At 72.8% G+C, this 56,675-nt stretch carries 52 protein-coding genes (2 of these 52 only partly in view); 27 read left to right on the plus strand and 25 right to left on the minus strand.

The features are described 5' to 3' along the window. The 4 genes from GD748_RS14460 to GD748_RS14475 all read right to left on the minus strand — a co-directional run. On the minus strand, positions 1-508 hold the 5' portion of the coding sequence (locus GD748_RS14460) for a sugar phosphate isomerase/epimerase family protein (RefSeq protein WP_152195924.1). Its footprint begins 407 nt before the window's first position; the window shows 508 of its 915 coding nt (coding positions 1-508); it begins with the start codon at positions 506-508; the stop codon falls past the left edge of the window. Beyond that, positions 505-1,719, minus strand: coding sequence for a dihydrodipicolinate synthase family protein (locus GD748_RS14465; protein ID WP_152195925.1), 1,215 nt, complete (start codon positions 1,717-1,719; stop codon positions 505-507). The genes GD748_RS14460 and GD748_RS14465 overlap by 4 nt, the downstream gene beginning before the upstream one ends. Continuing rightward, complete coding sequence (locus GD748_RS14470; protein ID WP_152195926.1) at positions 1,716-2,948, minus strand: Gfo/Idh/MocA family protein; 1,233 nt, start codon at positions 2,946-2,948, stop codon at positions 1,716-1,718. Before GD748_RS14470 ends, GD748_RS14465 begins: the two co-directional genes overlap by 4 nt. 95 nt (positions 2,949-3,043) lie before the next feature. Next, positions 3,044-4,099 (minus strand): LacI family DNA-binding transcriptional regulator, encoded by a 1,056-nt coding sequence (locus GD748_RS14475; RefSeq protein WP_152195927.1) that lies wholly within the window; start codon positions 4,097-4,099, stop codon positions 3,044-3,046. Between the two features lie 179 nt (positions 4,100-4,278). On the opposite strand from GD748_RS14475, the gene GD748_RS14480 reads away from it, so the two are divergent. Together GD748_RS14480 and GD748_RS14485 are read left to right on the plus strand one after the other, a co-directional pair. Beyond that, the gene (locus GD748_RS14480) at positions 4,279-5,214 is read left to right on the plus strand and encodes an NAD-dependent epimerase/dehydratase family protein (RefSeq protein WP_152195928.1); all 936 of its coding nucleotides are present in this window, start codon (positions 4,279-4,281) and stop codon (positions 5,212-5,214) included. A gap of 99 nt (positions 5,215-5,313) precedes the next feature. Beyond that, on the plus strand, positions 5,314-6,174 hold the full coding sequence (locus GD748_RS14485) for a sugar phosphate isomerase/epimerase family protein (RefSeq protein ID WP_152195929.1): 861 nt from the start codon (positions 5,314-5,316) through the stop codon (positions 6,172-6,174). Between the two features lie 90 nt (positions 6,175-6,264). Here GD748_RS14485 and GD748_RS14490 read toward each other — a convergent pair whose 3' ends face one another. From GD748_RS14490 to GD748_RS14505, 5 genes are all read right to left on the minus strand, one after another. Next, positions 6,265-7,176 (minus strand): NADP-dependent oxidoreductase, encoded by a 912-nt coding sequence (locus tag GD748_RS14490; protein WP_152195930.1) that lies wholly within the window; start codon positions 7,174-7,176, stop codon positions 6,265-6,267. Positions 7,177-7,294: 118 nt separating this feature from the next. After that, positions 7,295-7,453: a hypothetical protein gene (locus GD748_RS19580; protein WP_193312957.1), complete on the minus strand. Its 159-nt coding sequence runs from the start codon at positions 7,451-7,453 to the stop codon at positions 7,295-7,297. 423 nt (positions 7,454-7,876) lie between these two features. Next, positions 7,877-8,641, minus strand: a complete 765-nt coding sequence (locus tag GD748_RS14495) for an SDR family NAD(P)-dependent oxidoreductase (protein ID WP_152195931.1) — start codon at positions 8,639-8,641, stop codon at positions 7,877-7,879. A gap of 83 nt (positions 8,642-8,724) precedes the next feature. Then, the gene (locus tag GD748_RS14500; protein ID WP_152195932.1) at positions 8,725-10,353 is read right to left on the minus strand and encodes a PH domain-containing protein; all 1,629 of its coding nucleotides are present in this window, start codon (positions 10,351-10,353) and stop codon (positions 8,725-8,727) included. Further along, positions 10,350-10,868, minus strand: coding sequence for a PH domain-containing protein (locus GD748_RS14505; RefSeq protein WP_152195933.1), 519 nt, complete (start codon positions 10,866-10,868; stop codon positions 10,350-10,352). The genes GD748_RS14500 and GD748_RS14505 overlap by 4 nt, the downstream gene beginning before the upstream one ends. Positions 10,869-11,061: 193 nt before the next feature. Between GD748_RS14505 and GD748_RS14510 the strand changes: the two genes are divergently transcribed. From GD748_RS14510 to GD748_RS14525, 4 genes are all read left to right on the plus strand, one after another. Continuing rightward, entirely contained in the window at positions 11,062-11,298 is a 237-nt protein-coding gene (locus GD748_RS14510; RefSeq protein WP_152195934.1) for a three-helix bundle dimerization domain-containing protein, read from the plus strand. Between the two features lie 158 nt (positions 11,299-11,456). Continuing rightward, positions 11,457-12,380 carry a CHAD domain-containing protein gene (locus GD748_RS14515; protein WP_193312958.1) on the plus strand — a complete coding sequence of 308 codons (924 nt, stop codon included), beginning with the start codon at positions 11,457-11,459 and terminating at the stop codon, positions 12,378-12,380. Between the two features lie 55 nt (positions 12,381-12,435). Then, complete coding sequence (locus tag GD748_RS14520) at positions 12,436-12,693, plus strand: ribbon-helix-helix protein, CopG family (protein ID WP_152195936.1); 258 nt, start codon at positions 12,436-12,438, stop codon at positions 12,691-12,693. Further along, entirely contained in the window at positions 12,690-13,067 is a 378-nt protein-coding gene (locus tag GD748_RS14525; protein WP_152195937.1) for a PIN domain-containing protein, read from the plus strand. Before GD748_RS14520 ends, GD748_RS14525 begins: the two co-directional genes overlap by 4 nt. Positions 13,068-13,071: 4 nt before the next feature. On the opposite strand, the gene GD748_RS14530 is transcribed toward GD748_RS14525, so the two are convergent. Next, the gene (locus GD748_RS14530; protein ID WP_152195938.1) at positions 13,072-13,650 is read right to left on the minus strand and encodes a GNAT family N-acetyltransferase; all 579 of its coding nucleotides are present in this window, start codon (positions 13,648-13,650) and stop codon (positions 13,072-13,074) included. A gap of 94 nt (positions 13,651-13,744) precedes the next feature. After that, a complete protein-coding gene (locus GD748_RS14535) occupies positions 13,745-14,308 on the minus strand; it encodes a TetR/AcrR family transcriptional regulator (RefSeq protein WP_152195939.1) in 564 nt (187 codons plus the stop codon). Positions 14,309-14,377: 69 nt separating this feature from the next. Between GD748_RS14535 and GD748_RS14540 the strand changes: the two genes are divergently transcribed. Both GD748_RS14540 and rox read left to right on the plus strand, forming a co-directional pair. Continuing rightward, positions 14,378-15,100 carry an MBL fold metallo-hydrolase gene (locus GD748_RS14540; protein WP_152195940.1) on the plus strand — a complete coding sequence of 241 codons (723 nt, stop codon included), beginning with the start codon at positions 14,378-14,380 and terminating at the stop codon, positions 15,098-15,100. A 275-nt stretch (positions 15,101-15,375) separates the two neighbouring features. Further along, entirely contained in the window at positions 15,376-16,803 is a 1,428-nt protein-coding gene (rox, locus tag GD748_RS14545) for a rifampin monooxygenase (RefSeq protein WP_152195941.1), read from the plus strand. Positions 16,804-17,069: 266 nt separating this feature from the next. Here the strand turns inward: rox and GD748_RS14550 are convergent, their stop codons facing one another. The 3 genes from GD748_RS14550 to GD748_RS14560 all read right to left on the minus strand — a co-directional run bounded on the left by GD748_RS14550 (position 17,070) and on the right by GD748_RS14560 (position 20,162). Continuing rightward, positions 17,070-17,822: an ABC transporter permease gene (locus tag GD748_RS14550; protein WP_452176693.1), complete on the minus strand. Its 753-nt coding sequence runs from the start codon at positions 17,820-17,822 to the stop codon at positions 17,070-17,072. 232 nt (positions 17,823-18,054) lie between these two features. After that, the gene (locus GD748_RS14555; protein ID WP_152196219.1) at positions 18,055-19,020 is read right to left on the minus strand and encodes an ABC transporter ATP-binding protein; all 966 of its coding nucleotides are present in this window, start codon (positions 19,018-19,020) and stop codon (positions 18,055-18,057) included. Positions 19,021-19,040: 20 nt separating this feature from the next. Beyond that, the gene (locus tag GD748_RS14560; protein ID WP_152195942.1) at positions 19,041-20,162 is read right to left on the minus strand and encodes a LolA family protein; all 1,122 of its coding nucleotides are present in this window, start codon (positions 20,160-20,162) and stop codon (positions 19,041-19,043) included. 387 nt (positions 20,163-20,549) lie between these two features. Between GD748_RS14560 and GD748_RS14565 the strand changes: the two genes are divergently transcribed. From GD748_RS14565 to GD748_RS14620, 12 genes are all read left to right on the plus strand, one after another. Then, the gene (locus tag GD748_RS14565; RefSeq protein WP_152195943.1) at positions 20,550-21,575 is read left to right on the plus strand and encodes a LacI family DNA-binding transcriptional regulator; all 1,026 of its coding nucleotides are present in this window, start codon (positions 20,550-20,552) and stop codon (positions 21,573-21,575) included. Beyond that, positions 21,572-22,546: a carbohydrate ABC transporter permease gene (locus GD748_RS14570; RefSeq protein ID WP_152195944.1), complete on the plus strand. Its 975-nt coding sequence runs from the start codon at positions 21,572-21,574 to the stop codon at positions 22,544-22,546. Before GD748_RS14565 ends, GD748_RS14570 begins: the two co-directional genes overlap by 4 nt. A gap of 3 nt (positions 22,547-22,549) precedes the next feature. Next, the gene (locus GD748_RS14575; protein ID WP_152195945.1) at positions 22,550-23,377 is read left to right on the plus strand and encodes a carbohydrate ABC transporter permease; all 828 of its coding nucleotides are present in this window, start codon (positions 22,550-22,552) and stop codon (positions 23,375-23,377) included. A 27-nt stretch (positions 23,378-23,404) separates the two neighbouring features. After that, positions 23,405-24,697: an ABC transporter substrate-binding protein gene (locus GD748_RS14580; RefSeq protein ID WP_152195946.1), complete on the plus strand. Its 1,293-nt coding sequence runs from the start codon at positions 23,405-23,407 to the stop codon at positions 24,695-24,697. Positions 24,698-24,794: 97 nt separating this feature from the next. Then, positions 24,795-25,967, plus strand: a complete 1,173-nt coding sequence (locus tag GD748_RS14585) for an ADP-ribosylglycohydrolase family protein (RefSeq protein WP_152195947.1) — start codon at positions 24,795-24,797, stop codon at positions 25,965-25,967. Further along, a complete protein-coding gene (locus GD748_RS14590) occupies positions 25,964-27,316 on the plus strand; it encodes an ADP-ribosylglycohydrolase family protein (RefSeq protein WP_152195948.1) in 1,353 nt (450 codons plus the stop codon). The genes GD748_RS14585 and GD748_RS14590 overlap by 4 nt, the downstream gene beginning before the upstream one ends. Beyond that, positions 27,313-28,272, plus strand: a complete 960-nt coding sequence (locus tag GD748_RS14595) for a PfkB family carbohydrate kinase (RefSeq protein WP_152195949.1) — start codon at positions 27,313-27,315, stop codon at positions 28,270-28,272. Before GD748_RS14590 ends, GD748_RS14595 begins: the two co-directional genes overlap by 4 nt. Continuing rightward, complete coding sequence (locus GD748_RS14600; protein ID WP_152195950.1) at positions 28,269-30,272, plus strand: SUMF1/EgtB/PvdO family nonheme iron enzyme; 2,004 nt, start codon at positions 28,269-28,271, stop codon at positions 30,270-30,272. Before GD748_RS14595 ends, GD748_RS14600 begins: the two co-directional genes overlap by 4 nt. Further along, a complete protein-coding gene (locus GD748_RS14605; protein WP_152195951.1) occupies positions 30,269-31,477 on the plus strand; it encodes a CaiB/BaiF CoA transferase family protein in 1,209 nt (402 codons plus the stop codon). Before GD748_RS14600 ends, GD748_RS14605 begins: the two co-directional genes overlap by 4 nt. A gap of 100 nt (positions 31,478-31,577) precedes the next feature. Next, the gene (locus GD748_RS14610; protein ID WP_152195952.1) at positions 31,578-32,414 is read left to right on the plus strand and encodes an HpcH/HpaI aldolase/citrate lyase family protein; all 837 of its coding nucleotides are present in this window, start codon (positions 31,578-31,580) and stop codon (positions 32,412-32,414) included. 530 nt (positions 32,415-32,944) lie between these two features. Then, positions 32,945-33,172, plus strand: a complete 228-nt coding sequence (locus tag GD748_RS14615; RefSeq protein WP_226921401.1) for a hypothetical protein — start codon at positions 32,945-32,947, stop codon at positions 33,170-33,172. 74 nt (positions 33,173-33,246) lie between these two features. Further along, the gene (locus tag GD748_RS14620) at positions 33,247-33,840 is read left to right on the plus strand and encodes a dihydrofolate reductase family protein (RefSeq protein WP_152195954.1); all 594 of its coding nucleotides are present in this window, start codon (positions 33,247-33,249) and stop codon (positions 33,838-33,840) included. A gap of 172 nt (positions 33,841-34,012) precedes the next feature. On the opposite strand, the gene GD748_RS14625 is transcribed toward GD748_RS14620, so the two are convergent. The 5 genes from GD748_RS14625 to phnD all read right to left on the minus strand — a co-directional run bounded on the left by GD748_RS14625 (position 34,013) and on the right by phnD (position 38,100). After that, the gene (locus GD748_RS14625) at positions 34,013-34,633 is read right to left on the minus strand and encodes a TetR/AcrR family transcriptional regulator (protein WP_152195955.1); all 621 of its coding nucleotides are present in this window, start codon (positions 34,631-34,633) and stop codon (positions 34,013-34,015) included. Continuing rightward, positions 34,630-35,394, minus strand: a complete 765-nt coding sequence (locus tag GD748_RS14630) for a tyrosine-protein phosphatase (protein WP_152195956.1) — start codon at positions 35,392-35,394, stop codon at positions 34,630-34,632. Before GD748_RS14630 ends, GD748_RS14625 begins: the two co-directional genes overlap by 4 nt. Then, the gene (gene phnE / locus GD748_RS14635) at positions 35,391-36,251 is read right to left on the minus strand and encodes a phosphonate ABC transporter, permease protein PhnE (protein ID WP_152195957.1); all 861 of its coding nucleotides are present in this window, start codon (positions 36,249-36,251) and stop codon (positions 35,391-35,393) included. Before phnE ends, GD748_RS14630 begins: the two co-directional genes overlap by 4 nt. Beyond that, positions 36,235-37,047 carry a phosphonate ABC transporter ATP-binding protein gene (locus tag GD748_RS14640; RefSeq protein WP_152196220.1) on the minus strand — a complete coding sequence of 271 codons (813 nt, stop codon included), beginning with the start codon at positions 37,045-37,047 and terminating at the stop codon, positions 36,235-36,237. Before GD748_RS14640 ends, phnE begins: the two co-directional genes overlap by 17 nt. 129 nt (positions 37,048-37,176) lie before the next feature. Continuing rightward, positions 37,177-38,100, minus strand: coding sequence for a phosphate/phosphite/phosphonate ABC transporter substrate-binding protein (gene phnD / locus GD748_RS14645; protein ID WP_152195958.1), 924 nt, complete (start codon positions 38,098-38,100; stop codon positions 37,177-37,179). Positions 38,101-38,325: 225 nt separating this feature from the next. Between phnD and GD748_RS14650 the strand changes: the two genes are divergently transcribed. Then, positions 38,326-39,699: an NAD(P)-binding protein gene (locus tag GD748_RS14650; protein ID WP_152195959.1), complete on the plus strand. Its 1,374-nt coding sequence runs from the start codon at positions 38,326-38,328 to the stop codon at positions 39,697-39,699. Between the two features lie 21 nt (positions 39,700-39,720). Here the strand turns inward: GD748_RS14650 and GD748_RS14655 are convergent, their stop codons facing one another. Then, positions 39,721-41,127 carry a hypothetical protein gene (locus GD748_RS14655; RefSeq protein WP_152195960.1) on the minus strand — a complete coding sequence of 469 codons (1,407 nt, stop codon included), beginning with the start codon at positions 41,125-41,127 and terminating at the stop codon, positions 39,721-39,723. 167 nt (positions 41,128-41,294) lie between these two features. Between GD748_RS14655 and GD748_RS14660 the strand changes: the two genes are divergently transcribed. The 5 genes from GD748_RS14660 to GD748_RS14680 all read left to right on the plus strand — a co-directional run bounded on the left by GD748_RS14660 (position 41,295) and on the right by GD748_RS14680 (position 49,462). Beyond that, complete coding sequence (locus tag GD748_RS14660) at positions 41,295-42,845, plus strand: HD domain-containing phosphohydrolase (protein WP_152195961.1); 1,551 nt, start codon at positions 41,295-41,297, stop codon at positions 42,843-42,845. Between the two features lie 44 nt (positions 42,846-42,889). Further along, positions 42,890-44,065 carry an MFS transporter gene (locus tag GD748_RS14665; protein WP_193312959.1) on the plus strand — a complete coding sequence of 392 codons (1,176 nt, stop codon included), beginning with the start codon at positions 42,890-42,892 and terminating at the stop codon, positions 44,063-44,065. 307 nt (positions 44,066-44,372) lie between these two features. Beyond that, the gene (locus GD748_RS14670) at positions 44,373-46,718 is read left to right on the plus strand and encodes an FIMAH domain-containing protein (RefSeq protein WP_152195963.1); all 2,346 of its coding nucleotides are present in this window, start codon (positions 44,373-44,375) and stop codon (positions 46,716-46,718) included. Between the two features lie 273 nt (positions 46,719-46,991). Next, complete coding sequence (locus GD748_RS14675; RefSeq protein WP_152195964.1) at positions 46,992-48,245, plus strand: hypothetical protein; 1,254 nt, start codon at positions 46,992-46,994, stop codon at positions 48,243-48,245. Continuing rightward, complete coding sequence (locus GD748_RS14680; RefSeq protein WP_152195965.1) at positions 48,242-49,462, plus strand: hypothetical protein; 1,221 nt, start codon at positions 48,242-48,244, stop codon at positions 49,460-49,462. The genes GD748_RS14675 and GD748_RS14680 overlap by 4 nt, the downstream gene beginning before the upstream one ends. A 69-nt stretch (positions 49,463-49,531) precedes the next feature. Here GD748_RS14680 and GD748_RS14685 read toward each other — a convergent pair whose 3' ends face one another. From GD748_RS14685 to GD748_RS14705, 5 genes are all read right to left on the minus strand, one after another. Beyond that, on the minus strand, positions 49,532-51,820 hold the full coding sequence (locus GD748_RS14685) for an FIMAH domain-containing protein (RefSeq protein ID WP_152195966.1): 2,289 nt from the start codon (positions 51,818-51,820) through the stop codon (positions 49,532-49,534). 48 nt (positions 51,821-51,868) lie between these two features. Then, positions 51,869-52,822 carry a carbon-nitrogen hydrolase family protein gene (locus tag GD748_RS14690; protein WP_152195967.1) on the minus strand — a complete coding sequence of 318 codons (954 nt, stop codon included), beginning with the start codon at positions 52,820-52,822 and terminating at the stop codon, positions 51,869-51,871. Positions 52,823-52,829: 7 nt separating this feature from the next. Continuing rightward, entirely contained in the window at positions 52,830-53,708 is an 879-nt protein-coding gene (locus tag GD748_RS14695; protein WP_226921405.1) for a carbohydrate ABC transporter permease, read from the minus strand. Then, positions 53,705-54,658 (minus strand): carbohydrate ABC transporter permease, encoded by a 954-nt coding sequence (locus GD748_RS14700; protein WP_152195968.1) that lies wholly within the window; start codon positions 54,656-54,658, stop codon positions 53,705-53,707. The genes GD748_RS14695 and GD748_RS14700 overlap by 4 nt, the downstream gene beginning before the upstream one ends. 69 nt (positions 54,659-54,727) lie before the next feature. Next, positions 54,728-55,966, minus strand: coding sequence for an ABC transporter substrate-binding protein (locus GD748_RS14705; protein WP_193312960.1), 1,239 nt, complete (start codon positions 55,964-55,966; stop codon positions 54,728-54,730). 209 nt (positions 55,967-56,175) lie between these two features. On the opposite strand from GD748_RS14705, the gene GD748_RS14710 reads away from it, so the two are divergent. Further along, positions 56,176-56,675: the 5' portion of a hydroxyacid dehydrogenase gene (locus GD748_RS14710; RefSeq protein ID WP_193312961.1), read on the plus strand. 508 nt of this gene lie beyond the right edge of the window; the window shows 500 of its 1,008 coding nt (coding positions 1-500); its start codon is at positions 56,176-56,178; its stop codon lies beyond the right edge, outside the window.

A 56,675-nucleotide genomic window follows, 5' to 3' on the forward strand; every position in this document is an offset into this window, starting at 1 on the left:
GGTGCAGCGGCTCGAGCACGAGCCGGACGCCGTGCTCGGCCGCGAACGGGACGAGCTCGCCGATGCGGTCGGCCACCCGGCCGCGGGCGGCCACCAGGTCCTTGTCGCCGCCCGGACGCGGCGGCCTGTTCGGTCCCGTCGCCGCGGGCAGCCCGCCGACCACCATGATGACCTCGCTCGTGCCGAGCGTGGCCGCCTCAACGATCGCGGCGCGGTTGTCCTCGAGCGCTGCCGACCGGCCGGCGTCGTCGTCCGCGGTGAGGAATCCGCCGCGGCACAGCGACGACACCCGCAGGCCCGCGTCGCGCACGATCTGTGCGCTGCGCTCCAGCCCCGCCTCGGCCACCCGGTCGCGCCAGAGCCCGACGGCGGGCAGCCCCGCGGCAACCGCGCCCACGACGGCCTGCTCGAGCGTCCAGGCCTTGGTGGTGGCGGTGTTCAGCGACAGGCGCGACAGGTCGGGCACGGCAGCTCCTGCGGTCTCGGCGACGGGTGCGGTGACGGTCATCGGGCGTCGGTCCCGAAACCGGTGACGGCCAGGTACTGGCCCATGCGGCGGGCGGCGAGCTCCGGGTCGGTGAGCAGGCCGGCGGTGTCGGCCAGCCGGAATAGCTCGACCAGGTGCGGCACCGACCGCCCGGCGTGCAGGCCGCCGACCATCTGGAACCCGGGCTGGTGCCCGTTGAGCCAGGCGAGGAACGCGACGCCGGTCTTGTAGTAGTAGGTCGGCGCGGCGAAGATGTGCCGGCCGAGCGCCTGGGTGGATGCCAGGATCTCGTGGGCACGGGCGGGGTCGCCGCCCGGCTCGAGCTCCTGCAGGGCGGTGGACGCGGCCGGCGCGATGGCGGCGAAGATGCCGAGCAGCGCGTCGGAGTGGCCGCGCTCGTCGCCGACCACCAGGTCCGGGTAGTTGTAGTCGTCGCCCGTGTACATGCGCACGCCCTCGGGCAGGCGCTCGCGCACCCAGATCTCCAGGTCGGCGTCGAGGAGGGAGACCTTGATGCCGTCGACCTTGTCGGCGTGCGCACCGATGAGCTCGAGCACGGTCTCGGCGGCGGCGTAGGGCTCGGTGTGGCCCCAGTAGCCGGACAGGGCCGGGTCGAACGCCTCGCCGAGCCAGTGCAGGATCACCGGGGAGCTGCACTCGGCGAGCAGCGTCGAGTACACGGAGAGGTAGTCGGCGGCGTCCCGTGCCGCGGCGGCCAGCGCCCGCGACGCCATGAGGATCGGCTTCGCGCCCGCACCGACGACGGTGGCCAGCTGCTCGCGGTAGGCGTCGGTCACGGCCTGCAGCGCCGCGGCCGGCTCGACGCCTGTCAGGCTCGCCGGGTCGAGCTGGTCGGTGCCGGCCCCGCAGGCGATGGCCCCGCCGACCGAGCGGGCCTCGGCCGAGGAACGGCGGATCAGCTCGGTGGCCGCGGGCCAGTCCAGCCCCATGCCGCGCTGGGCTGTGTCCATCGCCTCGGCGACGCCGAGCCCCAGGGACCACAGGTGGTGGCGGAACGCCAGGGTGGCGTCCCAGTCCAGGACGGCGGGGGAGCCGGGAGTGTTCTCCGCCGTCAGGACCGGGACCACGTGCGCGGCGGCGTAGGCGACGCGAGCCGTGAACGGCGAGGTCGGGCTGGTCCACGCGCCGGGGGCGCGGAGCTGGTGCTCGGTGAGGGTGCCGTCGCCGGCGGGCAGGGCGAGCGTCGTCGTGCTCAGCTGTTGGGCGGTCATCGGGTGCTCCCTACGGGTTCGCCCACGACGTCGGCGCGGGCACTGGCGGTGGCGTCGGCGTCGCCGTCGAGGCTGATGGCCGGGATGTCGAGGCGGCGGCCCTCGTCGGAGGAGCGCAGCCCGAGCTCGGCGAGCTGGACGCCGCGGGCGGCCGAGAGCAGCTCGAAGCGGTGCGGGCGGCCGGCGACGACGTCGCGGAGGAACTCCTCCCACTGCAGCCTGAACCCGTTGTCGAGGTCGTCGTTGGCTGGCACCTCCATCCACTGGTCGCGGAAGGACTCGGTGACGGGCAGGTCCGGGTTCCACACCGGCTTGGGGGTGTGGGCGCGCTGCTGGGCGACGCACTTGCGCAGCCCGGCGACGGCGGAGCCGTGGGTGCCGTCGATCTGGAACTCGACGAGCTCGTCGCGGTGGACGCGCACCGCCCAGGAGGAGTTGATCTGCGCGATCACGGGGTCCCCGGCCGGGGTGCGCACCTCGAAGATGCCGTACGCGGCGTCGTCGGCGGTGGCGTCGTACGGCTCGCCGCGCTCGTCCCAGCGGGTGGGGATGTGCGTGACCGCCTTGGCGGTGACGGACTCGACGGTGCCGAGGACGCCCTCGAGGACGTAGTTCCAGTGGCAGAACATGTCGACGGTCATGCCGCCGCCGTCCTCCTTGCGGTAGTTCCAGGAGGGGCGCTGGGCGGCCTGGGTCTCGCCCTCGAAGACCCAGTACCCGAACTCCCCGCGCAGGGAGAGGATGCGGCCGAAGAAGCCCTCGTCGACCAGCCGGCGCAGCTTGACCAGGCCGGGCAGGTAGAGCTTGTCGTGGACGACGCCGGCCGTGATGCCGGTCTGCTGAGCCAGGCGGGCGAGCTCGACGGCCTCGTCGAGGGTCTCTGCGGTCGGCTTCTCGGTGTAGATGTGCTTGCCGGCCCGCATCGCCTTCGTCAGGGCCGCGACCCGCCGCGAGGTGACCTGGGCGTCGAAGTAGATGTCGACCGTCGGGTCGGCGATGGCGGCGTCGACGTCGGTGCTCCACTCGGTGACGCCGTGCTCGGCGGCGATCTCACGGAGCTTGTCCTCGTTACGACCCAAAAGGATCGGCTCGACCTGCACCTTGGTGCCGTCCTCGAGCTCGACGCCGCCGGCGTCGCGGATGGCGAGGATCGAGCGGACGAGGTGCTGGCGGTAGCCCATGCGGCCGGTGATGCCGTTCATGGCGATGCGAAGCGTGCGGGTGGTCATTGTCTCTCCGTCGAGTCGGGAAAGCCGGGTGCGGAATGCGCTTTCCCGCACGGTAGGCCGGGCGGGCTCCCGATGTCAACGTCTCCGACTTCCGGCTACCTGCGCGGGGTGGACTCGCGCACGACGACGTCGCCGGTCACCGTGATCTCGCGCGGCTCCGCAGCTGGCTCGAGCGCGAGCGGCGTGGCGAGCCGGCCGATCTCCTCGAGCGGCAGCCGCACGGTCGTCAGGGCCGGTGCGACGTCCCGCAGGGTCGCGATGTCGTCGAACCCGGCGAAGGCGACCTGTCCGGGCACGTCCAGCCCGGCGTCGCGGGCGGCTGACATCGCGCCGACCGCCATCACGTCGTTGACCGCGAAGACCAGCTCCGGGACCCGGCGGGCGTCGATGAGGGTCCGCATCGCGGCGTAGCCGCCGTCCCGGGTGAACTCGCTCGGCACGACGGCGTCGGGAAGGATTTCGGTCCCGCTGACTGCCATCGCGTCGCGGAATCCGGTGGCGCGCTCGCGCGCTGTCAGGTGCCCGGGCGGGCCGGCGAGGATCGCGACGTCTCGGTAGCCGAGCTCGTGCAGCGCGTCCGCCAGCGCCCCGCCGCCGCCGCGGTTGTCGGGACGGACGGTGCTGACGCCGAGGATCGGCTGGCCGATCATCGCCACCGTGCCGCCGCGCTCCTGGTAGTTCTCCAGCGCAGCGCGCAGCTGCTCGTTGCCCTCGGCGTCGTCGCGGCGGCCGCCGGCGAGGATGATCGCCCGCGCGCGCTGGTTCTGCAGCGTCTGGACGAACTCGAGCTCGCGGCGCGGGTCGTGGTGGGTGTTGGCGAGGGTGACGGCGCAGCCGGCCTCGTCCGCGGCGCCGGTGACGCCCGCGGCGATCGAGGAAAAGTAAGGGTCGGCGATGTCGTGCACGATCAGGCCGATGGTGGCCGTGCGGCCGCGGGCCATCGCCTGGGCGTTCGCGTCGGGGGAGTAGTGCAGCCGCGCGGCCGCGGCCAGCACGCGCTCCTTGAGGTCGGCCCGGACGGTCCGGTCGATGCTGCCGTTGATCGCCCGCGACGCCGTGGCCAGGGAGACGCCGGCCTCCCGCGCGACGTCGCTCAGGGTGACTCCTGTGCGGGCCCGTGCGACCGTGCGACCCGTTCCGTCTGCGCTCACGAACGCCCCGTCTCCGCTGATGAGGGCCCCGGTGAGATGGGGCCGCCGTCACAGTAAGCGCTATCCCGAACCGCGGCAACGAGCTCGCACCACGGTGGCCGGCGGCGAGGTCGGACAATCTACTTTCGGTGCCCACGTCGTCCGGGGCAGGATGAGGCAGGCGACGAAGGAGGGTGTGCGTGCGAGTGCTCCTGGCCGGTGCGACAGGCACCATCGGGACCGAGCTGACGGCGCAGCTGCTCGCCGCCGGGCACGAGGTCGTCGGCCTGACCCGGCGCGAGTCCGGGGCGCGCAGGCTGACCGAAGCGGGCGCCGACGGCGTGGTCGCCGACATCCTCGACGCCGGCGCGCTGCGCGAGGCGCTCGCCGGCCGGCAGGTCGACGCCGTCGTCCACGAGGGCACCGCCATCGCGGGGACGCCCATCCGGCACCGCGACCTGTACCCGACCAACGCCCTGCGCACCTACGGCACGGCGAACCTGCTCCGGGTTGCCCGCGACCTGGGCGCGCACCGCTTCGTGACCCAGTCCTTCCTCTACGTCTACGGCTACGTCGACCACGGCGAGGTCCCGGTCACGGAGGACGCCCCGCTCGGCCCGGGCGGTGGGGGCGCGTTCGACCGGCACGTCGCCGCCATGCGCTCGAACGAGAGGCAGGTGCTCGAGGCCGACGACATCGACGGCATCGCCCTGCGGTACGGGTTCTTCTACGGCGCCGAGCCCGCCACCCGCGGCATGCTCGACAGCGTCGCACGCCGGCGCCTGCCCGCTCCGCGCCGCGGCACCGGGCTCTCGCTCGTGCACGTCGAGGACGCCGCGGCCGCCACGGTCGCCGCGCTCGAGCGCGGACGGGGCGGTGAGGCGTACAACGTCGCCGCCGACGAGCGGCTGACGTGGACGGCGTACTTCGACGCCGTCGCCGAGGCCGCGGGCGCGAAGCGGCCCCTGCGGCTGCCGAACGTCGTGTTCCGGGCCTCGCCGTACCTCGGGGTGCTCATGACCCGGGCGAGTATCCACCTGGACAGCACCAAGGCCGAGCAGCAGCTCGGCTGGCGGCCGAGCTACCCGAGCGTCCGCGAGGGCCTTGCCGCGGTGGTCCGAGGCGGCCAGCGGTAGCGCAGCGGGTCATCGGCCGGCAGGTACCACGTTGACGACGGCCACCATCGGTGCTGAACTCTCGCGGGAAGCGTATTCCCCCACGATGAGGTGCACCCCATGACCAGCTGGCGGCTCGCCGCATCCACCCTCGGCGCCCCAGACGAGGACCTGCCCACGATCGTCGAGATCCTGCGGCGCCACGGCGCTGCCGCCGTGGAGCTGCGCGCCGCCGACGGTGCCCAGGTCCACGTGGGCCTCGACGCGGCCGAGCGGTCCGGTGTCCGTCAGCTCTTCGCCGACGCGGGCATCGAGATCCTCGCCGTCGCGAGCCGGGTCCAGGTCGCCGCGGCGGGCGACGACGACGGGGTCGTCTCCGCCCTGCTCGCCCATCTCGAGCTGGCCGCCGACCTCGGCGCCGGGTACGTGCGGGTCTTCCCAGGGGCCCCGACCGGCAACGCGCGACGGGACGAGCTCCCGATGCTGATCGAGGACGTCGACGAGGTGGACTCCCGGGCGGTCCGGCGCCTGGCCGCGGTGGCTGGACGTGCCACGGAGCTCGGTGTGCGCCCCGTGATCGAGACCCACGACTCCCACCCGCGCGGCACCGACGTCCTGCGGGTGCTCGACCGGCTCGACGTCGAGCGGCCCGGACACCCGGTCGGGGCCATCTGGGACGTGCTGCACCCCTGGCGCGTCGGCGAGCCGCTCGAGGTCACCGCAGCCGCCCTCCTGAAGCACCTGAGAGGCGGCCGCGGGTTCGTCCAGATCAAGGACGTCGTCGAGCCGGCGGATATCACGCCCGTCCTGCAGGGCAGCGGCACGGTGCCCGTGCCTCACATGCTCGAGCTGCTCGCCCACGGTGGCTACCGCGGCCCCGTCTCCCTGGAGTGGGAACGGATGTGGTACCCCCACGTCGAGCCGCTCGACCCCGCGCTCGGGGCGGCCGCCGCCGTCCTCGCCGCGGCCGGGACGGAGTAGCCCGGACGACGACGGTGCTCGTCGTGATCGCCACCGGGTTCGGACCCGACCAGCGGTGCGGGGGTCACGGGCATGGGCTGTCCGACCGCCTCAGGGGGCGACCATCTCGATGACGACCTTTCCGGCGGCGTGCCCGGACTCGACGACGGCCAGCGCCTCGCGGGCGCGCTCCAGCGGGAAGGTGGCAGTGACGTGCGGGTCGACCCGACCGTCGGCGACGAGGTTGGTGATCCTCGCCAGCGCCCCGGGGACGCGCTGACGCAACGAGCCGCCGAGGCGGGTGACGAGCCCGTCGGCGGCGGAGACGACGCCGGCGGGCCGGGTGGCCAGCACAGTCGCCTGGCGGAGCGCGTCACCCCCGACGAGGTCGACGACCAGGTCCACGCCGTCGGGGGCCAGCTGCCGCACCGCATCCGCGAAGTGCGCCCCGGAGGGGACGAAGGTGGCGCCGGTGGACTCCACGAGCTCACGCTTCGCCTCGCTCGCGACTCCGACGACCTCGAGCCCGCGCACCCGGCCGACCTGCGCGGCCAGGTGGCCGACGCCGCCACCCGCGCCGAGGATGAGCATGGTCCCGCCGGCGTCGACCTCGACCTGGTGGGTCAAGTCGAAGGCGGTGGTGCCCGCGACGGGGAGGACTGCGGCGTCGACGAAGGAGATCCCCGCAGGCTTGACGACCGCATGGGCGGCACGCACCAGAGTGTGCTCGGCGAAGCCGCCCCGGCCGACCCGCACCGGCGCGAGCACCTCGTCCCCGGCGGCGAAGTCCCGCACGCCGTCGCCGACCGCCGCGACCACGCCGGCAACCTCCAGCCCCATGGCGACCGGCAGGTCCCGGTCGGGGCCGAGGCCACCGGCTCGGATCTTCGCGTCCGCCGGGTTGACGCCTGCGGCGCGGACCGCGACGAGCAGCTCGCCGTCGCCGGGCGTCGGGACGGGCCGGTCGACGAGCTCCTCGTGCTCGGGTCCGCCGAGCTGGTTGAAGACGTACACCCTGGACATGGCCTGCCTTCCCTCGCCGTCGCCTCCCACGATCCACCACGGAGGCGGTCTCGTCACGGAGCCGGCGGACTGCGCGACGTCCGTTCCGCAAGCGCGACCGGCTCCCCGAGGTCACCGGTCAGAGCTCAAGGACCGCCTCGGTCTTGCCATCCTCGTCGACCTCACCGGTCGGGACGAAGCCGATCCGCTCGTAGAAGCTGCTCGGCCCGTCCGCGTCACCTTGGTAGCTCGTGCCGATGCGGCGTGCGGCGGGGCGAGTGCGGACGTAGTCGACCACCTGGCGCCACCGAGGCGTCCGTGGCAGGGGAGTGGCCCGGACGCGGACGCCCGGGCCACCCTCTGCTGCACCTGGTAGGTCAGTCTCTCGACGGGTGCCCGATCGTGGGCGGTGCCGGTGCTTCGTTGAGCATCAAGACGGCCGATATCCTCGCGAGCCGGCCGACAGCCAGGTGGCGTTGTTCGATGTTCTCACTCGCCTCACATCACCAGCTTTCGCTCGCGTCTTCAGAAGGTGCGTCCCTGCACCGTCCTGCCGCCGGGCGTCGTCGTCGATCATTCTCGTTCCCGACCCGTCGGGGCGCCTGACTCGGGACCCCGGGTCGATGCGAGCGCTTCGATCGTCATGCCGTCCAGCTACCTCCATCGTGCCACCGCTCGATGGGATCGCGCTATGGGACGTTCGTCCGTCCACAGATTGGTCTCACTCGGGCAGCCACCGGTCGGCGACGGCGTACCCGCCGTCCACCGGCAGGGCCACCCCGGTGACGAAGTCCGAGGCGCTCGACGCAAGGAAGACCGCCGGACCCACGAGATCGATGGGCTCGCCCCAGCGCTGGGCCGGGGTCTTGTGACGGATGCGCTCACCCCACTCGGTCTCCCGGGCGCCGCGGGTGAGCTCGGTGTCGTACCAGCCCGGCAGCAACGCGTTGACCTGCACGCCGTGCGCGGCGAGCTCGACCGCCAGGGACCGGGTCAGCCCGACCATGCCCGTCTTGGCGGTCGTGTAGCTGACCGAGGCGGGCTGACCGAACAGCGCGTAGATCGACCCGATGTTGATGATCTTCCCCGACCCCTGGGCGACCATGGCGCGGGCTGCGTGCTTGGCGCAGAGGAATGATCCGGTCAGGTGGGTGTCGAGCACCGCGCGCCAGTCGTCCTCGGTGAGCTCCAGCACCGGTCCGGCGACGTAGTTGCCGGCGTTGTTGACGAGGACGTCGAGCCGGCCGGCCGACTCCACGACGGTGCCCACGGTCCGCGCGACCGCGGCCTCGTCACGCACGTCGCAGACCAGGGCGCCGAGCCCGTCACGGCTCGCTACGGCGGCGTTCTTCCGCTCGTCCCGGCCGGTCACCCACACTCTCGCGCCCGCGGCGGCGAGCCCACGCGCGATGGCGAGCCCGAGCCCACCGTTGCCCCCGGTGACGAGGGCGACCCGGCCCGCCAGTCTGAACGGATCCGGCTCCACGTCGAGCCTCCTGCGGTAGGCGAGGCCTCAAGTGTCGTACCGGATCGCACGGTGCGCCAGGAGGGCGGAGGCTTCGGCCCGGACTACCGCGCGAGGAACGGCTCGAGCAGGTCGGGGACGGCGTCGACGGCCACCAGCAGCCCCTCGCCGGCGTCGACGTCGCGCATCGCGTACCCGCCGGAGCCGGCCGCCGTCGTCGCGGTGATCGTCGCGAGCCCGGCCCGGCGCTGGAACCACGACTGCCGCACGTTCCACCCGACGATGCCTGTGCGCTGCAACGCCACGGTGCTGCGCTGGAACGTCCCGCTGCGGGTGACGAGGTAGTCCTCGTCGAGCCGGTGCCCGAGCGAACGGGCGGCGTCGACGGCCAGGACCACGAGCGCCGGGGTGAGCACGACGACCCCGACCCCGGCGACCACGAAGAACGTCGGTGTGAGCCACACGCCAAGCACCGCCCCGACGACGGCGTACCCCACTACCGTGCCGAACGCCCACCTGATCCGCTTGGACCGGGCCGCCGGCGGGTGCGGCGTCAGACCGGTGACCGCGGTGGGGGAGAGGGCCTCGCGCAGCACGGTCGCCGCCACGTCGTCGGCGAGGCCTCGCGGGGCGAGCGGCAGCAACGTCTTGTTGTCCGTGGCGGTCTGCTTGCCGTTCTCGTCCGGCCGGCGCAGACCGCTGGCGACGGCGTCGAGCTGGGCGGCGCCGGCGAGCCTGGCGCCGAGCGGCTCGACCAGCGCGATCCCGCGCAGCCGGGACTCCTGGACGGAGGTCGACCGGGTGGTCAGCAGGCCACGTCGCACCCGGAGCGTGCCGGTCTCGCGCTCGAGCCGGTAGTTCCACCAGAGCTCGACGTGGATCAGCAGCGCGCCCACCAGGCCGACCAGGGCCGGTCCGGCCAGTGCGACGGCGAGGACCGGCAGCCAGCCGACGTCGCCCACCAGGGTCGTGAACCAGTCGATGATGCGCTGCTGCCCCTGCCCGGCGTTGCCGAGCGTCTGTCCGGCCAGGGCGTAGCAGGCCCCGGCGATGACGAACGGCGTCCAGGTCAGCGGCACGTAGCGCAGCCACCGCGGGTCGAAGGTGGCGATCGCAGGGTGTGCGACGTCGTCGTGCGCGCCGTCGCCGTCGGCCCGCCCGAGGAGCCTGGAGTGGAGACGCTCGGCGTCCCCGCGCGGGATCGGCGAGAGGTTGATCGAGCCCTCCTCGCCGGACTGCTCACCGGTGCCGATCTGGACGCGCGCGAGGCCGAGGATGCGCAGGACGGGGTCCGCGGTGACGTCGACGGTGCGGATCCGGTCGCGGTGCAGAGAGCGTCGCTTCTTCACGACGACGCCGCTGTGCAGCCGCATCCGATGCTCTTCGACGAGGTAACGGGTGGTGCGGTGACGCAGCCATCCGCCCACGAACCCGCACGCCGCCGTCACCACCGCTGCGGGCAGCACCCAGACCAGCGCCGTGGTGAGGGAGTCGACCAGGGCGATGACGATGCCCGTCGGGACGGCGACGGCGACGGCGAGGGCGGTGACGGTGAGTCCGTCGGCGACGAGGGTCAGCGGGTCGAGCCGGGTCCACTCGGCGTGATGGGGCGAGTGCGGACTGGGGCCGGGCGTCGGGGCTCGGTCGTCGGGTCGCCGCGTGCCCACCGCGTCCGCCGGTCCGGCGGCTGTCCCGGGCCACCCGCCGTCGGGCGAGCCTTCCGGCCGTGTCATGTGGCGTCCCCGGGCGTGGCCTGGGTGATCTCGGTGAGCTGCTCGACGACCTCGTCCGCCGTCTGCCCTGGCAGGCCGCTGATCGTGACCGCTCCGCGCGAGGACGCCGTCGTGACGACGACGGTGGCCAGTCCGAAGGCCTGCTCGAGCGGGCCGCGGCGGGTGTCGACGGTCTGGATCCGCGACATCGGGGCGATGCGCGACTCGACCCAGAACCAGCCCGAGCGGGCGTAGACCGCGGCCTCGCCGAGCTCCCAGAGCTGGTTGCGGTACCGCCACCGGGGCACGATCACCAGTGCGAGCACCATGACCACCGCCAGGGCACCGGCGGGGACGAGCAGCCACGTCCGGGCGGCGGTGATGAGCAGCCCGAGCACGACGAGCACGACGATGACCGGCAGGAACCACAGGGCGATCTCGACGCTCCACCACGCGATGGCCCTACGGTCGGCGCGGTTGCGCGGCGGGCGCAGGCGCGGGTGCTCGCTCGTGCTCGCGGGTGTCGGAGAACTCATGAGTGCCACCTTCCGGTCGGTGGACGAAAGCGTCGGGCGGCCCGTCAGTTTCAGAACGGCACTGCTGCTATCTCAGTGCACCTGGCACATGGAGACAAGGGGATTCTCCTCGGCGAGCCGACACGCCGACGACCCGCCGGTGTTCACCAGCTGTTCACTTGCCGATCGTCCGGCCCGTGGAGACACTCGCCCTATGCCCCACGATGCCGACGACGCGCCCAACCTGGACCACGCCGCGCACCAGCTGCACGAGGAGTTCGACGACGCCGTCGGGCCGGAGACGGTGGACCGCCACATCGCCGCAGAGGCAGGGCGGTTCGCGTCGGCCCGGGTGCAGAGCTTCGTGCCGTTGTTCGTCCACCGCCGGGTCCGGGAGGCGCTGCGTCGTCCCGGACCGGGAAGCCGCCGGCTCCCGGGGCAGGTGGCCTGAGGCAGCGATGAGGGCGGCCCGCGAGGTGGTCTGCGGCGTCGGTCCCGAGGTCGAGCCGGCGACCGGACCGGCGGGCCCGCCCGGCGTCGGCGGCCCCGACGTCGATCCGGCGGCCGGACCGGCGGGCTCGAGCGCCCAGCCGGGCCGTCGGTGATGCCGTGCCGCGCCGGCCGGGACCGGATCGCGAGGCCAGCCCGGACAGTCCGGCGTCCGAGGTCGTGCTCGGCTACGTGGACGCCCAGCTGCTCGCGCTGCGCCAGGCGCAACCCGGCGTCGTGGCGGACTCCCCGGATGCCGTGCACCAGATGCGGGTCGCCGCCCGGCGTCTGCGCAGCACGCTGAAGACGTTCCGGGCGCTGTTCGACCGTGAACCCGCGGAGCGGCTCCGCGAGGAGCTGAGGTGGCTCGGGACCGTCCTCGGCGATGCCCGCGACGCCGAGGTCATGCACGCCCGGCTGCGTGACCGGCTCGCGGCCGACCCCGTGAGCAACGGCCGGGCCGCGGTGCTGGGGCGCATCGATTCCGTCTTCGACGCCCGCCGCGCCCAGGCGCGCAAGCAGGTGCTGCGCGAGCTCGGGCGGCCGCGTCACCTGCGTCTGCTGGACGACCTGGAGGCCTTCGTCGCCGAGCCGCCGCTGACCGGACGAGCCGCACACGAGGCGAGCAAAGAGCTCCCCGGCAGGGCGCACAAGGCGTGGCGGACGGTGAGGCGCCGACACCGGGAGGTGGACGGGGCGACGGGCGCGGGCGAGCCTGCGGGGGCGCTGCACGAGGTCCGCAAGGCCGCCAAGCGGGCCCGTTACGCCGGTGAGGCGCTCGAGCCGGTCTTCGGGAGGGACGCCGAGCGGTTCGCCGCCGCCATGGAGGAGATCCAGGACGTGCTGGGCGCGCACCAGGACGGCCACCTCGCCCGTGAGGCCTGGACCGCCCTGGCCGCGCAGGCTCACGCCGCCGGGGAGAACACCTTCCACTACGGCCGACTGGCCGCGCAGGAGGAGGCCGGCGTCGAGGCAGCGCGCCGGGAGTACCGGGACGCCTGGCGAGCCGCGACCCGGAAGAGGCTCCACGCCTGGACGAGGTGATCGGGGCCCCGTTCGTTGGCAGACGACTCACCTGCATGCGATGTAGAGTTACATCATGTTACGTACGCAGATCTCCTTGACGGAGGCTGACCGGCGTCTCCTCGACGCGGAGGCTGCGCGGACGGGCCGGTCGATATCTGCCCTGATCCGCGACGCCGTCGCCCGGACGTACGGCTCCGCGGGGACCGTGGATGCCGACCTCCGTGCGATCGACGAGGCGGCCGGCGTCTGGAGAGATCGTGACGCCGACGGTGAGACCTACGTCGAGCGTCTTCGCTCCGGCGGCAGACTGGCCGAGGCGGACGCCGGGTGACGGTCGTCGTCGACACCTCGGTCCTCGTCGACGTCCTCCGAGGTGAACAGGCCGCTGTCGCGGTGCTTCGGCGGGCACGCAGCGCCGGCCCCCTGCATGCGAGCGAGGTGACGAGGCTGGAAGTGCTTGCCGGGATGCGAGCGCAGGAGGAGGGGGCCACCCGTGCGCTGCTCGACGTGCTGACGTGGCATCCCCTGGACCAGACGCTCGCCGAGCTCGCCGGAGAGCTCGGACGGCAGTGGCTGCCCGGCAACCGCGGTATCGACTCGGCAGATCTGGCGATCGCTGCTACGACGGCTGCCCTCGGTGCGCGGTTGCTCACGCGAAACATCCGGCACTTCCCGATGTTCGAGGGACTGACTTCGCCGTACTGAGAGCTCAGTCCCGCAGGCCGACGGCGTCGTGCCGCCAGAAGATGTCGGGATAGACCAACGGTCCGGAGAGGCCGGTGTCGTACGTGGGGAGCTGCCATGCCTGGAAGGCGGCCGGCGGGATCCGGGCCGACGGCCTGTGGAAGCCGAGGTCGCCCGCCGGTTGAAAGCCCGACGAGCCGTAGTAGCCGGGATCTCCTTCGAGGAAGACCACGGGCTCCGGGCGGCCCCGCAGCAGCTCCAGGGAGCGGTGCAGGAGCTGCCGCCCGACGCCTTGTCGCTGGACCTCCGGCCGAACGGACAATGGGCTGAGCACCAGAACGTCGATCAGCCGGTGAGGCGCGTCCACCCACCCCCGGGTGTAGGCGACGTGGCCGACGACGTGCCCAGGCCTTTCGGGATGCTCGGCGACGAAGGACAGGCCGAGCCAGCAGTGATCGCGGCGCATGTCCGCCAGGAGCGATGCCACGGCCGGGTCGTCGAAAGCAGCCGTCACCACGTCGTGGACCTGCGCCTCGTCGGACGGACGCTCCCGGCGGACGTTCCAGGTGGCGACACCGTCGGTGCTCGTCGGACTCGATGGCATGGGCACGTACGGTACGCAGGGCGCAGCCCCGGGCCGAGCTGTTTCCGGGGCCGGGACGTCGGGCCGAGTCTGCGCACCGTCCGCCCCATGCGCGTCACCGCGTGATGGTCGCGACGATCCGGTCGACGCCCCACGCGTAGGCGCGGTCGACGTCGCCACCGAGACGGAACGCCTCCGCGAGCTCCATCAGCAAGAACCCGTTCGCCCAGGCGGTCACGGTGCGTGCCGCCTCGAGGGCGTCGTCGTCGCCGGCGAGCCGGCGGGCGGCCTCCAGCACCGGGGCGCTCGCGCGGGAGAGCGTGTCGAGCTCGGGGCGCGCCGCCGGGGGCAGCGCGCCGAAGATGAGGCGGTAGCCGTGCGGCCGCTCGTGCGCGAAGGCACGCAGCTCGTGCGCGACGCGAACGAGGACGTCGCGCGGGTCCTCGCCGGCGCCGTCCGCTGCGACGCGCATCCGGCTGCCGAGGTCGTCGACCGACGCCTCGACGATGCGTCGGAGGAGCTCGTTGCGGTCGCGGACACGCTTGTACAGCGACGGTGCGCGCACTCCGGCGCGCTGCGCCACGGCCTGCATGGTCAGAGCGTCGACGCCGCCTTCCTCGACGATCGCACGACCGATCTCGACGACCGCCTCGTTCGTGGTGCGCTCCGGTGCGGGCATGGGGCCACCTCCTTCGAGATCACCATAGGCTATTGACCGTAGCCATGAAGGCTACGTATCGTAGCCAACATGGAACTCGCACCTGGCCTGCACCGCATCGGCAACGACATCGTCGCCGTCCACCTCATCGTCACGGCGGACGGCGTCACCGTCGTCGACGCGGGGTTCTCGGGTCACTACCGGCAGCTGCGCACGGAGCTGCGCCCCGTCGGCCGCGACCTCGGCGACGTCCGGGGCATCGTGCTCACCCACGGTGACTCCGACCATCTCGGCTTCGCCGAGCGGCTGCGGGCCGAGCAGGGCGTGCCCGTGTACGTGCACGACGCCGACGCCGCACGGGCGCGCGGCGAGGAGGGGACGAGCCCCGCGTGGGGTCACATGCGACTGGGCCCCACGCTGCGGTTCCTCGCCTACAGCGCGGGCAAGGGCGGCCTGCGGACGCGCCACCTGAGCGAGGTGCGCACGTTCGGCGACGGCGACGTCCTGCCGTTGCCGGGCGACCCGCGCATCATCGCGCTGCCCGGACACTCACCTGGCAGCGTCGCCGTGCACGTCCCTGCCGTGCGAGCCCTGTTCGTGGGCGACGCGCTGACGACCCGTCACGTGCTCACCGGGAGCACCGGGCCGCAGCCCGCGCCGTTCACCGACGATCCCGCGGCCGCGGCGGCCGCGCTCGAGCGGCTGGTGGCCATCGACGCCGGCTGGGTCCTTCCCGGCCACGGCGGCCCGTGGACCGGTGGCGTGCCGGCCTTGCTCGACGCCTACCGCTCCGCGGCCGTCGGCAGCTCGTAGCCCAGTCGGCCGGGCGAGCGAGAGGCCGGGCGAGCGAGGGGCCCGGCGAACGAGAGGGCTCGGCGAACGAGAGGGCGGCCCGGACGAGAGACAGGGCAGGCGAGGGAGGTCGCCGGGCAAGCGAAAGGCAGGGAGTCGTGCACTCCCTGCCACTCTCAAGATATATCGCACCGGGGGCCTTGCGGCAAGGCCCCGGTCACGGCGCAGAATCGTCCGCTCAGGCCGGATCCGAAGCACGGGACGGCCGGCAATCTCTCGGACGAACAGGGGACCGAATGATCGACGTCATCGTCGCCGGAGGCGGCCCGACCGGCGTCATGCTCGCCGCCGAGCTACGCCTTCACGGGATGCAAGTGCTGGTGCTGGAGAAGGAGCTCGGCCCCACACCGGTCGTCCGCGCTCTCGGGCTTCATGCCCGCAGCATCGAGATCATGGACCAGCGCGGGCTGCTGGAGCGTTTCCTCGCGCTGGGCACCCAGCACCCGGTCGGCGGGTTCTTCGCCGGCATCATCAAGCCGTCGCCCGGCGGCCTGGACACCGCGCACCCGTACGTGCTCGGCATCCCGCAGCCCCGGGTCGAGCGGCTGCTTTCCGAGCGTGCCTCCGAGCTGGGCCTCGAGATCCGGCACGGGTGCGAGGTCGTCGGGCTGAGCCAGGACGACGAGGGGGTGAGCGTCGAGCTTGCTGACGGCACGCAGCTGCGCGCGCGCTACCTGGTGGGCTGTGACGGCGGGCGCAGCACCGTCCGCAAGCTGATCGGCGTCGACTTCCCCGGAGAGCGGAGCCGCGTGGACACGCTGCTGGGCGAGATGGAGCTGACCGCGTCGCCCGAGACCCTGATGGCCGTGATGGCCGAGGTGCGCAAGACCCAGCTGCGGTTCGGGGCGATGCCCCTGGAGGACGGGGTGTACCGCGTCGTCGTGCCGGCGGCGGGCGTGGCCGAGGACCGCACGGTCCCGCCGACCATGGAGGAGGTCAGGCAGCAGCTGCAGGCGGTCGCCGGCACCGATCTGGGCGCGCACTCGCCGCGCTGGCTGTCCCGTTTCGGGGACGGCACGAGGCTTGCCGAGCGGTATCGGGTGGGCCGCGTGCTGCTGGCCGGCGACGCCGCCCACATCCACCCACCGGCTGGCGGGCAAGGTCTCAACCTCGGCATCCAGGACGCGTTCAACCTGGGCTGGAAGCTGGCGGGGGAGGTGGCCGGCTGGGCACCGGACGGCCTTCTCGACACCTACGAGACCGAACGGAGACCGGTGGCCGCCGACGTGCTGGACAACACCCGCGCGCAGATGGAGCTGATGTCCACCGAGCCCGGCTCGCAGGCGGTGCGCCGCCTGGTGTCGGAGCTCATGGACTTCGAGGACGTCAACCGCCACCTGATCGAGAAGATCACCGCGATCGGGATCCGCTACGACCTCGGCGACGGCCACGACCTCGTCGGCCGGCGGCTGCGGGACGTCCAGCTCGGGCGGAGCCGCCTCTACGAGCTGATGCACGACGGTCGCGGACTCCTGCTGGACCAGACCGGCCGGCTCTCGACGGCCGGTTGGGCCGACCGGGTCGACCACGTCGTCGACGTCAGCGACGAGCTGGACGTGCCCGCGGTCCTGCTGCGGCCCGACGGCCACGTGGCGTGGGCCGGCGACGACCAGAAGGAGCTGGTCGACCACCTTCCCCGGTGGTTCGGCGCTGCCGTCGGGTGAGCCCGCCGCAGCAGGCAGCGAGCGCGGCGCTGCCGTAGAGCCCACCGTGGGAGGGAGCGAGCACGGCGACGGTGGCCTGGGTGCCGGACCGTCGACCCGGTCGCCCGGCGCTCCATCGCCGCCAGTCGGCCGCAAACCTGTGGCTGAGGACGCATGCTGTGGCTGAAGACGCATGCTGCAGCATGCTGTTTCGTCCACGGTATGCGTTCTCGGGCACGACGTTTAGAACCGGCGGCCCTTGGGCGCCACACCGCAGGGCCAAGGCGTCAGGACAGCACGTCCTTGGTGGTGAACCGCCCGTACGCCAGGGCACCGAACAGCGCCACGTAGCCGGCCTGGAGCAGCGCGTTGTCCGCGAACGAGGTCCACACGATCGGCTGGCGCAGCAGGTCCGCGAAGCCGAGCCAGTGCTGGGCGAACAGCCACGGGTGCAGCCACTCGAGCTGGTCGAGCGAGCCGAGCACCTGCGCGACGATCGAGAGCACCACCGTCGTGGCCATCGCCCCCACCGGCACCTCCGTCAGGGTGGACACGAACAGGCCGACGGCGGAGAGCCCGAGCAGCGAGACGCTCACGTAGGCCGCCACCAGCAGCGAGCGGACGACGGACTCGCCGACGCCGATCGTGTCGCCGGACAGCAACGTCGCCGGTCCGACCGGGAAGAGCGCCGCACCGATCGCCGCACCGGTTAGGACCACGGTCAGCGTCGCCGCGAGGCAGAACGCCGCGGCGCCCGCGTACTTCACCAGGAGCAGGCGCAGTCGCCCTGCCGGGGCGACCAGCAGGTAGCGCAGCGTTCCGAGGCTCGCCTCCCCGGCGATCGTGTCGCCCGCGACGACGCCGACGGTCAGCGGCAGGAACAGCGGCACCGTCACCACCAGGGCGGTCACCGAGACGAACAGACCGTTCTGGGTGATCCGGTCGAGGAACGGCGGCCCCTCGCCCGGACCGGGTGGCGAGGGGGACAGCCGGACGGCGACGGCGACGAGCACCGGGATCGCCGCCAGCGCCAGCAGCATCGCCCAGGTGCGGCGGCGTCGGAACAGCACGGACAGCTCCGAGCCGAGCAGCGCCCAGCCGGCCGTCGGTTCCGGGAGCGGCTCCGGTGTGGGGAGCGGCCGGTCCGCCGCATACTCGGCCAGCGGCTTCCGGCGATCCACTGCCTGCTCGGCGAGCGGCTTCGAACGATGCGCCGTCCGCGCGGGGCCTTGAGCCGGCGGGTCCGCAGGCTGCTCCGTCGGCGCGGGGGAGTCACTGGGCAACGTCGAACCCCTCCCCGGTCAGCGCCACGAAGCGGTCCTCCAGGGACGCCTCCTCGACGCCGAACCCGCGCAGCCGTACGCCGCCTCGCACGAGGCCAGCAGCGATCGTCTCGGGGGCGGGTGAGCCCGCCGGCAACGGTGCCGTCACGTCGTCGCCGTCGGGCTCGGGGACCAGGCCGAGGCGAGCCAGCTCCGCGCGGGCGTCGGCCACGTCCGGGGTCACCACCCGCACGCGGGCGCGGCCGCGGCGCAGCTCGGCGAGGCTGCCGTGCGCGACGAGCGAGCCGACGCTCATCACCGCCGCGTGCGTGCAGATCTGCTCCACCTCGGCGAGCAGGTGGCTGGAGACGAACACCGTGGTGCCGCCCGCGGCGAGCGACCGCACCAGCGTGCGCACCTCCCGTGTGCCCTGCGGGTCGAGCCCGTTGGTCGGCTCGTCGAGCACCAAGAGCTCGCGCGGGCGCAGAAGCGCCCCGGCGATCCCGAGCCGCTGCTTCATGCCGAGGGAGTACGCGCGCACCTTCTTGTGCGCGGCGTGACCCAGTCCCACACGCTCCAGCGCCTCGGCCACCCGCGCATCGCGGGTGGCCGACCGTGCCGCCGGGTCGGCGGTGTCGAGGCGGCGCAGGTTCGCGGCGCCGGAGAGGAACGGGTAGAACGCCGGGCCCTCCACGAGTGCGCCGACGCGGGGGAGGACGTCGCGTCCGTGGCGCGGCATCTCGCGCCCGAGCACCCGCACCTCGCCGCCGGTCGCCGCAGCCAGACCGAGCATCACCCGGATCGTCGTCGTCTTGCCCGAGCCGTTGGGGCCGAGGAAGCCGAAGACGCTGCCGCGCGGGACGGCGAGGTCGATGTGGTCGACGGCGGTCTGCCGGCCGAACCGCTTGGTGAGCCCCTGGGTCTCGATCGCGAGCTCGGCGGTATCGGCCGGATGGTCCGGCGGTGCGCCGCCCACCTCCGCAGACGCCGGGAACGTCACGACCCGGCGACGGCCTGGAGCCGCTCCAGGGTGACGGATCCGATCAGCACGCGCCCGTCGTCGGTGACCAGCACGTTGACCAGGGCGGTCGAGAGGAGTCGGCCGCCGTCGACGGCGCGGGTGAGCTGGGCGAGCATCGGGTCGCTCGTGAGCTCATCGGCGGTGGGCAGGACGACGACGCTCTCCCAGCCCTCGCCGTCGACCATCGGCGCGGAGCCATCCGACGGGTGCGGACCGTGCGGTGCCGCGGTGTCCGGCCGGTGCGGTCCGGTCTTGTCCGACCCGTGCGGCGCCGTACCTGGTGCGGGCCGGGCCATCGCGCCCGGCCCGGCGAGGTCGGGAACGGTCTTCTCCTCGACGTCCGCGCCGGCCGGCGGGGTGAACTCGAACAGGGACGCGGCCGGCTCGCCGAGGTCGAAGGAGGTGTAGCCGAGCTCGAACGCGGGGTCCTCCTGACCGACGGCGTTGACGGTGACCCGCAGCGGGAAGCCGGTCTCGCCGTCGACGGCGATCGCGACCGAGCCGACGAGCGTGGCGTCCGTCCGTGGCGTGAGGACCAGCTCGTAGGCGTCCCGGCCGGCGACCGAGACGTCCTGGGCGACCGTCAGCTCCGTGCTCGGCTCCACGGCGTCGACGACGTGCTCCGCCAGCTCCTGCGGGGTCGGGACGTCGCCGGACATCTCGTGCGCGCGCCCGTCGACGCGCTCGGGCAGGGTGAGGTGGAGGGCGGAGTTGTCGGCCGAGTCGTAGACCCAGGCGTCCTGGCCGTTGACCACGAGGTCGCGCTCGGCGAAGGCGTCCATCACCTGCACGCGCATCGTGTCCGCCTCGCCGACGTAGACGCGGCCGGTGTGCGAGCCGGTGACCAGCTCGAGGGCCTGGGATGCAGCGTCTGCGTCGTCTCCGGCCAGGCCTCCGGGCAGCTCGGGCAGGCCGAGGTCGGAGGTCTGCTCGAAGGACCCGGAGAACGCCTCCACGGAGTGCTCGCCCATCATGGCGAGGATCTCCTCGGGCGACTTGTCGGGCAGGTCGGCCGCGCCGGCCGTGGACGTGATCGCGACAGCGCCGACGACGGCGGGCACGGCCGCCGCGGGGAGCCATCGGTACCAGCGGGCCATGAGGACGTCTCCTTCGTTGCGCTCAGTACGACGGTACGTCGTGCGGACCGCGACCCGCCAGCCATCGGCCCCCCGAACCCTGCGACGCCGGTCGCCGCGCACCGCGACACCGCCGGCCTCGACGGTGCCGCGCACCGCGACACCGCCGGCCTTGACGGGGCCGGGCCGGCAGTCAGGGCGCGCGGCGGACGGCTTGCCGCCATCACGACTGCGTACCGACCGGTGCGCCTCGGTCACGATTCGGACTCGGCGCTTGACACGCCCGCACCGGTCTGGAAACGTTTCCGAAACCAGCCTTGGAAACGTTTCCAACCAGTCGTGAACGACTTCAACCCAGGTCCCGAGCGACATGGTCCGGCTTTCGACGACGAAGGGAGAGCAGCCGCGATGGTCACCAACCGCGCGACCCTCCCGCAGGTCGCCGAGCGCGCCGGCGTCTCCCTCGCCTCCGCCTCCCGCGCCCTGCACGGCTCCGGCGCCAGCGTCGCCATGGTCGAGCGCGTCAAGGCCGCCGCGGCCGAGCTCGGCTATCAGCGCGACGCCACGGGACGTTCGCTGCGGCTCGGCCGGACCTTCCAGATCGGCTTCGCCGTCGCGGACATCGGCAACCCGGTCTACGTCGAGATGATGTCGGCGATCCAGGCGGTCGTCGCCGAGCGCGGCTACCGGCTGGTCGTGGCCACCACTGGCGGCACCCCCGAGTCCTCGGTCGACCTGGTCCGCTCGCTCAGCGGGGGGCTGGTCGACGGCCTGGTCATCAGCCCCCTGCGCCTGAGCCCCGAGCTCGTCACCGAGATGCGCGAGGCGGCGGTGCCGGTCGTGGCCATCGGCCGCTCGCTCGAGGCCGACGGCATCGACTCCGTCTCCACCGACTCGGCCGGCGGCATCGGCCAGGCCGTCGCCCACACGCTCGCCATCGGGCGCCGGCGCATCGGCTTCCTCAACGGCCCGCTCGAGACCACCCCGGGCGAGGCCCGCCAGCGCGGCTTCGACCACGCCGTCGCCCAGGACGGGTTCGGCGCGCACACCGTCGACACCCAGGTGGCGGCCGACTTCACCGTCGCCGCGGGCCTCGCCGCCGCCCACGAGCTGCTCGCCCGCCACACCGCCGCCCCGCTCGACGCCGTCGTCGCCGCCAACGACCTGCTCGCCATCGGCGCGATCAAGGCGGCCAGCGAGCTCGGCCTGCGCGTCCCCGAGGACCTCGCCGTCACCGGCATGGACGACACCGAGATCGGGCAGGTCTACCAGCCGAGCCTGACCAGCGTCTCGCTCCACTCGAGCGAGCGCGGCCGCCGGGCGGCAGAGCTCATGCTCCGCCTGCTCGACGACCCGCAGAGCAGTCCCACCACCGTCTTCGTCGAGCCCGAGCTGCGGGTCCGCGAGTCCACCCGAACGGAGGAGCAGGCATGACAGCACCGTCACTCGCCAGCGGCACGTTCCAGCCGCCGCTGCCCGAGCCGGAGCCCAGCTCCCGCAGGTCGAAGAAGCCGCGGATGGGCGGCGTGGGCAGGGCCAAGCGCCGCGAGGCCATCGCCCTGGTCATGCCGTCGCTGCTGCCGATCCTGCTGCTGAGCGTCGCGCCGCTGCTCGTCGGCGTGCTGCTCGCGTTCACCGACGCCCGCCTGGTGCGCAACCCGGAGTACACCTTCGTCGGCGTCGACAACTTCGTCCGGCTGCTCGACAACAGCTTCTTCTGGGAGTCGTTCCGCATCGGCATGGTGTGGGCGCTCTCGGTCACGCTGCTCCAGCTGGTCGCCGGCATGGGCCTGGCGCTGCTGCTCAACTCCGACCTGAGGTTCCAGGGCCTGACCCGCGTGCTGGCCCTGATTCCGTGGGCGATGCCGCCGGTGGTCGTGGCGATCATGTGGCGGATGATCTACTCCCCGAACGCCGGGCCGCTCAACGCGTTCCTCGGGGCGGTCGGGCTGCCGGAGAACATCAACTGGCTCGGCAACTTCGACACGGCGCTGCCCGCTGTCATCGTCGTCGGCGTCTGGCTCGGCATGCCGCAGACCACCGTCACGCTCCTGGCGGGCCTGCAGCAGATCCCCGCCGAGCTCTACGAGGCGGCCTCCATGGACGGCGCGGGCGCCGGGCGCCGGTTCGTCAGCGTGACGCTCCCGAGCCTGCGGCCGATCCTCACCTCGATCACGTCGTTGAACTTCATCTGGAACTTCAACTCCTTCAGCCTCGTCTACGTCCTCACCGAGGGCGGCCCCGGCGGCAAGACGATGCTGCCGATGCTGTTCACCTACCTCGAGGCGTTCAAGAACCGCAACATCGGCTACGCCGCCGCCATGGGAGTGGTGCTGGTCGTCGTCGTGGTCCTGCTCCTCGCCGCCTACCTCTGGTCGCAGTTCCGTGAAGAGAAGGAGGCCTGAGCCGTGCGTGCAGCCATCAAGCCGGCGCAGTACGTGGCGCTGTTCCTCTACATCCTCTTCCTCGGCTTCCCGCTCCTGTGGCTGATCTCCGCGTCGGTGAAGTCTTCGAGCGAGCTGAACTCCCTCACCGTCAGCCTCATCCCGCAGGACTGGCACTGGGAGAACTTCCCCGAGGCGCTCGAGCGCCAGGACCTCATCAGCTCGGCGTGGAACTCCGTCGTCGTCGCCCTCGTCTCGACGGCGCTCGTCATCGTCATCTCCCTGCCCGCCGCCTACGTGCTGGCCCGGTTCAAGGGGATGTTCCGCACCCTCGGCACCGGCTGGATCCTCGTCAGCCAGGTGTTCCCGGTCATCCTCATCATCCTGCCGCTGTTCCTCATCCTGCGGACCGTCGGCCTGACCGACTCCCTCGTCGGCCTGACCCTCGTCCACACCACCTACACGATGCCGTTCGCCCTGTGGATGCTGCAGGGCTACGTCTCCTCGATCCCGCCGGACCTGGAGGAGGCCGGCGCGATGGACGGCGCGGGGCGCCTCGTGGTGCTGCGGCGCATCGTGTTCCCGCTGCTCATGCCGGGCATCGTCGCGACGGCGATGTTCTCCTTCGTCTCCTCCTGGAACGAGTTCTTCTTCGCCCTGGTCCTCCTGCAGTCGCCGGAGAACTACACCCTGCCGATCACGCTGAAAATGTTCGTCGGCGGGGAGGGGAAGGTGGCCCTCGGCCCGCTCGCCGCGGGCTCGGTCCTGGCCGCCATCCCCAGCATCGTCTTCTTCTCCATCATGCAGAAGAAGCTCACCGGCGGCCTGCTGTCCGGTGCCGTCAAGGGTTGATCCCCCAACGCTGAAAGGCAACGAACCATGAACAAGCGTGGCGCTTCCATCGCTGCAAGCCTCACCGCCGGCGTCCTCGTCCTGTCCGCCTGCGGCGGCGGGGGCGACGACGGCGGGTCCGGGGCCGAGCCCACAGGCCCGATCTCGCTCGAGTTCCAGTCCCTGTCCGACCAGCCCGCCGCCATCGAGGCGACCGAGTCGATCGTCGACCAGTGGAACACCGACAACCCCGACGTCCAGGTCGAGATCGTCCCTGCCGGCTGGGACGGCATCTACGACAAGCTCATCACCCAGTTCAACGGCGGCGCGGCGCCGGACATCATCCACTACGAGGCCGCCTCGATCGTGCCCTTCGCGCGGGACGGCTACCTCGCCGACCTCTCGGAGTGGATGGACGAGGACTTCGCCTCCGACGTGCCCGAGGGCATCATGGAGACGGTCACCGTCGACGGCGAGGTCATCGCCTACCCGACCGAGCTGCAGTCCTACATGGTCTTCGCCAACCGCACCCTCCTGGAGGAGGCGGGCGTGGAGATCCCCACCGGCGAGACCATGGCCTGGGACGAGCTGCGCGAGATCGCCCAGGCGACGACGACGGACGGCACCTACGGCCTCGGCTGGGGCCTGAAGAGCCCGACCGCGGCGTTCATGACCATGGGCCCGACGTTCGGCGGCACCTACTTCGAGGGCACCGGCGCCGACGCCGAGCTCAAGGTCGACGAGGGCGAGCTCGCCATCCCCGAGCTCGTCAACGCGATGAACACCGAGGACGGCTCGATCCTGCCGGTCTCGCTGACCCAGTCCGGCTCGGAGGTGCTCGCCTCCTTCTACGCCGGCGAGATCGCGATGACGATGCAGGGCTCGTTCCAGGCGGCCAACATCGCCACCGACGCCCCGGAGGGCTTCGACTGGGTGGTCCTGCCCCCGCTCGAGGGCCCCGCCGGCGCCGGCCAGGCCGCCAACCCGCAGACCCTCTCGGTCAACATCGACTCGGAGTACCCCGAGCAGGCCGCGGAGTTCCTCAACTTCTTCACCCAGCCGGAGAACCTCGCCGCGCTGAACGAGGCCGACGCCCTCATCCCCGCCTCCGGCTCCGCCCAGGACCTCATGGCGGAGAACCTCTCCGGCGAGCAGGGCTGGGACGTCATCCTCTCCTCCGGCCAGCACTTCACCGACGCGCCCTACCTGTTCGTCGACCTGTACGCGCAGTGGAAGGACACCGTCGCCACCCCCGCCTTCCAGCGGTTCCTGGCCGGCGAGATCGACTCCGCGGGCCTGGCCGAGGAGCTGCAGGCAGGCTGGGACGAGATCAGCGCCTGACCCGGGTGCCGCGGCCGGCCGACCCTCCCGGCCGGCCGCGGCGCCGCACCGAGCGGTGGTGCACCTCCACCGCCCCCGCAACTGAGGAGCGACAGACGTGAGCTGGCTGGAAGACCGCGCGGTGGCCGTCATCACCGGCGCCGCCGTGGGCGACGCGCTGGGCGGCGCCATCGAGGGCTGGACCCCCGAGCAGATCGAGGAGCGCCACGGCGGCCGGGTCACCGGGATCGTCGGACCCTGGTACGAGAACTGGCGCGACGCGCGCCCCATCGCGCCGTACCACAAGGGCGACGGGCACATCACCGACGACACCCTCATGACCCGCGCCCTGGTGGAGGTCTACGCCACGCGCCGCGACCACCTCGACGCGTACGCCGTCGCCGAGGACCTCGTGCCGCTCATGATCGGCGAGCCGCGCTGGATCCCCGAGCTGGAGTCCACGGCCCTGCTGCTCCAGCGGGTCTTCCTCGCCGAGAAGTGGCTCGTGGCCCGCCTGCACTACGGCCACGTCGACCCCCGCGAGGCGGGCGTCGGCAACATCGTCAACTGCGGCGCCGCCATGTACATGGCACCCGTCGGCCTGGCGAACCCCGGCGACCCCCGCGGCGCCTACGCCGAGGCCATCGACGTCGCCGGGGCCCACCAGTCCAGCTACGGCCGCGAGGCCGCCGGGGTCTTCGCCGCCATGGTCGCCGCCGCCGTCGCGCCCGGGGCGACGGTCGACGACGTCACGACGGCGGCCCTGGACGTCGCCCACGACGGCACCCGGGCGGCGCTGGTCGCCGTGGTCGAGGCGGTCGCCGGCCGCGCGGTGCCCGCCACGGACGACGACGAGCGCGAGCTCGCGCGCGTCGTCCGCGACGCCGTCGCCCCCTTCGACTCCGTCGGGCCCGAGTACCGGCAGATGTCCATGGACGCCCGGCGCCCCTCGCGCACCAAGGCCATCGAGGAGCTGCCCGCCGCCCTGGGGTTCGTCCTCGGGCACCGCGGCGACTTCCGCGGCGCCGTGCTCGGCGCCGTCAACTACGGCCGCGACGCCGACTCCATCGCCGTCATGGCCGGCGCGGTGTGCGCCGGGCTCGGCGGCCCCGAGTCGGTTCCCGCCGAGTGGCTCGACGAGATCGAGACCGCCAGCCAGATGGACATCCGCGAGACCGGCCGCCTCATGGGGCAGGTGGCGCTGGACATCGCCGCCCGCGACCGCGACCGCACGCGCGCCCGCCTCACGGCGCTGGAGGACCTCACCGTCCGGGAGGAGGAGCCGGCGTGAGGCTGACGTGGGCCCAGCCCGAGGACCTGCTCGCCCACGAGCTCGTCCAGTCCGCCGCCGAGGGCAAGGACACCGCGGACGTCGCCCGCCGCTGGCAGGACGCGGGCGGCGACGTCGTCCCCGCCGCCTCGGGCGCGTCGGCCACGCCGGCGACGCCGGAGCTGCGCGCCCTCGCCCGTGACCTCCTCGCCGAGCTCGCCGCCCGGCCCGGGGCGCCCGCCGCGCACGAGCCGGACGACTGGGACGCCATCGAGGCCCTCCTCCCACCCTCTCCGCGGCTGCCAGAACCGCGGGACGCCGAGCGCCGCGTCCACGGCGCCTGGACGGGCCGCGCCGCCGGCTGCCTGCTCGGCAAGCCCGTGGAGAAGATCCCGCGCCAGGGCATCGAGGAGATCCTGCGGGCCACCGGTCGGTGGCCGCTGCGGACCTACTTCACCGCCGTCGGCCTGCCGGAGGACGTCGCGGCGCGCTGGCCGTGGAACCGGCGCAGCGCCCCGACCTCGCTGGAGGAGAACATCGCCGGGATGCCCGAGGACGACGACCTCAACTACCCGCTCCTGGCGCTGGACCTCCTCGAGCAGCACGCGGAGCCCACCACCGAGGACGTCGCCAAGGCATGGCTGGACAACCTGCCCGCCGGGCGGGTCTTCACCGCCGAGCGCGCCGCCTACCGCAACATCCTCGACGCCCGGCCCGTGCCGGAGACCGCGACCCACCTCAACCCGTTCCGCGAGTGGATCGGCGCCCTGATCCGCACCGACGTCTTCGGCTGGGTCCGCCCCGGCGACGTGCACGCCGCCGCCCGGCTGGCGTGGACGGACGCGCGCCTCTCGCACACCCGCAACGGCACCTACGGCGCCATGTGGGCCGCCGCCCTGTGCTCGGCCGCGACGGTCTGCGACGACGTCGAGCAGGTCCTCGACGCGGCGGACGCCGTCGTGCCGCCGGAGAGCCGGCTCGCCACGGCGGTGCGCCGGGGCCGCGAGCTGGGTCGCGCCGGCGGGGACGTCGCCGACGGGCTCGACGCCCTGCACGCCGACTACGGGCACCTGCACTGGGTGCACGTCCTCAACAACGCCGCGGTCATCGCCTACGCGCTGACCCGGGGCGGCGGGGACTTCGGGCAGTCCGTGGCGATCGCCGTCACCGCCGGGTGGGACACCGACTCCGCCGGCGCCACCGTCGGGTCGGTGCTGGGCGCGCTGCTCGGCACCGACGGGATCGGCGAGCGGTGGACCAGCCCGATCCGGGGCACGATCGCCACGTCCCTGCCCGGCGGGGACGTCCGCAGCATCGACGAGCTGGCGCGGCGCACGCTGCGCCTCCAGACCCAGGAGGGAGCAGCATGAGCGGCACCGTGGTGGTGGTCGGCAGCGCGAACGTCGACCTGGTGGTCGACGTCCCGCGCCACCCCGGCCCGGGAGAGACGGTCCTCGGCGGGAGGCTGCGCCGCAGCCCCGGCGGCAAGGGCGCCAACCAAGCGGTGGCCGCCGCGCGCGCCGGCGGCGCCGACACCTGGTTCCTCGGGGCGCTCGGCCGCGACGGCGCCGCCGACCTGCTGCTCGAGTCGCTCACCGGCGCCGGCGTGCACGAGGACCTGGTCGCCCTCAGCGACGAGGCCACCGGCACCGCCCTGATCTGGATCACCGACGACGGCGAGAACGCCATCATCGTCGCGCCCGGGGCCAACTCCGAGGTCGCCGTCGACGACGCCGCCGCGGCGCGCCTCGCGCAGGCGGACGTGGTCCTCGTCCAGCTGGAGATCCCGCTGGAGACCGTCGTCGCCGCCGCCCGTGCCCGCCGGGACGGCGCCCGCTTCGTCCTCAACGCCGCCCCCTCGCGCGAGCTGCCGCCGGAGGTGTGGGCCGAGCTCGACCTGCTCGTCGTCAACGAGCACGAGGCCCGGGACCTGGCCCCCGCCGCCGGGGCGCTCGGCTCCAACGACGCCGCGGCCGCCGCCGGCACGGGCGAGCGGGCCGCCGTCGGCCCCGAGGACCTGGCGACGGCGCTGCTGGAGAAGGTCCCGGCCGTCGTCATCACCCTCGGCGGGGACGGGGCGCTGGTCGCCGAGCGCGGCGCCGACCCCGTCACCGTGCCCGCCCCGAAGGTCACGGCCGTGGACACCACCGGCGCCGGCGACACGTTCTGCGGCGTCCTCGCCGCGGCGCTGGCCGGTGGCGCCGGCCTGGCCGATGCCGCCCGCCTCGCCTCCGCCGCCGCGGCGCTGGCCGTGACGAAGCCCGGCGCCCAGGCGGCGGTGCCCACCGCGGAGGAGACCGCCGACCTCGCGAAGGAGCCGGCGTGACCTACAGCTTCGACCCGCTCGTCCCGCGTCCCATCGACATGCCAACCGCCGTCCCGCTCGGCGACGACGTCGACCTCGCCGCCCTGGACGAGGCGAAGATCTTCGCCGCACCGGACGACCCGGCCGACTGGCCGGCATGGCGGAGACGCCTGCAGGCCTGGCGCGAGGATGCCCGCGACCGGCACGCCTACGACGGCGCCGCCTACGAGCGCCCGAACGCCCGGTGGGCGGCGAGCTGCTTCACCGTCGCCCAGGTGTGGCTCTGGGACGAGTTGCTGTACTCCTTCGAGGAGCACCGCTTCACCCCGGAGCGGTTCGTCGCGGACGCCCGTGAGCGGTTCGGCGGGCTCGACGCCGTCGTGCTCTGGCACGCCTACCCGGTCATCGGTATCGACGACCGCAACCAGTGGGACTTCTACCGGGACGTCCCCGGCCTGACCGGGCTGGTCGAGGACCTGCACGCCGCGGGGCTGCACGTCTTCGTCGACTACAACCCCTGGGACACCGGCACCCGCCGCGGCGAGGACGACGTCACCGAGCTCGCCGCCGTCGTGCGGGAGCTGCAGGCCGACGGCGTCTTCCTCGACACCCTCAAGAAGGCCGACCCTGAGCTCGTCGAGTCGCTCGAGCGGGCCCGGCCCGGCATCGTCCTGGAGGGCGAGTCCAAGCTCGCCGTCGAGCGGATCGTCGACCACAACACCTCCTGGGCGCAGTTCTTCGCCGACAGCGAGGTGCCCGGCGTGCTGCGCGCCCACTGGTACGAGCGCCGCCACATGCAGCACCACATCCGCCGCTGGCACCGCGACCACTCCGATGAGCTGCAGTCTGCCTGGCTCAACGGCGTCGGCGTCATGGTCTGGGAGGTCGTGTTCGGCGTCTGGGTCGGGTGGAACCCGCGCGACGCCGCCACCCTCACGCGCATGGTCGTCGTCCAGCGCGCCGCCGGCGACCTGCTGCTCGAGGGGGAGTGGACCCCGCTCGTCGAGATCTCGGCCGACGCGCACGCCGCCGGCGTCTACGCCTCGACGTTCTCCCGGGACGGCGTCACCCTGTGGACCCTGGTCAGCCGCGGCGCGAGCGACTGGTCCGGCGTCGTGCCGCTGGCCGGTCACGGCGGCGGCGCCGTCCTCGACCTCTTCACCGACGCCGACACCGGGGCGGTCGCCGTGCCGGCACGCAGCGTCGGCGCCGCGCTCCAGCTCGCCCCCGGTGCGTCCGAGCCCCACTGGCTGCCGGAGCTGCGTGCCCGGCTCGCCGACCTCGAGCACGACGACGACGCCCGCTTCCCGCACCGCCTCGCCCGGCGGCTCGGCCCGGCCCCGGCGCCGTCCGTGCCGGCCGAGGGAGTCCCCGCGGACGCCGTCGTCGTCCCGGCGGGGGAGTACGTGCTGACCGTGCGTCACCGCGCCCGCGAGACCGGCATGTACCAGGGCGCGCCGTACGTCGACGAGTGGAAGCCGCTCGTCCCGCGCCTGCACGACGCCCGCACCCTCCAGCGCGACGGCGTCCTCGAGCGCCCGGTCGCCGTCGCCGCCACCGAGGCGACCAACGCCGAGTTCGCCGAGTTCCTGGACGCCACCGGCTACGCGCCCGCCCACCCGCACAGGTTCCTCGCCCACTGGGCCGGCGGCCGCCCGCCCGCCGGGCACGAGGACGAGCCGGTCACCTTCGTCGACCTCGACGACGCCCGCGCCTACTGCGCCTGGCGCGGCGGTCGCCTGCCCACGGAGGACGAGTGGCAGCTCGCCGGCGAGCAGGGCCTGCGCCGCGGCGAGCCCGCCGTGTGGAACTGGACCGAGTCCGAGCACAGCGACGGCCGGACCCGGTTCGCGATGCTCAAGGGCGGCAGCGCGCATCAGTGCGAGGGCTCGGAGTGGTACTTCGACGGCGGCGTGCGCGGCCCGGAGTTCACCGCCAAGCTGCTCGTGCCCGGCCTGGGTCTGGCCCGCAGCTCGAGCATCGGCTTCCGGTGCGCGTGGACCCTGGGGGGAGAGCGGTGAGCGTCTCGCGGGAGAGGTCCGACGGCGCGCTCGCCGGCCTGCGGGTGGTCGACGCCTCCACCCTGTTCGCCGGCCCGCTCGCCGCCATGCACCTGGGCGACATGGGCGCCGACGTCATCAAGGTCGAGCACCCGGCCAGGCCGGACCCCTCGCGCGGGCACGGCGTCGCCAAGGACGGCGTGAACCTGTGGTGGAAGACCCTCGGCCGCAACAAGCGCGCCGTCACGGTCGACCTCGGCTCCGACGGCGGCCGCGAGGTCTTCCTCAGGCTCGCCGAGACCGCCGACGTCGTCATCGAGAACTTCCGCCCCGGCACGCTCGAACGCTGGGGACTCGGCTACGACGAGCTCTCCGCCGCCAACCCCGGCCTGATCCTCGCCCGGGTGTCCGGCTTCGGTCAGCTCGGTCCCTACCGCACCCGCCCCGGCTTCGGCACCCTCGCCGAGGCGATGAGCGGGTTCGCCGCCATGACCGGCGAGGCCGACGGCCCGCCGACCCTGCCACCGTTCGGGCTCGCCGACGGCATCGCGTCCCTGGCCACGGCGTACGCCATCATGACGGCGCTGCACGCCCGGCAGGCGACCGGACGCGGTCAGGTCGTGGACGTGTCGATCATCGAGCCGATCCTGGGCATGCTCGGCCCCCAGATCACCCGCTGGGACCAGACCCGCACCGTCCAGCCGCGCACCGGCAACCGGTCGGGCAACAACGCCCCGCGCAACACCTACCGCACCAAGGACGGGCAGTGGGTCGCGGTGTCGTCCTCGGCGCAGTCGATCGCCGAGCGGATCATGCGGCTCGTCGGCCGCCCAGACCTCATCGAGGAGCCGTGGTTCGCGCACGGCCACCTGCGCGCCCAGCACGCCGACGTCATCGACGAGGCGGTGGGCGGCTGGATAGCCGAGCGCAGCCGGGACGAGGTCGTCGCCGCGTTCGAGGAGGCGCAAGCCGCGGTGGCGCCGGTCTACGACGCCCAGGACATCGTCGACGACCCGCAGTTCCAGGCGATCGGGACCATCCACGAGATCGAGGACCCCGAGCTGGGGGAGATGCGCATGCAGGGGCCGCTGTTCCGGCTCTCCGGCAACGACGGCGTCATCGCCTTCACCGGCCGTCCGCACGGCGCCGACACGGACGAGGTGCTCGGCGAGCTCGGGTTCACGCCGGAGCGTGTGGCCACTCTGCGCGACGAAGGTGCGGTATGAGCCGCTCGGTCGGCGCGCGGGTAGACACCCTGACGCCACGACGCCGCCGCTCGTCGCGGGCACACCGGGGCACATCATTGCGGGCGCACCGGGGCGCACGATGACCCGCCCGGTCATCACGCTGCTGTACGTGCCGGGCGACCGGCCGGACCGGGTCGTCAAGGCGCTCGCGTCCGAGGCCGACGTGGTGATCGTGGACCTCGAGGACGCCGTCGCCCCCGCGCGCAAGGACTCTGCCCGCACGGAGGTGTCCCGGCTGCTTGCGGACGTCGACCGGCCTGTCCAGGTGCGGATCAACCACCGGGCCACGCCCTGGCACGACGACGACGTCGCCGCGCTGGCGGCGCTGCCGGCCGCGGTCGCGGCCCGGGTGCCGAAGGTCGAGTCCGCCGAAGAGGTCGCCCTCCTGGCCGGCCGGCTCCCGGGGCGGGCGCTGCACCTGCTGATCGAGTCGGCACTCGGTGTCGAGCGGGCCTTCGAGATCGCGACGGCGTCCGAGCAGGTGGCGTCGCTCGGGCTCGGCGAGGCGGACCTGCGCTCGGACCTGCGGGTGAGCGACGACGCCGGGCTGGCCTGGCTGCGGGGCCGGGTCGTCAACGCGGCCCGGGCGGCCGGGCTGCCCTCGCCGGCGATGTCGGCGTTCACCAACGTCCGTGACGAGGCCGGCCTGGTCGAGTCCTGCCGGGCCGGCAAGGCCCTCGGCTTCCTCGGTCGCTCCGCGATCCACCCGGCCCAGCTGGCACCGATCCGCGCGGCCTTCCGGCCGAGCGACGAGGAGGTCGCACGCGCGCGGTCCGTCGTCGAACGGGTCGGCGCAGCTCGTACCGACGGGGTCGGCGCGATCGCCCTGGCGGACGGCACCTTCCTCGACGTCGCCATGGTCGAGCAGGCGCGGGCAGTCCTCGCCCTCGCGGACGAGGAGCCCGGAGATCGGTGAGGAAACGGTGCGCCAGTCGCATCGATCTCTCACCAATGATGCTCGACCGACTGTGTGAGATCCCCGGGGTTCTGGCACTCGTGGACGCGGAGTCCAACGATCGGTGAAGAAGCGGTGCGCCAGTCGCATCGATCTCTCACCAATGACGCTCGACCGACTGCGTGAGGCCTCCGGGGTACTAGCGTTCGTGGACGCGGAGTCCAACGATCGGTGAGGGAACGGTGCGCCAGTCGCATCGATCTCTCACCAATGACGCTCGACCGACTGCGTGAGACCTCAGGGCATGCGGGCGTGGTGCGCCCAACCCACTGAGCGACGTCCGATCTACCTACCTACTGCCCGACCAGAGCCCGGGAACCCCAGGGCGATCAGAGGACCGCTCTTGTTCAACGCCTGGCGATCGAACTCGCGGGACAGGGGGATCTACCAGGAAGGACATTGCGATCAGTGACATCAAGGACCTCCTCGACGCCGAGGGTGCGGAAGCTGAAGCAGCGGAGGCTGACCAGATTGCGTCCGGTCGGACCGACGTGACGGTGACTCGCGGCCACGTCCGTGCCAAGACCCTGCAGATCCGGCTCAACGAGGACGAGCTCGGTGAGCTCACTGCACTGGCTCAGGACCGCGGCCTTCCGGTCTCGACCGTTGCGCGCCAGCTGCTGCTGCAGTCGCTCGCGCCGACGGACGATCTGCGGAGTGCTTTGGACCGGCTCGAGCGGGACCTCTCCGCAGTGCGACGCAAGGCTCTCAGCGCCTGATCTCCGGTACCCCTGGTCAGGCGGGCGTGAGGACCACATGGTGTGCCACGGCAACGACCCTGGAAGGAACAACGATGTCCGAGCTGATGATCGACTGCATCACCTCCCTGGACGGCTACGCGGCCGCGGAGGGCTGGCCCGGGTTCTGGGGACTCGAGGGACCCGAGTACCTCGCGTGGCTCGACGAGCCGTCCGAGCACGAGCACACGACCCTGATGGGGGCGAACACGTACCGGTTGATGTCAGGGTTCGCGGCCGAGATGCCGGACGACCCGGGTTTCAAGCAGATCGCAGAGATGCCCAAGGTCGTCTTCTCCTCGACGCTCGAGGAGCCGCTGTGGTGGGCCAACACGAGACTGGTGAATCAGGACGCCGTCGAGGTCGTGCGCGAGATGAAGCGCGACGGCACCACGCCGTTGCGCACTCTCGGCAGCCTCAGCCTGTGCCGGTCCCTGCTCGGGGCCGGCCTGGTTGACCGGTTCCGGGTGGTGGTCTTCCCAGTGATCACCGGCAGCACCGGCCGGGAGCGGATCTACGACGGCTACCCCGACGTCGCCCTCGAGATGGTCGGCAGCCGCACGTTCGACGGCCGGCTGCAGCTGCTCGAGTTCGTCCCCACCGTGCTCAGCGGCCCGCCCGGCACCGACCATGGCGGCCGGGGAGCCTGATCGGGGCGGATCAGTGCCCGGCGGCCCGCCCGGCACCGACGGTGGCGGCTGGGGAGCCTGATCGGGGCGGATCGCTCACAGAAGACGTCCACCTGGCCGCGGGCACCGCATCCGGTTCTGGTCGTTCAGCATGTTCGCATCCGCAACGGCCACCTTCGAGCCGTCGACTGCCTCAGGACGTGCTCATCCCTCGCCAGGCGACGCGGATGGCGTCGGCGCAGCGCGCCATGGCGTCCGGATCCTCGAAGGACACGCCGCGCACGACGAACTGGTAGTAGAAGACCCCCGTCATCAGGTCGATGCACGCGTCGAGGTCGAGGTCGTCGCGGAGCTCGCCCCGGTCGATCCCCGCTCGCAGCAGCGCGACCAGTCCGGCACGGCGCCGGGCCACGTGCGAGCGCCAGTACGCCTGAGCGAGCTTGCGATCCGTCATCGCGAGCCGGAGCCGTAGGCGGAAGCGACCCTCGGGGTAGGTCGCGCCCGTCGTCTGCGTGGACGAGGTGAAGGCGGCGAGCACGTTCTCCAGCAGGTCACCCTCGAGCGGGATGTCGTAGGGCTCACGCCCCTGGTCGAGGGCCGCTGCGACGAGGTCGGTCATGCTCGGCCAGCGCCGGTAGATCGCAGCACGGCTCACGCCGCTCAGCTCGACGACCCGCCGGACGGTGATCTCCTCCCCGCGCTCGAGCAGCTCGATCGCGGCGTCGACGATCCGGCCGTCATGGCCCACGGCCCGCGGACGGCCCGGGCCGCGGGGATCAGCCGCGGCCCGGACCGGGTGCTCGAGGGTCGTCATTCTCCGAGCGCCCGCTCACGCAGGCGGGAGATGAGTCCCTCCGTGAGCCCGGCGTCGTGCAGCGGTGCGAGCGGGTCGCCGTGACGCTCGACGAGGCCGTCGAGGAACTCGCGCATCGGTGCGTCCGAGAACTCCTCGCGCAGGGCGGCGCGTGCTGCGTCGTCCAGGTCGAACCCGAACCGACGCAGGAGGGGAGTCATCATCGGCCCGATGCGTGCCATGATCGCCGCCGAGTTCGGCCCGGTGCGGGCGTAGTCGGCCACGATCGCCTCGCGGTTCGCGCCCAGCGCGAGCAGCAGCGACGCGGCGAGCACGCCGGTACGGTCCTGGCCTGCGGCGCAGTGGAAGGCCACGGCGCCGGGAGCGTGCGCGATGACCGCCAGCGCCGTCACGATCTGGGCCGACGCCCTCTCGTACATCCGCAGGTACATGTGACCGAACGCGTGCTGGTCCAGGGCGTCGATGTCGGCCGCGGCGCCGATGTCGGCGAGGAACGGCACGTGGTGGTACGTGACCGCCGCCCTCGTCCCGAGCGGGCCGCGGCCCGTGAGGTCGAGCTCGGCGGTCGAGCGCAGGTCGACCACCGCGCGCAGCCCACCGGCGACGAGCTGGTCGGCGACCTCCTCGGTGACGGTCGTGAGATCGTCGGCGCGGATGGCGACTCCCGCGCGCAGCGTGCCGCCGGCGACCTCGATGCCGCCGAGGTCACGGAGGTTGACAGGGGCGGTGAGCGGGACGGTGGGGTCGATGACGGCGGTCATGTGATCTTCCTTCGGATGACGGCGCTGGCCTGGTCGATGACCGTGACGAGCACGATGATGCAGATGACGATGGCGCTGAGGTGGCCGTAGTCGTACATCTTCATGGCGGTGGTGAGCTCCAGACCGATGCCGCCGGCACCGACCATGCCGAGGATGGTCGCGCCGCGCACGTTCCCCTCGAAGAGCAGGAGCGTGTAGGAGACGAGCATCGGGGCGGACTGCGGCAGGACGCCGTACTGGATGACCTGGCGCTTCGAGCCGCCGACCGCCTGCACGGCGGTCACGGGGCCGGCGTCGACCGCTTCCATGGCCTCGGCGAAGATCTTGCCGATCGAACCGATCGAACCGATGGTCATCGCCAGGATGCCCGCGAACGGGCCGAGCCCCACGGCCGAGACGAACATGAGCGCGAACACGAGGTCGGGCAGCGACCGGATGACGTTCATCGTCCAGCGCGTGGGGTAGTACAGCCACCGCGGGGCGATGTTCGACGCCGCGCCGAACGCGACGACGAGCGAGAGCACCGCGCCGAGGGCCGTCCCGACGATGGCCATCTGCAGCGTCTCGATCAGCAGCTCGACGATCGTGCCGAGCTTGTCCCAGGTCGGCGGGAACAGGCGCGAGAGGAACTCGCCCATGTTCACAGCCCCCTCACCAAGCTTGGCCACGTTGAACTCGGCGCCGACGAACGACCACAGGAGCAGCACGACGACCACCGGGAGGCCGAGGAGGAACCGGGCGCGAGGCACGGTGAACGCGCGTTCCAGGCGCTCGCGCTCGCGGGGGTCGAGCTGCGGCGCCGGCGCGGCCTTGTTGCCGCGCGTGCCGGTGCGGGCTGTCTCAAGCAGCGTCGACATCGCCGTCCGCCCCCTCGTCGTCATAGATCGCGGCGAGGTCGGTCGTATCCACCCGCGCGGTTGGAGCCGAGACGACCATCCGGCCGTGGCGCATGCCCTCGATGCGGTCGGAGTGCTCGAGCGCGAGCGTCATGACGTGCAGGCTCACCAGCACCGGGATGCCGTCCTCGCGGGCGATCTCGTGCAGCAGGTCGAGGACGTCGTGCGACATCCTCGGGTCCAGCGACGCCACGGGCTCGTCGGCGAGGATGAGCTTCGGCCGTTGCATCAGTGCACGCGCGATCGCGACGCGCTGCTGCTGGCCGCCGGACAGCGTACGGGCCTGGGCGGTGGCCTTGTGCGCGATGCCGACCCGGTCGAGCAGCTCCATGGCCCGCCTGCGGTGCACGCCGGAGAAGCCGCCCACGAGGTTGACGGGGCCGGCGTCGTGCAGGGCGCCCGTCAGCACGTTGGTGAGGACGCTGAGCCGGCCGACGAGGTTGAACTGCTGGAAGACCTGCCCGACCGACGCGCGCACGTCGCGCAGCTGGCCGCGCCGCAGGTTCGTCAGGTCGTACCCGACGACGCGTGCCGAGCCGCCGGTGATCGGTGCGAAGCCGGTGAGGCTCTTCATGAGCGTCGACTTGCCGGACCCGGAGGAGCCCAGCAGGGCGACCATCTCGCCCGGGAAGAGGTCGAGGTCGACGCCGTCGAGCACGACGGGCCCGTCGTCGTAGGCGACGCTGAGGTCCCGTACCGACACGAGCGGCAGCCGGGGCGGCCCGACGGCGGGGCCCACGGGCGTTCCGGTGGCCATGGCCGTGGTCGTGGCCGTGGCGGTCGTGGTGGGCGCGGTCGCCGTCGTGGCCGCGGCGGCGGCTCGAGCGGAGCTCCCGACCGGGTGGGCCCGGGTCGCGGGAGTGGTCATGCTGGTCATCCGCCGCACTCAGCCGAGGTCCGAGATGTCGACGTCGGCCACGGCCGCGATGTCGACGAACGGCTGGAAGATGTCCGACGAGGGCTCGAGGATCGGCTCGGTGCCCTGCATCGCCTCCATCATCACGCCGAGCGCCTCGGCGTTCTCGTCGACGAACACCTCAGGCAGCGCCTCGAGCAGCAGCTCGCGCTTGTCGTCGGCGATGTCCTGGTCGGCGAGGACCGTCACGGCCACGGGCATCGACGCGCTCTCGCCAATGGATCGGGTCTCGCCCTCCTCGAACGGGAACATCGGGTCTCCCATCCCGGCCATCTGCGGGAAGATCGTGGACGTGCAGGCGACGTCGACCTGTCCCTCCTGCAGTGCGATGAAGCTCATGTCGTGGCCGCCCGAGAACAGCGACGTGTAGTCGACGTCCTTCTCCAGGCCGGCCTCGTGCAGCGTCGCGACAGGCATGAAGTAGCCCGAGCTCGAGGCCGGGTCGGCGAACGCGACGACCGTCTCGGGGGTGATGTCCGTCAGCGCCTGCAGCGGCGAGTCGGCGAGGACCAGGCAGGTCGAGACGGGGTCGTCGTTGCCCGGCCACGCGACGAGCGCGTCGACCTCGCCGGTGTTGACGGCGAGCGCCGACGGGAAGCCGCTCATGAAGCCGATGTCGACGTGGTGGTTGCGGATCGCCTCGACGACGGCCGTGTAGTCGGGCACGTCGACGATCTCGACCTCGCGGCCGGTCTCCGCCGAGATGAGGTCGGCGAACGCCTCGACCGGGTTCTGCGCCGTCGGGTCGTCGCCCAGCGGTGTCGTGGCGAAGGTGATGGCGGACCCGGCGACGGCCGTGGACGCGGGCTCGCCGGAAGAGGCGCTCGAGCAGCCGGCGAGGGCGACGGCTCCGATGGTGAGGAGTCCTGCGGCGGGGAGGGCGCGGACGCGCATGGGCGTTCCTTTCGTCAGGAGTGTCGGACCGGGTCCGACTCGGTGTCGCGGCTGGCGACACCGGCAGTGAAGCGTGCGAAGGTGACGGCGAATTACGAGACCGGCGTACCCGGAAAGAAGTTCAGAAGAACAGTGGGTGACGTGCGGCCGAGCGGAGATCGCCCGCGGCCGCGCGGAGGGTCGTCGCACCTGGACACGGCAGGGCCGGAGTGCTTCCGTTGACCTGTGACGGTCACCGTCGACGCGGACTATCTCGTCGTGGGTGCTGGCGCCACCGGCATGGCGTTCACCGACGCGCTGATCGACCACGCCGACGTGCGGGTGGCCATGGTCGACCGCCGGCACGGCCCCGGCGGGCACTGGCTCGACGCCTACCCCTTCGTGCGTCTGCACCAGGCGTCCGCGTTCTACGGGGTCGCCTCCACGCTGCTCGGCGGCGGCCGCGTGCAGGAGCGCGGCCCCGAGGCCGGCCTGGCCGAGCGGGCCACCGCCCCCGCGATCTGCGCCTACTACGGTCGCGTGCTCGCCGACCGGCTGGTCGCCTCGGGCAAGGTCGAGCTCTACCCCAGCTGCGAGTACGCGCACGGCGAGGTTGTCTCGCGGGTCTCCGGCCGGCGCCTGACCGTGGGGCCGGGCTGCCGGATCGTCGACGCCCACTACCTCGCACCCGACATCCCGGCGACGACACCCCCGCCGTTCGACGTCGCCGACGGCGCGCGGGTGATCCCGGTCAACGACCTCGCCCAGGTTGCCGAGGCGCCGAGCCGGTACGTCGTCGTCGGGTCCGGCAAGACCGCCACCGACGCCTGCATCTGGCTGCTCGCCCGGGGAGTGGACCCCGACGCGATCTGCTGGGTGCGCCCCCGCGACCCATGGATGCTCAACCGCGCGATGGTCCAGCCGGACCCGGCCGTCTTCATCGGGATGGTGTCCGACGTCATGGCGGCGGCGGAGTCGGCGGACTCGCTGGAGGACCTGTTCCTCCGGCTCGAGGAGGCCGGCGTCCTGCTGCGCATCGACCGGGCGGTCATGCCCACGATGGCGAAGACGCCCACCCTCGCCACCTGGGAGCTGGAGCAGCTGCGCACCATCCAGGACGTTGTCCGCCTCGGGTACGTCCGGCTCGTGGAGCCGGGGCGCCTCACTCTCGACGGCGGAGAGGTCGAGATCGCGCGGGACGCGTTGGTCGTGCACTGCGCCGCGTCCGGCCTGAAGTACCCGCCGCTGGTGCCGCTCTGGGGGCCGACGGCGATCACGCTGCAGCCGATCCGCGCGGGGTTCCCCTGCTTCGGTGCGGCGCTCGCGGGCTACGTCGAGGCGACGCGCGCCGACGACGCGGAGAAGAACGAGCTGTGCCCGCCGACGCCCCTGCCGGACACGCTGGCCGGCTGGGCGAGGATGACCGTCCTCGGCGCCCGGGCTGCGAGGTCGTTCGGGTCCGCGCCGGACGTCAAGGCCTGGGCCGACGGCGTCGCCCTCAACCCGGCGCGCATCCCGGAGGAGCGCACGCCCGGCCTCGACGAGTCGCTCAGCCGGATGGCTGCCCACGCCGGCCCGGGGCTCGCCAGTCTCGCGGAGCTGGCCGGCGTCCCTGGCTGATCTCCCGCCGTCTGTGCGTACTCAGCGCGCAGCGAGCGACTCCAACACCTGGTGCATGACGACGTCGAGCATCGGGAGCAGCTGCGGCACGAGGGTGTACCGGTCGTCGCTCACGCTCAGCACTCCGGCGGCCGCAAGGGCGACGAGGTCGGCGTGCACGAGCAGAGCGAGGACGTCGTCGTCGTGACCGTCGGGGGCGAGGTGGACGCCGCCGGGCTGCGTCGCCTTGGTCAGCGCGAGGAACGTCATCGGTGCCATGTGGGCCATCGTCGTGCCGTCCTCCTGCAGCGCGAGGAACGCCGTGAGCGCGGCGGTGAGGAGCACCGTTCCCGCCTCGACGCGCCGGTCGGCCAGCCCTCCGTGAGGCTCCCACGGCGCAGCCTCCGTCGCGGGACGGACGGTGGTCCGCCCGACGTCGACGAAGCCGCCCGTGATCAGCGCAGCCCACAGGAGGGTCAGCTCGGGCACGTCCCACATCGACCGTACCGGCGGCGGGTCGAGCCCCAGCAGCCGGACGACCTCGGCGGTGTCGGCCTGCCGCAGCGCACCGGTGCTCGTGACCTTCTTGCCGGTCCCGAGCCAGTCGAGCAGCAGGTCGGCGCGTCGGACCAGCTCGGTGCCGGCCAGGGCCGCGGCCTGCTCCGAGGCCGACAGCGCCGGGGGCTCGTAGTCGGGGTCGAGGGGGTCGCCGAGGAAGCCCGGCCAGATGTCGGCCAGCTCGACGTCGTCCGGGTCCTCCCCTTCCGGCCAGTCGGGCTCGTCGAGATCCGGGACGACGGAGAGCCGGGGCCTGCCGTCCGGAGCGAGGCCGAACGCGGCACCGGCGTGGTCCCCGCCCGCGCCGGTGCCGCCCGGCGCGGCGGCGCCGGGCAGACGGCCGGTCTCGGTGACCGCGGCCCGCTCCTCGTAGCTGAGCGCGTTGAACATCTCCATGACTTTGCCGAGGCTGGCGTCGTCGCTGACGTCGAGCCCCTGGGAGAGGGCGAAGTCGATGATGTTGCCGCCCATCGAGCGGCGCCCCGGGTCTGCCAGTGCCGCGCGGATCGCGGGCTCGTGCTGTGCGAGGTCCGCCACCAGCTCGGCCCGCGGCGTCGAGCGCGCCGACCATCGACCGCCGGCCTCGAGAAACGCGAAGAAGTCCGCCAGCGTCGGGACGAGGAGGTCCCGGTCGTCGGCGTCGAGGTGGATCTTGCGGGGGACGACGTCGAGGAGGAGCTCGGCCAGCTCGTCGGACCGCCAGACGGTGGGGTCGGGGCTGTCGAGCAGGTCCCTCTTGAGCTCGGCGAGCGGCTGCAGCACCCAGGCGTCGTCGCCGTCCTGGCCGGCAGCCTCCCGGCTGGCGGCGAACTCCTCGACAAGCCGCGGGATCGTGACCTGTCGGGGCGTGCGGCCCGGGCCCCTCCTACGGCTCTTGCGACTCTTCGGCACGGTGCTCCTCGTGGCGTCGGCGGGTCGGCGGCAGCCGTCAGTCTGGCACGTCGGCACGCCCGCGCGTCACCCCACCAGAGCGCACGGCGTCGGGCTCGAGAGGCGCCGACGAGGAAGTGCCCCGCCGCACCGTTGCCGAGGCCGCGCGCTCGTGCCACGGTGCTGGGGTGATCCGGCTGCTCGGCATCCTCGGCGGGCTGTCCGGCGCCATGGACCTCGGGGCCGGCTCGCCGCTCGACGAGTCGCTCATCCGATCCGTGGTGGCGGTCCGGCTGGCGCGCGCCGTCGGCAGCTCCGACGACGACGCCCGGGTGGTCCTGTACGCCTCGCTCCTCGAGCACCTGGGGTGCACCGCGTACTCCTACGAGTCGGCGACGGCGTTCGGCGACGACATCTCGGTCGTCCGCGCCAGCTACCTCACCGACCTCGACCGACCCGCCGAGGTCCTGCGCACCTTCGTGCCCGGGGTGAGTGCCGGCTCGGGGCGGGGACGGGCGCAGACGCTGCTCGCCATGGCACGGACCGCGCGCGACGAGACGCCACCGGTCGCGACCTGCGAGGTGGCGCGCGACGCCGTCCGCAACCTCGGGCTCGGGGACGACGTCGCCACCACCCTCGCCCACGTCACCGCCAGGTGGGACGGCAAGGACCCGCCCCACACCGCTGGAGAGGACGTCCCGCTCACCACGCGGATCATGCACGTCGCGGGCACCGCCGTCCTCCTCGCCCTCCACGCCGGGCCGGAGGACGCGCTCGCCGAGCTCCGGCGCCGCTCCGGCAGACACCTCGACCCCGACGTCGTCGCCGCCTTCGACCTCGGCCTCCTCGAGGGCCTCGTCGACCTCCCCGCCCGTGGTGACACGCCGCCCTCGCCCGCCGCCCTCGACCCGCTCGAGGCGGCGCTTTCCGCCGAGCCCGACCCGGTCCGCTACATCGACGACGGCGACCTCGCCGGCGTCGCCCGCACCTTCGGGCACGTCGTCGACCTCAAGAGTCCCTGGCTGCACGGGCACTCGGCCGCCGTCGCGGACCTCGCGGGGGACGCCGCCGAGCTCATCGGCCTGCCCGACGCCGGACGGGTCCGCATCGCCGGCCACGTCCACGACCTCGGCCGCATCGGCGTCTCGAGCCGGATCTGGGCCAAGCGGGCGCCGCTCACGGCCGCCGAGCGCGACCAGGCCAGGCTGCACCCGTACTACACGGAGCGGATCCTCTCGCGCTCGCCGTCGCTCGCCGACGTCGCCACGATCGCGGCCCAGCACCACGAGCGGAGCGACGGGAGCGGCTACCACCGCGGGCTCCGCACGGCGGACCTGTCGATGGGCGCCCGCGTGCTCGCCGCGGCGGACCGGTACCGCTCCACGGTGGAGGACCGGCCGCACCGGGCCGGGCTGTCCGCCGCGGACGCCGCCGCCGGCCTGCGCTCGGCCGCGCGGGAAGGACGGCTCGACCCCGACGCGGTGACGGCGGTCCTGCACGCCGTCGGGCACCGCAGACCCGCCCGGGTCACCGGCGTCGCCGGCCTGACCGAGCGGCAGGTGGAGGTGCTGCGGCTGGTCACGCAGGGCCTGACCAACAGGCAGATCGGCGACCGGCTCGGCGTCTCGCCGCGCACCGCCGAGCACCACGTCCAGGACATCTACGTGCGCATCGGCGTCAGCACCCGGCCCGCCGCCGCCCTGTTCGCCATGGAGCACGGGCTGCTCGAACACTGGTAGGTCTACCCATGCGCCGCGCCGAGCGCAGGAGCCACCCTGACGGCATGTCCACCACCGACACCCTCCGCACCGAGCGCAGGGCCCGCCTGTTCACGCGGCCGTTCGTCCTGCTCGGCCTCGCCGAGCTCGCGTACTTCGCCGCCGCGGGCGTCGCCGTCTACGCCCTCCCGCTGTACGTCACCGGGCCGCTCGGCTCGGACACCGCCGGCGCCGGCCTGGCGTTCGGGGCCTTCGCCGTCGTCGCGCTCGTGGCCCGGCCGTTCGCCGGGCGGGCGACCGACACCCGGGGCCGTCGCCCGCTCCTGCTGGCCGGCGCGCTGCTGTGCGCCGTCTGCATGGCACTGATGCCGCTGGCGGGCAGCCTCGCCGGCGTCGTCGGGCTGCGGCTCGTCCTGGGGCTGGCCGAGGCGGCCTTCTTCGTCGCCGCCGTGGCCGCGCTGATGGACATCGCGCCGCGGGACCGGATCGGCGAGGCCCTCAGCTACAACTCGCTCGGGCTCTACCTCGGCCTGACCGCCGGCCCGCCGCTCGGCGAGCTCCTCGTGCGGGGCGCGGGCTTCACGGCCGCCTGGTGGGCAGCAGCCCTGCTCGCAGCGGTGGCCGCGGGACTGAGCGTCCTGGTCGGGGAGACGCGCACGCCCGGCCCGGCCCCGGCGGGGGAGCGGAAGCTCATCCACCGGCCGTCGGTCCCGGTCGGGCTCGTGTTCCTCGCCTCCGTGGTGGCCATGGGCGGGTTCCTCGCCTTCGCCGCCCTGCACGCCGAGACCGTGCGGCTGGAGAACGCGAGCCTGCCGCTGGCGACCTACGGCGTCGTCGTCGTTGTGTGCCGCATCGCCTTCGCCACGGTGCCCGACCGGCTCCCCCCGCTGCGCCTCGGCGCCGCCGCCCTCGCGGCGATGGCCGCCGGGCTTCTCGTCCTCGCCCTGTCGCCGACGCCCGCCGGTGCCGTCGCCGGCGCCGCGGTGATGGGGCTGGGCATCACGTTCAGCACGCCGGCGCTGTTCGCCGCGATCTTCGCGAAGGCCGGCCCGGACGAGCGCGGGGCCGCCTCCGGGACGGCGAGCGCGAGCATCGACCTGGGCCTCGGCATCGGCCCGATGCTCCTGGGGGTCGTCGCCCAGTCGGTCGGCATCCCGTGGGCGTTCGGTGCCGCGGCGGGGATCGCCCTCGCCGGTGCCGCGTGGGCGCTCGTCCTCGCGCTGCGCGTGCGCGCCACCTGAGCGGACGCCCAACGCGCGCGGAACCGGCCGTCTGCTCTCCCGCTGAGTGGCACCTTGTGCACCGGCTGCGCGGCGCGCAACCGACCACGGCGTGCCACTCGCCGGGTGCACGCGCCCCGCCGCACGGTGTGCACAGTCACCACCGGTTGACGTGCTCAGGGTCTGGGTTTGCGCCTAGGCCGAAAAGAGTACCGCACCCCTCTGACGTGTCGAACGCCATGTTCGCTCCGATCAGACGAGGCCCCTTGCGCCTTTCGGTCCTGTCCGTAAGGATGGGCACGCCAAGTCAAGGTCGACAGGGGGAACGATGGTCAGCGTAAGAACAACCAAGGGGCTGCGAGCCGGTGCGGCGTTCGCAGCCGCGCTCGGCATGGCGGTGCTGGCGCCGCCCGCCGTGCAGGCGGACGAGCCGGCGGACGACCAGTGGGGCGTGCCGCACGAGACGCTGGACGCGCAGAAGGTCGTCGTCGGGTCCGCGTCGACAGTCCAGATGCCCGACGGCGAGTGGCGCACGTGGGCGGTGCTCAACCAGTCGCCCGACGCACTTCTCGTCGAGATCGACCCGTTCGCGGGCGAGGTGCTGTCCTCCTACCCGATGCCCGGGGTGATCGGCTCCTGGGGCACCGAGGTGGCGCCGGACGGCACCGTGTGGTCGGCGAGCCACACCGCCGGACGCCTCTACTCGCTCGAGTACGGCGCCACGGAGGTCACACGGACCGAGCGCCCGATGCCCGGCACCAGCTTCATCTGGGAGCTCGACGTCGGTGCGGACGGCAACGTCTACGGCGGGACGTTCGAGGGGTGGACGCCGGAGCAGCCCGCGCCCGCCTACGCGTTCGGCTACGACCCGCAGGCCCAGGAGTTCCAGAGCTACGGGCCCTTCGAGGACGCCGACACCTACATCCGCTCGACCGAGACCGTCGGCGACGAGCTCTACGTGGGCACCGGCTCCACCGACCCGCACCTGTACCGGGTCGACACCGCGAGCGGCGCCTTCGAGAGCGTGCCGTTCCCCGAGTCGCTGGGCACCTGCCAGTTCGTCTACGGGCTCGAGGAGGTCGGCACCGACCTCTACGTCCGCTTCAACAACTGCGGCGAGCTCAAGAACGTCGGCTACGTGTACGACACGGTGGCCCAGGAGTGGCGTGAGCACGTCATCCCCAACTACTACGGCACCGTCTCGCAGCCGACCGACGACGGCGACGTCTACCTCGTCGCCGACCACGTCCTGCACCGCTTCGACCCGGTGACCGGCGAGCTCGAGGCACGCGACATCGGCCGGCTCTTCGTCAACAAGTTCCTCACGATCGCACCGGACCCGGTGACCGGTGACGACACCGTCATCGGCCTGTCGGTCAACGGCGACATGGGCCAGCTCAACCTGGAGACGGGTGAGTCGAAGTACTTCGTGCCCGAGGGCATGACCGGCGAGCTGGGCGAGAGCGTGCGCGCCTCCGGGATGAGCCCGGACGGCCGCTACCACGTGAGCGTCGGCTTCGGCGGCGGGCTGGGCATCTACGACCCGGCGGCCAGCGCCTGGGAGTGGTTCCCGGAGCTCGGGCAGGGCGAGAGCTTCGCCTTCCTCGACGGCAAGGCCTACATCGGCGTCTACCCCAGCGCCCGGGTCTACGAGTACGACCCCACCCAGGAGTGGTCGGAGACCAACGCGCGTCAGGTCGTCGACCTGCGCATCGAGGGGCAGGACCGACCCTTCGGGCTGGTGGCGGTCGAGGACAAGCTCGCCGTCGGCTCGGTCGCCGGCTACGGGCTGCGCCAGGGGGCGCTCACCCTCGTCGACCCGACGGACGGCAGCTACACCGCCTACCAGCCGGTCGAGGAGCACGGCGTCATCTCGCTGACCTACCGCGACGGCGTGATCTACGGCGGCACGACGATCTACGGCGGCAACGGCTCCACGCCGATCGACGACGACGGCCGCGTGTTCGCCTGGGACGTCGAGGCCGAGGAGCTGCTGTGGGAGACGGTTGCTATCGCCGGCGAGAAGGGGGTCGGCTCGCTGACCTTCGGCGACGACGGCCGCCTGTTCGGCGCCACGGTCGGGCACGTCTTCGAGATCGACCCCGAGACGGGCGAGGTGCTGCGCGAGGGGGAGATCGACCCCGTCGAGTCGACGGCGCTGCGTGGCCGCTGGCACATCAGCGACCTGTCGTACGACCCGTCGGACGAGCACCTCTACCTGTCCACCAGCAGCTCGGTCTACCGGATCGAGGTCGAGACCTTCGCGGACGTCACGCCCGAGCCCACGACCGGCAGCAAGCTGCGGGTCGCCCCGGACGGGACGAAGTACTGGGTCGTCGGCCGGACCATCTACTCCGGCGTCGTCGAGGAGGACGTGGTCACGGACCCGGCCACCGCGATGGTCTCGCTCGAGGAGTCGCTGCAGGACCACACGGCCTCCGGAGCGGTGGCCGGTCCGATCGCCCACCAGCTGGCCAAGGCCCTGGACCAGGCGCAGAAGCACCTCGACGGCGACAGGGTCGGCCCCGCGGTCGGCGCGATGGAGCGGTTCGTCCGCCACGTCGACAACCCGAAGCTCCCCGACACCCTCGACGCCGACGCGGCCGAGGACCTGCGGGGGCAGGCGGTCACGATCTTGGATCTCCTCGAGGAGGTGAACGACTCGGCCGCCTGAGGTCAGCATCGAGTCTGTGACGGATCGGCCTCGCGCACCCCGGCGGTGCGCGAGGCCGATCCGGGCGGTCCCGACGCCGAGGAGCGGTACGCGACGGACTGCAGGAGCGACTCCGATGCGATCTCCGCAGGCTCACGGCTGCGGGCTGCGCGGAGCCGCCGCGCGACCAGGAGCAGCCGACGTGGGCCGGAGGCCGCACGCCGCCGCCGGTGCGGCTTCCGACCGCGCGGCGGCGGAGAACAATAGGGTGACGCGCAACGTGATGAAAGGACGGTGATCAGCGTGGTGCACATCGGTGTGGTCGGCCACGGTGACGTGGCCGAGATCATCGCGACGGCGGTCGACGCCGGGACCGGGGTGACCCGCACGTCGCGGTTCCCGACCGTGGCCGCCCTCGAGGCGCACCTCGGTGAGGGCGAGCCGGCGGCCGACGCGTGGCTCTTCACCGACATCCACACCCACCACGAGGCCGAGGCGGCCGGGCTGCTCGACCGGCCCGCCGCCTACGTCATCTACACCGCCGGCGCGCTGCAGCAGGTCCTCATCACCGCGCTGCGCGCCGGCCGGGACATCACCAGGGTGTCGATCGACACGATGTCCGACGCGTCCGTGACCCGCGCCTACGCCGGCGCCGACATGCGCGACATCGACGCGGTCGACGTCCTGCCCTTCAGGCCCGGCCTCACCGCCGCCGACTATGCCGCCTTCCACCGGGAGCGGGTCGCGGCGGGGGCCGAGCTCGCCGTCACCTGCGCCGCCGACGTCGCCGAGGCGCTCGCACCCGACACCCCGGTGGTCCTCATGCGCCCGCTGCGGGAGGTCATCGACAGCGCCGTCGACGCGCTCGTGGTCGAGGTGCAGGAGCGCGACGCCGAGGGGGCCCAGATCGCGATCGGCCATGTCGAGGCGGACGCACCGGGACTCCTCGCCTCCCTCAGCGGCGACTTCGACGGCTGGGTGTCGATGAATCCGGCGACCGTGCTGGTGAGCACCCGCGGCGGTCTGGAGAGCGCGACCCGCACGTTCACCACCTTCCCCCTCGTCGACGACGCCGACCTGGTGCCGGGCCGGCTGCGCATCGGGTTCGGGATCGCGTTCAGCGCGGCCGAGGCGAGCCGCCTGGCCGACCGCGCGCTCAAGCGCGCCCAGCTGCTCGGCGAGCGGTCCGCCGTCGTCATGGGCCGGCACGGCGTGCACCTCGTGCACGTCGCGAGTGAGCCGGGCGGGGCGGCGGACAAGCGAGGAGGCGACACCGACCTGGAGTCGCTGGCCCTGCGCGCCGGGCTCTCGGTGCGCAACCTGCGCAGCATCTTCGACTACGGCCGGTCGACCAACCCGATGACCGCCCGCGGCCTCGCCGGGCACCTGGGGATCCAGGACCGCAGCGCCCGGCGCATCCTCAACCAGCTCGACAACGCCGGGCTCGCGGAGCGCTCGGTCGAGCCCGTCAACGGCTCCGGGGGCCGCCCGGCGGCGACGTACCTCGTCTCGATCCCGTCGACGGTGGAGGCGGGTGGCCCCAGATGACGCACCGGATCGGCATCGTCGGGCACCGCGACTTCATCGACGGCATGATGTGGGCCGTCCACGAGCAGCCCAGCGTCCAGGGCGTCCCCATCGCCTACGACTCGCCGGCCGAGCTCGACGACCTCCTCCAGGAGCACGGTCGCCGCCTCGACGGCGTGCTCACCGCGGACCGCCGCGTCCGGCGGCGGGTCGAGGAGCTCCTCCCCGGCATGCCGACCGGGCACGTCGAGCACGCGAGCGCGGCCCTCGTCCAGATGATGTTCCGGCTCACCCTGGCCGGCGTGGACATCGCCCGGGCCTCCATCGATGCGCTGGACGCAGGCGAGGTCGCCGACCTCTACGCCGAGCTCGACATCCCGACGACGGACGTCACCGCCCCGGAGCGCCGCGACGCGCTCTCCGAGGCGGAGACCGTCGAGCTCCACCGCGAGCACGCGCGCAGGACCAGGGGAGCGGTGGCCATAACGGCCGACCCGCGGGTGCGGACCCAGCTCGGCGACGCCGGGCACGAGGTGCGCCTGGTCTACCCGCACGCGACCTCGGTGCAGGTGGCGCTGCGTCAGCTGCTGGTCGGGATGTCGACGGTGATGGCCTCGGACGCCCGCGTCGTCGTCGGGCTGGTCGAGGGGGCCGAGACCGGCGCGCTCGAGGAGGAGGTCACGACTCTCGGCGGCACGCTCCTGCCCGGCAGCGGCGAGGTCCACACCGTGCTGCTCACGTACGGGCCGCTGCTCGCCGCGACGTCGCGCTTCACCACGCTTCCGATGCTCGGGCGCCTCGCCGACCTGTCGGCGCAGGTCCATGTCGGGCTGGGGGTCGCCCCGACGGCGGACCAGGGCCTGCGGGAGGCGGCGACGGCGCTCGCCGGCGCGCGCGAGCTCGGCCCGGTCGGGGCCGTGATCAGCGGGACGGGGGGCGCGCCGGTCGTGCTGGCGATGCCGCTGACCGAGGACACCATCGAGTCGATCCCGCCGCGGGTGCTGGCGCAGCGGGCGGGGCTGAGCGTGACGACCCTCGCGTCGCTGCACGAGGCGCTGAAGACGCACGGCGACGAGCCGCTGACCTCGCTCGAGATCGGTCAGATGCTCGACCTGCGTCCCCGCGAGGCGCGACGGGTGATCGAACGCCTCGAGCTGGTCGGCATGGCCGAGCGGGAGGGCACCGACCGCAGCGACCGGGCCGGGCGCCCCCGGATCCGGTACCGCCTGCACCTCTGACGCACCCGGCGCCGGCACGCCACCGGCCCGGCCCCCGACGGGGACCGGGCCGGCGGCGCTGAAGCAGCTCTAGCCGAGCAGCTCGCGGATGCTCACGGCCTGCGTGCGCAGGTCGTCACGGGCCGCCTCGCTCAGCGTGTCGGGCCGCTTGGGCTCGTCCAGGTGGCGGACGAAGCGGTCGACCGCCCGCGTCGCGGCCTCGGTCCGGTCGCCCTCGACGTGCCGCTGCGCCTGCGTGACCGCGTTGGCGAGCTGGTGGGCGATCGGCCCGGCGACGTCCCCGTTGGCGACGTGGGCGTCGAGAGCCGCGGCCAGGTCCACCAGGGCCTGTGCCGCACCCTGCTCCGGCTCCTCGGCGTCGACCGGCCAGGTCGCGGAGAACAGGGACCTGTCGTCGATCCAGTACGTCGTGTTGTCCGGGGCGAGGTCGAGCTTGATGCCGCTCGCGCCCTCCAGCTGGTCGACCTCGCGGGTGTCGGGGTCGATCCGCAGGATCCGGTCGAAGACGCTGCCGTAGATGTACCCGTCGGCCTCGCTGAACTCGAGGTCCGCCGAGCGCCAGAGCCCGTTGGGCACGGTGCCCCAGTCGAACGGCGCCACCTCGTGCTCGTGGGTGATCTCGCCGGTCGCCGGGTCGAGGACGAGCAGGTCCCCGACGGTCGCCGCCCACAGCTCGCCGTCGGCCATCGTCACCGCGGTGGCGGCGAGGCCGTCGACCGGGGTGGACCACAGCAGCTCGCGCGAGGCGAGGTCGAAGGCGAAGACGACGCCGGCGCTCTGCGTCGGCTCGATGCCGTTGCCGCCGAAGACGCTCGTGCCGCCGTACAGGACGCCGTCGTGCTCCTCGAGCGTGATGATGCTCTGGTCGGTGATGAGGTCGTGGTACTCGTCCCAGGTCCCGGTCTCGGGGTCGTAGAGCGTCAGCGAGCCCTTGAGCACGCCGTAGCCGCCGACGGTCCCGACGGCGACGAGGTCACCGGCGGAGGCCATCCCGAACGGCCGGTCCTGCTGGGTGGTCTCCCGCAGCTCCAGGACCTGGCGCGGGTTGCCGTCCCCGAGCGGGATCGAGGTGTCGATCTCGTAGAGCCGCGCGCCGGGGTAGACCCCGGCGTAGAGCAGACCGTCGTGCGCGACCATGCCCTCGGCCTGGCCGAGGCCACGCTCGAAGGTCCAGGAGTCCGCGGCCGGGTCGAAGGTCGCGAACCCGCCGGAGAGGTAGCCGCCGACGTGGATCCGGCCGTCGGGGCCGACGGCCATCGCGCGCGGGTTCACCGAGGTGCTGTCCAGGCCCACCGGCACCGGCTCGGCCTCGCCGGTCGCGACCTCGTACCGGTGCACGAGGCCGCGGTGCGACATGCCGACGACCCACTCGGCGCCGTCGGCGTCCGTGGTGACCCCGACGCCCTTGGCGCCGAAGGCGTGCCCGGTGTCGACGACCTCGCCGGCCGGCGTGCGGTAGGCGAGGTTGCCGGCGAGGACGAACCAGGTCCGCCCGTCCGCGGTCTGGCCGACCGACTGGCTGCTCAGCGCACCGATGGGCTCCGACCACTCCTCGGCGACGGTGTCGTACACGTACCCCACGTACGCGCCCTGGCACTCGATCTTGGCGTACAGGTCCGTGTCGGCGGCCGCCAGCTCGTAGACGAAGGTGCAGTCGGTGCGCCCGTCGGGCAGCGGCACCTCCGCGACGTCGCCGGAGTCGATGTCGACGGCGAACAGCCCCGCCACGGTGCCGGTACCGGCGTACGCGGTGTCGCCGACGACGGCGGTGCTGCGCACGTAGTTCATGCCCTCGCCGAAGGAGCCGTAGTCGCGCCACTCACCGGTGGTGCGGTCGTAGCTCGCGAGGTGTCCCGGCGGGAGCGGGGAGTCCGCCCAGCCCTGGAAGGTGCCGGTGAACGCCACCCCGTCCGCGTCGGTGTCCACCTGCCAGGCGAAGCTGGTCTCCGGCGTCGGCCGGCCGTCGCTGCGCACCTCGGTCGCGCCGGGCTCGAGGTAGTACAGCGAGGCGTCCATGTAGGACGTGGCCCAGACGGTGCCGTCGCTGCTGATGTCGACGCCCCAGCCGCCCGAGGCGCCGGGCATGGGGTAGGTGTTCTCGACCGTCCCGGCGAGCGGGTCGATCTCGGCGAGGTACGCCGGGCTGCCGCTCACCACCGCCCACAGGCGGGGTGTGCCGTCCGGCATGGTGCCGGCGGCTGCGCCGGCCACCGTCGTCGCGGTCAGCGGGACGGTCCCGTGGTCGACGATCTCCGGTGGTTCGTCGACGGTGCCTGTTGCCGCGTGGCTCGGCACCGCCGTCGCTACGACGGCGGCGGCGAGGCCGAGCGTCGCCGCGAATGCGGACAATCTCCTCATTGAGTCCCCCTTTGTTGGTTCCTCCGCGGTCGCGGAAGTGCGTGACGACTAGGTCGAGGCGCGCGCGATGACGCTGTCCCGGTGCGCGCGGACCCGGTCGAAGTAGTCGAGCACCGGCTCGAGCTCGAACTCGGCGATGACGTCATCCGCGGTGACGGCGTCGTCGTCGGAGATGAGCAGCACGACGCCGATGAGCCCGGGGTCGTGGATCCGCACCCGTGGCCCGTACGCGGCCTTGATGTCGGCGAACTTCGGGTGGTTGTGGTCGATGTGGATGAGACGGGCGTCGAGGTTGATGTTGGCGACGACCTCGTCGCGGTAGTTCGTCGTCCGGGCGACGTGCTCGCCGGTGGGGCTGAGGATCCCGGACACGGCGGGCGGGTAGACCGAGGCGATCATGTGCGCGCCGATCGTGTAGGCCCAGTGCTCCTGCAGGTAGCCGCCGTGGAACGCGGAGCTGAAGAGCAGCAGGTCCGGGCGCAGCGCCGCCACCTGCTCGCGGAACTCCTCGAAGTTGAGGTCGAAGCAGATCACCGGGGCGACCCGGCCGAAGTCGAGCTCGACGGCGACGGCCTCGCGCCCGTGCCGCAGCCCGTTGATCTCGTGCTCGCCGATGGTCAGGAAGACCTTGTCGTAGATCCCGGCGACGCTGCCGTCGCGGTCGATCACCTGGGTGGAGTTGAACCAGGCGCCGCTCGCGTCCTGCCGGTGGGAGGGGTAGGCGATGGTCGTGCGGTGGCGGCGTGCGACGTCGGCGAGCATCTCCAATGTGCTCTCGCCGCGCAGCTCGAGGTACTCGCGGTAGAAGTCGTGCTCGAAGGTCGCGCCCCGGGGCCGGTCGCAGTGCTCGGGGAGCACGATGATGTCCGGCCGGTCGGGCAGCACGGTGTCGAGCCGGTCGCGCCAGTGCCGGCGCATGGCGTCCAGCGTCTCCTGCGGGGTGGCCCCGGGGAGCGCGGCCAGCGGGGCGGCCGAGACGGCCGCAGCCCTGATGTTCCTCATCGTCCGGTCACCCCTTGAGCCCGCTGGAGGCGATCGAGTTGATGAGGTAGCGCTGGGCGAAGGCGAACACGATGAGGCAGGGCACGACGCTGATCGCGGCGCCCGACATCACCTCGGCCTGGCTGACGTTCGCGCCCCGCATGCTGGCCAGCCCGACGGTGAGCACCTGCATCTCGGCGCTCTGGGTGATGACCAGCGGCCAGATGAAGTCGTTCCAGTGCCACAGGAAGACGAAGATGCCGAGCGTGGCGAGGATCGGCTTGCACAGCGGGAGCACCAGCTGGACGTAGATCCGCCACTCGGAGGCGCCGTCGAGCGTGGCGGCCTCGAAGAGCTCGTCCGGCAGCTCGGCGATGAACTGGCGCAGCAGGAAGACCGCCTGGGCGTTCGCCAGCGACGGGACGATGAGGCCCCAGTAGGTGTTGACGCCGCCGAGGTTGTTCATCATGACGAAGTAGGGGATGAGGAGCACCTGCATCGGCACCATGAGCATGGCGAGCATCGACCACATGACGATGTTGTGGCCGGGGAACCGCTTCTTGGCGAACGCGTACCCGGCCATCGACGCCGTCAGCAGGATGAGAACGACGGTGGAGACCGCGTAGATCGCGCTGTTGAGCGTCCAGCGCAGGAAGCCCTGCTGGGAGAACACCGACTGCAGGTTCTCGAAGGTGAGGCGGGAGGGCCACTGGTGCGGGATCGTCGGCTCGCCGGCGGGGGAGAGGGCCACGATCATCATGACCGCGAACGGCGCGAGAGTGAGCAGCGACAGCACTGTCAGCGTGATGATCAGGCCGATCTGGCGGCGCGGGCTCCTGGCGGCCGTGGGCTCGGCCGGCGCGGTGCGGGGGCGGACGGGCCGGACCAGGCCCGGTGCGGTCGTCACTTGTTGCTCCTGTCCAGAACGAGTCGTTGGATCAGCGAGATCGCGAGCACGATGACGAACAGCGCGATCCCGATCGTCGCGGCGTAGCCGAAGTCGAGGAAGACGAACGCCTGGTCGTAGAGCATGTACACCAGGACGTAGCTCGCGTTCACGGGCCCGCCGCCGGTCATCACGTAGACCGTGTCGAAGGTCTGGAACGCCATGATCGTCTCGATGACGACGACGAAGAGCAGCACCGGCTTCAGCAGTGGCAGGGTGATACGCCAGAACTCCTGCCACCGGTTCGCGCCGTCGATCCGCGACGCCTCGAGGATCTCGGGCGAGATGCCCTTGAGGCCGGCGAGCAGGATGAGCATGGAGTAGGCGAAGCCCTTCCAGGTCGCGACGGTGGCCAGCGAGGCGAGCACGAGGCGGCTGTCCTGGAGGAAGCCGAGCGGGCCGATCCCGAAGAGCTCGAGGAAGGCGTTGATGAGGCCGTCGATCTTGAACAGCCAGCCCCACACGATGCTGGCCATCACGAAGCTGGTCACGTAGGGGATGAACAGCGCCCCACGGAACAGCCCCGGACGCCACAGCAGCCGGTTGAGGAGCAGGGCGACGACGAGGGAGACGACGATGATCGTCGGCACGAAGATCGCCGAGTACAGCACCGTCGCGCGCAGGCTCTGCCAGAACAGCGGGTCGGTGGCCAGGCGGCGGTAGTTCTCCGCGCCGATCGGCTCCCAGTTCCCGGCGATGTCGAAGTCGGTGAAGGACATGCCGATCGCACCGAGCACCGGGACGTACCGGAAGACGATGAAGAGGGTGAGCATCGGCAGGACGAACAGCAGCCCGGTCATGGCGTTGTGTCGTCGCCGGGCGGCGCCGACGGAGCGGGGCCGGCCCGGTCGCGCCGCGCCCGACGACAGCTTGTCGCGCTGTCGCGAGGCGCGGTCCTGGGTGAGTGTCATGGCGTTCCTGTCGATGACCGGTGGGGCCGCCGCGCGGGCGATGGCGGCGGCCCCACCGAGGTGGCGGTGCTACTTGCCGATCTGTGCGCGGGCTTCCTCGGCGGCCTGGGTGAAGGCCTCCTCGGGAGTCAGCTGGCCCAGGAACGCGGCCTGGATCTTCGGCCCGAGCAGGCTCTGCACCTGCGGCGACTCGGGGTGGATCTCGCCGGGGACGGCGACCTTGCTCGCCTCGAACAGCACCTCGGCGTACTCGTCGGCGTGCTCGACCTCGGCGTCGGCGCGGGCCGGGAAGAAGCCCGACGCGTCAGAGAGCTGGACCTGCTCCTCGGGGGAGGAGAGGAACGACAGGACGGTGCCGACCGCCTCGGTGTCCTCCGCGGCGTGGGAGACGGCGAGCAGGCCGGGCACACCGTAGGTCGCCTGCTCCTCGCCGGTGAGCGGCATCCCGGCGACGACGTTGTCCTCGCCCAGGATCTCCGCGCTCTGGCGCACCTGGGAGAGGTCGAGCCCGTAGTGCATGATCGCGTCACCGAGCCAGAAGGGCCGGCCCTCGAGCTCGTGGCCGACGGTCGGGGTGTCCGGCGCCAGCGCGCCCATCTCGTGGAGGTCGACGAGGAACTCGAGGGCCTCGATCGCCTCCGGGGAGTCGATGGCGATGTCGGAGCCGTCCCTGGTGAAGACGTTGCCGCCGGCCTGCCAGAGGAAGGGGAAGAACGTGACGTTGAGCGCGGCGTCGGGCGAGGCGCCGAAGTCGAAGACGCTGTACCCCGCGTCGACGACCTCCGGCGCGATCTCCCGGACGTCGTCCCACGTCGTCGGGATCTCGAGGCCGAGCTCGTCGAGCAGAGCGGTGTTGTAGGCGGGTGCCAGCACGGTCTGGTAGATCGGCACCGCGAAGGTCTCGCCGTCGACGGTTACCGAGCCGGTGGCGTTCTCGTTGAAGGGCTCGACGCCGTCCTCGAGGAGGTCGTTCACGGGCTGGACGCTGCCGGCCTCGGCGAACTGGTTCACCTGCTCGGGGGTCAGGAGGACGATGTCCGGGCCGCTGCCGCTGGCGAGCGCGGTGGTCACGCGCTCGAGCCGGCCGTCCCACGGCTGGAGCTCGACGGTGAAGTCGATGTCGCTGTGGGCCTCGGTGAACCGGTCGACGACGCCGTCCCAGTACTCCGTGCTCGCCGTCGGGTCGGCGATGACCGGGTACATCCACAGGGTGACCGAACCGCCTTCCTCACCGCCTCCGGCGGTAGCGTCGCCGCCGGACGCCCCGCCGCAGGCGGCGAGCACGAGCGCGGCGGCGGCAGCGGTCACCGCCAGTCCTGCTGTCCTGGATCTTCTTGCTCGCATCATGTTGATCACACCTCTTCCTCGGGGTGCCCTGTGCTGGTGTTACGGGCCGGTCCGAAACATACCCACCCGTTCCGCCAAGGTCAACAAGGGTCCACGGATTCGGCTGCTTGACGCGGAGCACTGCACCTCATACGGTCATGCCGCAATACCGACCAACCCACTGGAGCGTCATGTCCGTCCGCCCGGCCACCTTCGTCGCGATCCGAGCGGACGAGTTCGAGACGCTGTTCGCACCCGAGTCCCGCAGCGCGCTGCACCGGATCGGTGAGGTCACCTTCGGCGGTGGCGAGGAGGTCGTCGAGGTCCCGCACGGCGTCGCCGACGACTTCGACGTCCTCGTGACGTCGTGGAGCACGCGCCCGTTCGAGGACGACGTCCTCACCGGCGGCCGGCTCGGCCTCGTCGCCCACGCCGCGGGGTCGGTCCGCGGCCTGCTGCAGCCCGACTCCTTCCGCAACGGCGTCCGCGTGACGCAGTGCGGGTCTGCCGCCATGGCACCCGCGGTGGCGGAGATGGCGGTGACCATGGAGCTGGCGCTGCTGCGCAACCTCCACACCCACGACCGCCGCATGCAGGCGACCCGGGACTGGCACCGGGCCGGTCACGGGACGCTCGGGCACGCCCTGCCCGCGGCGCGCCACGGCATCCTCGGGCTGAGCCGGACCGGGCT

This window comes from Georgenia subflava, from assembly GCF_009193155.1.
GTDB lineage: Bacteria > Actinomycetota > Actinomycetes > Actinomycetales > Actinomycetaceae > Georgenia > Georgenia subflava.

What these genes read in the sequence shown, in the direction of transcription:
- phnD (WP_152195958.1), bottom strand. Translation starts at nt 38,100, where the DNA reads ATGCGCGTCCGCGCCCTCCCCGCCGCAGGACTCCTCACCATCGGAGCC.
- GD748_RS14560 (WP_152195942.1), bottom strand. Translation starts at nt 20,162, where the DNA reads ATGGCCCGCTGGTACCGATGGCTCCCCGCGGCGGCCGTGCCCGCCGTC.
- GD748_RS14620 (WP_152195954.1), top strand. Translation starts at nt 33,247, where the DNA reads ATGTCCGAGCTGATGATCGACTGCATCACCTCCCTGGACGGCTACGCG.
- GD748_RS14640 (WP_152196220.1), bottom strand. Translation starts at nt 37,047, where the DNA reads ATGGCCACCGGAACGCCCGTGGGCCCCGCCGTCGGGCCGCCCCGGCTG.
- GD748_RS14510 (WP_152195934.1), top strand. Translation starts at nt 11,062, where the DNA reads ATGCCCCACGATGCCGACGACGCGCCCAACCTGGACCACGCCGCGCAC.
- GD748_RS14535 (WP_152195939.1), bottom strand. Translation starts at nt 14,308, where the DNA reads ATGCCCGCACCGGAGCGCACCACGAACGAGGCGGTCGTCGAGATCGGT.
- GD748_RS14530 (WP_152195938.1), bottom strand. Translation starts at nt 13,650, where the DNA reads ATGCCATCGAGTCCGACGAGCACCGACGGTGTCGCCACCTGGAACGTC.
- GD748_RS14595 (WP_152195949.1), top strand. Translation starts at nt 27,313, where the DNA reads ATGAGCGGCACCGTGGTGGTGGTCGGCAGCGCGAACGTCGACCTGGTG.
- GD748_RS14470 (WP_152195926.1), bottom strand. Translation starts at nt 2,948, where the DNA reads ATGACCACCCGCACGCTTCGCATCGCCATGAACGGCATCACCGGCCGC.
- GD748_RS14670 (WP_152195963.1), top strand. Translation starts at nt 44,373, where the DNA reads ATGGTCAGCGTAAGAACAACCAAGGGGCTGCGAGCCGGTGCGGCGTTC.
- GD748_RS14550 (WP_452176693.1), bottom strand. Translation starts at nt 17,822, where the DNA reads ATGCTGCTGGCGCTGGCGGCGATCCCGGTGCTCGTCGCCGTCGCCGTC.
- GD748_RS14500 (WP_152195932.1), bottom strand. Translation starts at nt 10,353, where the DNA reads ATGACACGGCCGGAAGGCTCGCCCGACGGCGGGTGGCCCGGGACAGCC.
- GD748_RS14485 (WP_152195929.1), top strand. Translation starts at nt 5,314, where the DNA reads ATGACCAGCTGGCGGCTCGCCGCATCCACCCTCGGCGCCCCAGACGAG.
- GD748_RS14505 (WP_152195933.1), bottom strand. Translation starts at nt 10,868, where the DNA reads ATGAGTTCTCCGACACCCGCGAGCACGAGCGAGCACCCGCGCCTGCGC.
- GD748_RS14665 (WP_193312959.1), top strand. Translation starts at nt 42,890, where the DNA reads ATGTCCACCACCGACACCCTCCGCACCGAGCGCAGGGCCCGCCTGTTC.
- GD748_RS14580 (WP_152195946.1), top strand. Translation starts at nt 23,405, where the DNA reads ATGAACAAGCGTGGCGCTTCCATCGCTGCAAGCCTCACCGCCGGCGTC.
- rox (WP_152195941.1), top strand. Translation starts at nt 15,376, where the DNA reads ATGATCGACGTCATCGTCGCCGGAGGCGGCCCGACCGGCGTCATGCTC.
- GD748_RS14570 (WP_152195944.1), top strand. Translation starts at nt 21,572, where the DNA reads ATGACAGCACCGTCACTCGCCAGCGGCACGTTCCAGCCGCCGCTGCCC.
- GD748_RS14630 (WP_152195956.1), bottom strand. Translation starts at nt 35,394, where the DNA reads ATGACCGCCGTCATCGACCCCACCGTCCCGCTCACCGCCCCTGTCAAC.
- phnE (WP_152195957.1), bottom strand. Translation starts at nt 36,251, where the DNA reads ATGTCGACGCTGCTTGAGACAGCCCGCACCGGCACGCGCGGCAACAAG.
- GD748_RS14540 (WP_152195940.1), top strand. Translation starts at nt 14,378, where the DNA reads ATGGAACTCGCACCTGGCCTGCACCGCATCGGCAACGACATCGTCGCC.
- GD748_RS14490 (WP_152195930.1), bottom strand. Translation starts at nt 7,176, where the DNA reads ATGTCCAGGGTGTACGTCTTCAACCAGCTCGGCGGACCCGAGCACGAG.
- GD748_RS14690 (WP_152195967.1), bottom strand. Translation starts at nt 52,822, where the DNA reads ATGAGGAACATCAGGGCTGCGGCCGTCTCGGCCGCCCCGCTGGCCGCG.
- GD748_RS14520 (WP_152195936.1), top strand. Translation starts at nt 12,436, where the DNA reads ATGTTACGTACGCAGATCTCCTTGACGGAGGCTGACCGGCGTCTCCTC.
- GD748_RS14700 (WP_152195968.1), bottom strand. Translation starts at nt 54,658, where the DNA reads ATGACACTCACCCAGGACCGCGCCTCGCGACAGCGCGACAAGCTGTCG.
- GD748_RS14680 (WP_152195965.1), top strand. Translation starts at nt 48,242, where the DNA reads ATGACGCACCGGATCGGCATCGTCGGGCACCGCGACTTCATCGACGGC.
- GD748_RS14610 (WP_152195952.1), top strand. Translation starts at nt 31,578, where the DNA reads ATGACCCGCCCGGTCATCACGCTGCTGTACGTGCCGGGCGACCGGCCG.
- GD748_RS14685 (WP_152195966.1), bottom strand. Translation starts at nt 51,820, where the DNA reads ATGAGGAGATTGTCCGCATTCGCGGCGACGCTCGGCCTCGCCGCCGCC.
- GD748_RS14465 (WP_152195925.1), bottom strand. Translation starts at nt 1,719, where the DNA reads ATGACCGCCCAACAGCTGAGCACGACGACGCTCGCCCTGCCCGCCGGC.
- GD748_RS14565 (WP_152195943.1), top strand. Translation starts at nt 20,550, where the DNA reads ATGGTCACCAACCGCGCGACCCTCCCGCAGGTCGCCGAGCGCGCCGGC.
- GD748_RS14625 (WP_152195955.1), bottom strand. Translation starts at nt 34,633, where the DNA reads ATGACGACCCTCGAGCACCCGGTCCGGGCCGCGGCTGATCCCCGCGGC.